This window comes from Arthrobacter sp. Y3223151 (genome assembly GCF_059091125.1).
Map to the genome: position 1 here is coordinate 1 of NZ_JBNHGI010000006.1, position 55,177 is coordinate 55,177.

55 protein-coding genes, 7 tRNA genes and 1 riboswitch (1 of these 63 cut by a window edge) are annotated in these 55,177 nt (G+C 68.3%); of the genes, 23 read left to right on the plus strand and 39 right to left on the minus strand.

Going from position 1 to position 55,177, the window contains the following annotated elements; genetic code table 11:
• Positions 1-346 precede the first annotated feature (346 nt).
• Entirely contained in the window at positions 347-895 is a 549-nt protein-coding gene (locus tag AC5RUP_RS10050) for a dihydrofolate reductase family protein (protein WP_494155067.1), read from the minus strand.
• A gap of 139 nt (positions 896-1,034) precedes the next feature.
• Between AC5RUP_RS10050 and AC5RUP_RS10055 the strand changes: the two genes are divergently transcribed.
• Together AC5RUP_RS10055 and AC5RUP_RS10060 are read left to right on the plus strand one after the other, a co-directional pair.
• Positions 1,035-1,394: a nuclear transport factor 2 family protein gene (locus AC5RUP_RS10055; protein WP_494155066.1), complete on the plus strand. Its 360-nt coding sequence runs from the start codon at positions 1,035-1,037 to the stop codon at positions 1,392-1,394.
• A gap of 65 nt (positions 1,395-1,459) precedes the next feature.
• On the plus strand, positions 1,460-2,080 hold the full coding sequence (locus AC5RUP_RS10060) for an L-threonylcarbamoyladenylate synthase (protein WP_494155065.1): 621 nt from the start codon (positions 1,460-1,462) through the stop codon (positions 2,078-2,080).
• Positions 2,081-2,168: 88 nt separating this feature from the next.
• Here the strand turns inward: AC5RUP_RS10060 and ligD (AC5RUP_RS10065) are convergent, their stop codons facing one another.
• Positions 2,169-3,191: a non-homologous end-joining DNA ligase gene (gene ligD, locus AC5RUP_RS10065; protein ID WP_494154117.1), complete on the minus strand. Its 1,023-nt coding sequence runs from the start codon at positions 3,189-3,191 to the stop codon at positions 2,169-2,171.
• A 51-nt stretch (positions 3,192-3,242) separates the two neighbouring features.
• On the opposite strand from ligD (AC5RUP_RS10065), the gene AC5RUP_RS10070 reads away from it, so the two are divergent.
• Positions 3,243-3,917, plus strand: coding sequence for an alpha/beta hydrolase family protein (locus AC5RUP_RS10070; RefSeq protein WP_494154118.1), 675 nt, complete (start codon positions 3,243-3,245; stop codon positions 3,915-3,917).
• 79 nt (positions 3,918-3,996) lie between these two features.
• On the opposite strand, the gene AC5RUP_RS10075 is transcribed toward AC5RUP_RS10070, so the two are convergent.
• Positions 3,997-4,428 carry a YybH family protein gene (locus AC5RUP_RS10075; protein WP_494154119.1) on the minus strand — a complete coding sequence of 144 codons (432 nt, stop codon included), beginning with the start codon at positions 4,426-4,428 and terminating at the stop codon, positions 3,997-3,999.
• Between the two features lie 240 nt (positions 4,429-4,668).
• On the opposite strand from AC5RUP_RS10075, the gene AC5RUP_RS10080 reads away from it, so the two are divergent.
• Positions 4,669-5,121: an SRPBCC family protein gene (locus AC5RUP_RS10080; protein ID WP_494154120.1), complete on the plus strand. Its 453-nt coding sequence runs from the start codon at positions 4,669-4,671 to the stop codon at positions 5,119-5,121.
• A gap of 24 nt (positions 5,122-5,145) precedes the next feature.
• Here AC5RUP_RS10080 and AC5RUP_RS10085 read toward each other — a convergent pair whose 3' ends face one another.
• Entirely contained in the window at positions 5,146-7,323 is a 2,178-nt protein-coding gene (locus AC5RUP_RS10085) for an elongation factor G-like protein EF-G2 (RefSeq protein ID WP_494154121.1), read from the minus strand.
• A 179-nt stretch (positions 7,324-7,502) separates the two neighbouring features.
• Here AC5RUP_RS10085 and ligD (AC5RUP_RS10090) point away from each other — a divergent pair, with 179 nt between their 5' ends.
• A complete protein-coding gene (ligD, locus tag AC5RUP_RS10090; protein ID WP_494154122.1) occupies positions 7,503-8,747 on the plus strand; it encodes a non-homologous end-joining DNA ligase in 1,245 nt (414 codons plus the stop codon).
• Between the two features lie 265 nt (positions 8,748-9,012).
• Here the strand turns inward: ligD (AC5RUP_RS10090) and AC5RUP_RS10095 are convergent.
• Positions 9,013-9,093: transfer RNA gene (locus tag AC5RUP_RS10095), tRNA-Leu, on the minus strand.
• A 138-nt stretch (positions 9,094-9,231) separates the two neighbouring features.
• Between AC5RUP_RS10095 and AC5RUP_RS10100 the strand changes: the two genes are divergently transcribed.
• Positions 9,232-9,825 (plus strand): ANTAR domain-containing response regulator, encoded by a 594-nt coding sequence (locus tag AC5RUP_RS10100; RefSeq protein WP_493977830.1) that lies wholly within the window; start codon positions 9,232-9,234, stop codon positions 9,823-9,825.
• A gap of 92 nt (positions 9,826-9,917) precedes the next feature.
• Here AC5RUP_RS10100 and pyk read toward each other — a convergent pair whose 3' ends face one another.
• The 11 genes from pyk to hisI all read right to left on the minus strand — a co-directional run bounded on the left by pyk (position 9,918) and on the right by hisI (position 25,500).
• Complete coding sequence (pyk, locus tag AC5RUP_RS10105; RefSeq protein ID WP_494154123.1) at positions 9,918-11,402, minus strand: pyruvate kinase; 1,485 nt, start codon at positions 11,400-11,402, stop codon at positions 9,918-9,920.
• Between the two features lie 46 nt (positions 11,403-11,448).
• Positions 11,449-12,909 carry a glutamate synthase subunit beta gene (locus AC5RUP_RS10110; RefSeq protein WP_494158509.1) on the minus strand — a complete coding sequence of 487 codons (1,461 nt, stop codon included), beginning with the start codon at positions 12,907-12,909 and terminating at the stop codon, positions 11,449-11,451.
• On the minus strand, positions 12,902-17,533 hold the full coding sequence (gene gltB, locus AC5RUP_RS10115; protein WP_494154410.1) for a glutamate synthase large subunit: 4,632 nt from the start codon (positions 17,531-17,533) through the stop codon (positions 12,902-12,904). Before gltB ends, AC5RUP_RS10110 begins: the two co-directional genes overlap by 8 nt.
• Positions 17,534-18,025: 492 nt before the next feature.
• Entirely contained in the window at positions 18,026-19,279 is a 1,254-nt protein-coding gene (lgt, locus tag AC5RUP_RS10120) for a prolipoprotein diacylglyceryl transferase (RefSeq protein WP_494158510.1), read from the minus strand.
• Positions 19,280-19,352: 73 nt separating this feature from the next.
• Positions 19,353-20,156 (minus strand): tryptophan synthase subunit alpha, encoded by an 804-nt coding sequence (trpA, locus tag AC5RUP_RS10125; protein ID WP_494158511.1) that lies wholly within the window; start codon positions 20,154-20,156, stop codon positions 19,353-19,355.
• A complete protein-coding gene (gene trpB, locus AC5RUP_RS10130; RefSeq protein ID WP_494154021.1) occupies positions 20,153-21,481 on the minus strand; it encodes a tryptophan synthase subunit beta in 1,329 nt (442 codons plus the stop codon). The genes trpA and trpB overlap by 4 nt, the downstream gene beginning before the upstream one ends.
• 90 nt (positions 21,482-21,571) lie before the next feature.
• Positions 21,572-22,390, minus strand: a complete 819-nt coding sequence (gene trpC, locus AC5RUP_RS10135; RefSeq protein WP_494154022.1) for an indole-3-glycerol phosphate synthase TrpC — start codon at positions 22,388-22,390, stop codon at positions 21,572-21,574.
• A gap of 2 nt (positions 22,391-22,392) precedes the next feature.
• A complete protein-coding gene (locus AC5RUP_RS10140) occupies positions 22,393-22,674 on the minus strand; it encodes an HGxxPAAW family protein (RefSeq protein ID WP_494067715.1) in 282 nt (93 codons plus the stop codon).
• Between the two features lie 118 nt (positions 22,675-22,792).
• Positions 22,793-23,437, minus strand: a complete 645-nt coding sequence (locus AC5RUP_RS10145) for a Trp biosynthesis-associated membrane protein (RefSeq protein WP_494149268.1) — start codon at positions 23,435-23,437, stop codon at positions 22,793-22,795.
• Positions 23,434-25,005, minus strand: a complete 1,572-nt coding sequence (locus AC5RUP_RS10150; protein WP_494154023.1) for an anthranilate synthase component I — start codon at positions 25,003-25,005, stop codon at positions 23,434-23,436. The genes AC5RUP_RS10145 and AC5RUP_RS10150 overlap by 4 nt, the downstream gene beginning before the upstream one ends.
• 54 nt (positions 25,006-25,059) lie before the next feature.
• A complete protein-coding gene (gene hisI / locus AC5RUP_RS10155; RefSeq protein ID WP_494154024.1) occupies positions 25,060-25,500 on the minus strand; it encodes a phosphoribosyl-AMP cyclohydrolase in 441 nt (146 codons plus the stop codon).
• A gap of 107 nt (positions 25,501-25,607) precedes the next feature.
• Here hisI and AC5RUP_RS10160 point away from each other — a divergent pair, with 107 nt between their 5' ends.
• Positions 25,608-26,252 carry a TIGR03085 family metal-binding protein gene (locus AC5RUP_RS10160; RefSeq protein ID WP_494067711.1) on the plus strand — a complete coding sequence of 215 codons (645 nt, stop codon included), beginning with the start codon at positions 25,608-25,610 and terminating at the stop codon, positions 26,250-26,252.
• Positions 26,253-26,278: 26 nt separating this feature from the next.
• On the opposite strand, the gene hisF is transcribed toward AC5RUP_RS10160, so the two are convergent.
• The 15 genes from hisF to AC5RUP_RS10235 all read right to left on the minus strand — a co-directional run bounded on the left by hisF (position 26,279) and on the right by AC5RUP_RS10235 (position 37,925).
• Positions 26,279-27,049 carry an imidazole glycerol phosphate synthase subunit HisF gene (gene hisF, locus AC5RUP_RS10165; RefSeq protein ID WP_493999587.1) on the minus strand — a complete coding sequence of 257 codons (771 nt, stop codon included), beginning with the start codon at positions 27,047-27,049 and terminating at the stop codon, positions 26,279-26,281.
• 17 nt (positions 27,050-27,066) lie between these two features.
• Positions 27,067-27,912 (minus strand): ATP phosphoribosyltransferase, encoded by an 846-nt coding sequence (hisG, locus tag AC5RUP_RS10170; RefSeq protein WP_494154025.1) that lies wholly within the window; start codon positions 27,910-27,912, stop codon positions 27,067-27,069.
• Between the two features lie 96 nt (positions 27,913-28,008).
• Complete coding sequence (locus tag AC5RUP_RS10175) at positions 28,009-28,272, minus strand: phosphoribosyl-ATP diphosphatase (protein ID WP_493977843.1); 264 nt, start codon at positions 28,270-28,272, stop codon at positions 28,009-28,011.
• A 78-nt stretch (positions 28,273-28,350) separates the two neighbouring features.
• Positions 28,351-28,836 (minus strand): 6,7-dimethyl-8-ribityllumazine synthase, encoded by a 486-nt coding sequence (gene ribH, locus AC5RUP_RS10180; protein ID WP_493999585.1) that lies wholly within the window; start codon positions 28,834-28,836, stop codon positions 28,351-28,353.
• Positions 28,837-28,897: 61 nt separating this feature from the next.
• On the minus strand, positions 28,898-29,548 hold the full coding sequence (gene ribA, locus AC5RUP_RS10185; protein ID WP_494092681.1) for a GTP cyclohydrolase II: 651 nt from the start codon (positions 29,546-29,548) through the stop codon (positions 28,898-28,900).
• The gene (gene ribB / locus AC5RUP_RS10190) at positions 29,538-30,212 is read right to left on the minus strand and encodes a 3,4-dihydroxy-2-butanone-4-phosphate synthase (protein WP_494067707.1); all 675 of its coding nucleotides are present in this window, start codon (positions 30,210-30,212) and stop codon (positions 29,538-29,540) included. Before ribB ends, ribA begins: the two co-directional genes overlap by 11 nt.
• Complete coding sequence (locus tag AC5RUP_RS10195; protein ID WP_494067706.1) at positions 30,209-30,835, minus strand: riboflavin synthase; 627 nt, start codon at positions 30,833-30,835, stop codon at positions 30,209-30,211. Before AC5RUP_RS10195 ends, ribB begins: the two co-directional genes overlap by 4 nt.
• Positions 30,836-31,927 carry a bifunctional diaminohydroxyphosphoribosylaminopyrimidine deaminase/5-amino-6-(5-phosphoribosylamino)uracil reductase RibD gene (gene ribD / locus AC5RUP_RS10200; RefSeq protein WP_494158512.1) on the minus strand — a complete coding sequence of 364 codons (1,092 nt, stop codon included), beginning with the start codon at positions 31,925-31,927 and terminating at the stop codon, positions 30,836-30,838.
• The gene (pnuC, locus tag AC5RUP_RS10205) at positions 31,924-32,634 is read right to left on the minus strand and encodes a nicotinamide riboside transporter PnuC (RefSeq protein ID WP_494155014.1); all 711 of its coding nucleotides are present in this window, start codon (positions 32,632-32,634) and stop codon (positions 31,924-31,926) included. Before pnuC ends, ribD begins: the two co-directional genes overlap by 4 nt.
• Positions 32,635-32,741: 107 nt before the next feature.
• Positions 32,742-32,888, minus strand: a riboswitch (FMN riboswitch).
• Between the two features lie 82 nt (positions 32,889-32,970).
• Positions 32,971-33,639 (minus strand): ribulose-phosphate 3-epimerase, encoded by a 669-nt coding sequence (gene rpe, locus AC5RUP_RS10210; protein ID WP_494067703.1) that lies wholly within the window; start codon positions 33,637-33,639, stop codon positions 32,971-32,973.
• 53 nt (positions 33,640-33,692) lie between these two features.
• Positions 33,693-35,246, minus strand: a complete 1,554-nt coding sequence (locus AC5RUP_RS10215) for an RsmB/NOP family class I SAM-dependent RNA methyltransferase (RefSeq protein WP_494158513.1) — start codon at positions 35,244-35,246, stop codon at positions 33,693-33,695.
• Entirely contained in the window at positions 35,243-36,172 is a 930-nt protein-coding gene (gene fmt / locus AC5RUP_RS10220; RefSeq protein WP_494158547.1) for a methionyl-tRNA formyltransferase, read from the minus strand. Before fmt ends, AC5RUP_RS10215 begins: the two co-directional genes overlap by 4 nt.
• A gap of 17 nt (positions 36,173-36,189) precedes the next feature.
• A complete protein-coding gene (def, locus tag AC5RUP_RS10225; RefSeq protein WP_494158514.1) occupies positions 36,190-36,786 on the minus strand; it encodes a peptide deformylase in 597 nt (198 codons plus the stop codon).
• 58 nt (positions 36,787-36,844) lie between these two features.
• Positions 36,845-37,717, minus strand: coding sequence for a cytochrome (locus AC5RUP_RS10230; RefSeq protein WP_494067700.1), 873 nt, complete (start codon positions 37,715-37,717; stop codon positions 36,845-36,847).
• A gap of 133 nt (positions 37,718-37,850) precedes the next feature.
• A tRNA-Val gene (locus AC5RUP_RS10235) sits at positions 37,851-37,925 on the minus strand.
• 342 nt (positions 37,926-38,267) lie between these two features.
• On the opposite strand from AC5RUP_RS10235, the gene AC5RUP_RS10240 reads away from it, so the two are divergent.
• The 6 genes from AC5RUP_RS10240 (at position 38,268) to AC5RUP_RS10265 (ending at position 39,185) form a co-directional block, all read left to right on the plus strand.
• A tRNA-Gly gene (locus tag AC5RUP_RS10240) sits at positions 38,268-38,341 on the plus strand.
• A 61-nt stretch (positions 38,342-38,402) separates the two neighbouring features.
• Positions 38,403-38,473: transfer RNA gene (locus AC5RUP_RS10245), tRNA-Cys, on the plus strand.
• A gap of 39 nt (positions 38,474-38,512) precedes the next feature.
• Positions 38,513-38,584: transfer RNA gene (locus AC5RUP_RS10250), tRNA-Val, on the plus strand.
• 38 nt (positions 38,585-38,622) lie between these two features.
• A tRNA-Gly gene (locus tag AC5RUP_RS10255) sits at positions 38,623-38,696 on the plus strand.
• 44 nt (positions 38,697-38,740) lie between these two features.
• Positions 38,741-38,815, plus strand: a tRNA-Val gene (locus tag AC5RUP_RS10260).
• A 121-nt stretch (positions 38,816-38,936) separates the two neighbouring features.
• On the plus strand, positions 38,937-39,185 hold the full coding sequence (locus AC5RUP_RS10265) for an antitoxin (RefSeq protein ID WP_494153877.1): 249 nt from the start codon (positions 38,937-38,939) through the stop codon (positions 39,183-39,185).
• A gap of 396 nt (positions 39,186-39,581) precedes the next feature.
• On the opposite strand, the gene AC5RUP_RS10270 is transcribed toward AC5RUP_RS10265, so the two are convergent.
• On the minus strand, positions 39,582-40,190 hold the full coding sequence (locus AC5RUP_RS10270; protein WP_494131395.1) for a hypothetical protein: 609 nt from the start codon (positions 40,188-40,190) through the stop codon (positions 39,582-39,584).
• Positions 40,191-40,475: 285 nt separating this feature from the next.
• On the opposite strand from AC5RUP_RS10270, the gene AC5RUP_RS10275 reads away from it, so the two are divergent.
• The gene (locus AC5RUP_RS10275; RefSeq protein ID WP_494153878.1) at positions 40,476-41,054 is read left to right on the plus strand and encodes a hypothetical protein; all 579 of its coding nucleotides are present in this window, start codon (positions 40,476-40,478) and stop codon (positions 41,052-41,054) included.
• Between the two features lie 259 nt (positions 41,055-41,313).
• Here the strand turns inward: AC5RUP_RS10275 and zapE are convergent, their stop codons facing one another.
• Positions 41,314-42,351, minus strand: coding sequence for a cell division protein ZapE (gene zapE, locus AC5RUP_RS10280; protein WP_494153879.1), 1,038 nt, complete (start codon positions 42,349-42,351; stop codon positions 41,314-41,316).
• Between the two features lie 325 nt (positions 42,352-42,676).
• On the opposite strand from zapE, the gene AC5RUP_RS10285 reads away from it, so the two are divergent.
• From AC5RUP_RS10285 to ybaK, 3 genes are all read left to right on the plus strand, one after another.
• Positions 42,677-43,582 (plus strand): sulfurtransferase, encoded by a 906-nt coding sequence (locus AC5RUP_RS10285; protein WP_494153880.1) that lies wholly within the window; start codon positions 42,677-42,679, stop codon positions 43,580-43,582.
• Between the two features lie 71 nt (positions 43,583-43,653).
• Positions 43,654-44,121 carry a SufE family protein gene (locus AC5RUP_RS10290; RefSeq protein WP_493977856.1) on the plus strand — a complete coding sequence of 156 codons (468 nt, stop codon included), beginning with the start codon at positions 43,654-43,656 and terminating at the stop codon, positions 44,119-44,121.
• A 2-nt stretch (positions 44,122-44,123) separates the two neighbouring features.
• On the plus strand, positions 44,124-44,615 hold the full coding sequence (gene ybaK, locus AC5RUP_RS10295; protein WP_494153881.1) for a Cys-tRNA(Pro) deacylase: 492 nt from the start codon (positions 44,124-44,126) through the stop codon (positions 44,613-44,615).
• Positions 44,616-44,671: 56 nt separating this feature from the next.
• Here the strand turns inward: ybaK and AC5RUP_RS10300 are convergent, their stop codons facing one another.
• Entirely contained in the window at positions 44,672-45,910 is a 1,239-nt protein-coding gene (locus AC5RUP_RS10300; protein ID WP_494131391.1) for an alpha/beta hydrolase family protein, read from the minus strand.
• A gap of 100 nt (positions 45,911-46,010) precedes the next feature.
• Between AC5RUP_RS10300 and AC5RUP_RS10305 the strand changes: the two genes are divergently transcribed.
• The 6 genes from AC5RUP_RS10305 (at position 46,011) to AC5RUP_RS10330 (ending at position 51,185) form a co-directional block, all read left to right on the plus strand.
• Complete coding sequence (locus tag AC5RUP_RS10305) at positions 46,011-46,514, plus strand: hypothetical protein (RefSeq protein WP_494153882.1); 504 nt, start codon at positions 46,011-46,013, stop codon at positions 46,512-46,514.
• A 14-nt stretch (positions 46,515-46,528) separates the two neighbouring features.
• Positions 46,529-46,951, plus strand: coding sequence for a peptide-methionine (R)-S-oxide reductase MsrB (gene msrB, locus AC5RUP_RS10310; protein ID WP_494013865.1), 423 nt, complete (start codon positions 46,529-46,531; stop codon positions 46,949-46,951).
• A 230-nt stretch (positions 46,952-47,181) separates the two neighbouring features.
• Positions 47,182-48,558: a DUF6421 family protein gene (locus tag AC5RUP_RS10315; protein WP_494153883.1), complete on the plus strand. Its 1,377-nt coding sequence runs from the start codon at positions 47,182-47,184 to the stop codon at positions 48,556-48,558.
• 1 nt (position 48,559) lies between these two features.
• Entirely contained in the window at positions 48,560-49,363 is an 804-nt protein-coding gene (locus tag AC5RUP_RS10320) for an SDR family NAD(P)-dependent oxidoreductase (protein ID WP_494158515.1), read from the plus strand.
• Between the two features lie 49 nt (positions 49,364-49,412).
• The gene (locus AC5RUP_RS10325) at positions 49,413-50,480 is read left to right on the plus strand and encodes a threonine aldolase family protein (RefSeq protein ID WP_494154182.1); all 1,068 of its coding nucleotides are present in this window, start codon (positions 49,413-49,415) and stop codon (positions 50,478-50,480) included.
• A 114-nt stretch (positions 50,481-50,594) separates the two neighbouring features.
• A complete protein-coding gene (locus tag AC5RUP_RS10330) occupies positions 50,595-51,185 on the plus strand; it encodes a DUF3000 domain-containing protein (protein ID WP_494093273.1) in 591 nt (196 codons plus the stop codon).
• On the opposite strand, the gene AC5RUP_RS10335 is transcribed toward AC5RUP_RS10330, so the two are convergent.
• The 5 genes from AC5RUP_RS10335 to AC5RUP_RS10355 form a co-directional block, all read right to left on the minus strand.
• Entirely contained in the window at positions 51,122-51,604 is a 483-nt protein-coding gene (locus AC5RUP_RS10335) for a hypothetical protein (RefSeq protein WP_494154181.1), read from the minus strand. The genes AC5RUP_RS10330 and AC5RUP_RS10335 overlap by 64 nt on opposite strands.
• Before the next feature lie 151 nt (positions 51,605-51,755).
• Positions 51,756-52,154 carry a class I SAM-dependent methyltransferase gene (locus AC5RUP_RS10340; RefSeq protein WP_494154180.1) on the minus strand — a complete coding sequence of 133 codons (399 nt, stop codon included), beginning with the start codon at positions 52,152-52,154 and terminating at the stop codon, positions 51,756-51,758.
• A gap of 371 nt (positions 52,155-52,525) precedes the next feature.
• On the minus strand, positions 52,526-52,990 hold the full coding sequence (locus AC5RUP_RS10345; protein WP_494154179.1) for an AAA family ATPase: 465 nt from the start codon (positions 52,988-52,990) through the stop codon (positions 52,526-52,528).
• 276 nt (positions 52,991-53,266) lie between these two features.
• Positions 53,267-53,923 (minus strand): response regulator, encoded by a 657-nt coding sequence (locus AC5RUP_RS10350; RefSeq protein ID WP_494154184.1) that lies wholly within the window; start codon positions 53,921-53,923, stop codon positions 53,267-53,269.
• Positions 53,924-53,942: 19 nt separating this feature from the next.
• Positions 53,943-55,177, minus strand: partial view of a sensor histidine kinase gene (locus tag AC5RUP_RS10355; RefSeq protein ID WP_494158548.1) — the 3' portion only. The gene runs 1 nt beyond the window's last position; the window shows 1,235 of its 1,236 coding nt (coding positions 2-1,236); the start codon is cut by the window's right edge — 2 of its three bases fall inside, at positions 55,176-55,177; the stop codon is at positions 53,943-53,945.

Here is a 55,177-nt window from a genome sequence, read left to right on the forward strand (position 1 = left end):
TGGACGGATCCGCAGACGCCACCGACAAACCCACTGCCCGGCGGCCAACGATGGTGCTGAACTGCTACTGAAAACAGACTATCCGCCGCCACTGACACTTTCGGGGGTTGCAGGTTCAGTCGGACTGCGAGGCTGGAGGACCGCAGCGGCGCATCGCGGGGCCTGACAGCACGGTGTGGCCATGCAAGGAGAACGGTGCAGGCGCACCGCGGGGGTGGAGGAACGCAGGGGGAGAACGCGGGGCCGGTCCGCGCGGCCACGGCGGACGTTACGGCTTGGGCCACGTGGTCCGAAGGCAGAGACGGCCCCATGCAAGGAGGACGCGCAAGGGGCCTTTCCGGTGTGGCTAGACCGCCTCCGGATTGAGGTCGTAGTGCATCTCGACCAAGTCGCCCAAGGTGCGGCTGCCGCGAAGCCGGGCCGGCGCCGTCGTGCTGGGGACCGGAAGCAGCGGTTGTCCGCCGCCCAGCATTACCGGCACCAAGGTCAGGATGAGTTCGTCCAGCAGGCCGGCCGACGCGTACTGTGCCGCAAGTTGCCCTCCGCCGACCAGCCACACGTCTTTCTCGCCAGCGTCGGCGCAGATGTCATGGTGGAAGATACCCACGTCGCCTCGCACAAACGTGATGTCTGCTCCGGGGATGCCTGGCAGTTCGTGATGCGTGAAGACCCACGTGGGTGTTGAGCCGTAGGGCCATTCCTCCGGTGCCTCTTCCAGCACGAACTTGTACGTCTCGGAGCCCATGACGATGGACCCAATGCGCTGCATGAAGGTTTCGAAGCTGTCCTGGACGCCATCGGCGTCGTTGAACTGCGTGAGCCAGTCGAGCTTGTTGCTGCGGTCGGCGATATACCCATCCACCGAGCTGCCGACGTAGTAGATAGTCCGGGCCATGGGCCCCATGCTAGCCAGCGGGTCGAACCAGCGGAAGCGTGGCATGCGCTCCGCGGGAGATGCGGCGTAGTCGGACCGCATGCGCCCCGCGGGAGACGCGGGGGTTGTCGGCCCGCGGCCGCCGCAGTACAACGGTGGGATGGATGCCAAGACGGAGGCGTGGATCGGGGCTTACCGGCAGGCCTGGGAGACCAATGACCCGGATCAGATCGGAGCCTTGTTTACCGACGACGCCGAGTACCGGACGGAGCCGTGGACGGACCCGTGGCGTGGCCGGGACAACATTGTCGAGCAGTGGCTGGCCCGCAAGGACGAGCCCGGCGCGGCGACCTTTGAGTGGCACGAAGTCGCCGTGACCGACGACGTCTCCGTGGTGGAGGGAACGACTGCCTACCGGGACGGACGCACCTACAGCAATTTGTGGGTGATCCGGTTGAATGGCGAAGGCCGGGCAACCCACTTCACCGAGTGGTGGATGGACCAGTCGGTCCCTTCCTGAGGCCGGCGTCCCCACAGGGTGCTCCCCTCATGCATCAACCGCGCCCGTGGCCGTAAGCTCGGGGAATGGCGAGATACTTCGACGTACACCCCCAGGATCCCCAGCAGCGGTCGATCGGCCAGATTGTTGACCTTGTCCGGTCGGACGCGCTGATCGTGTACCCGACCGACTCTTGTTACGCCTTCGGTGCGCAACTGGGCAACAAGGACGCCCTGGAACGGATCCGGACCATTCGCCGGCTCGACAACAAGCACCACTTCACCTTGGTCTGCAAGGACTTTGCCCAGCTGGGCCAGTTCGTGCACGTCGACAACAACGTTTTCCGCAGCATCAAGGCCGTGACGCCGGGAAGCTACACCTTCATTCTGCCGGCCACCGCGGAGGTTCCCCGCCGGCTGATGCATCCGAAAAAGAAGACCGTTGGCGTCCGCATTCCGGCGAACAACGTCGCCCAGGCGATCCTGGCGGAACTGGGCGAGCCGCTGCTCTCCAGCACGCTGCTGTTGCCGGACGATGAGGAACCGCTGACCCAGGGCTGGGAGATCAAGGACCGGCTCGACCATGTGGTGGACGCCGTAGTGGATGGCGGCGACTGCGGGTCCGAGCCGTCCACCGTCGTCGACTTCTCCGGCGGCACCGCGGAGGTGGTTCGTCACGGAGCCGGCGACCCGTCCCGGTTCGAATAGGCCGGCGGCGGCGGCGAGGGCGGCATCTGCCGCCAGGCCGGCCCGCCCGCGGCCGAGCCCCCCGGCCGCGCCGTCCGGTTGGGCCCCGCTAATCCTTCTTGCGTGCCCGGCTGGGCTGCACCCGCGGCGGCTCGCCCGGCATCTTCGGATAGTCGGGCGGGAAGGGCATCTCCCCCAGGCCCGCGGCGAGGTCACGTTCCCACCACTGGAGCAGGACGTCGATCTTGCCCGGTTCATCATGCATGCGGGCCCACGGGTCGCCGGTTGTCTTCAGCCTGTCCGGAACCGTGGCGATCGTGAAGTTCTTCGGATCGGCCGTTTCGAGTTCATCCCATTCGAGGGGGCAGGACACCGCCGCGTTCGGCAGCGCCCGCGGGCTGTAGGCACCCGCCATGGTCCGGTCGCGGTTGGCCTGGTTGAAGTCCACGAAGATCCGCTCCCCGCGCTCCTCCTTCCACCACGACGTCGTCACCTGTTTGGGCATCCGCCGCTCGATCTCCCGCGCCGCCGCGATGACGGCGTGGCGCACGTCCAGGAATTCGTGCGTCGGTTCGATCGGCGCGAACATGTGCAGCCCCCGGTTTCCGGAGGTTTTGATGAACGCTTTGAGTCCGGCCTCTGCCAGCACCGACCTCAGTTCGAACGCCACCGGGATGGCGTCGTCGAACGAGGTCCCCGGCTGCGGATCCAGGTCGATGCGCAGCTGGTCCGGGTTGTCGGAGTTCCCCGCGCGCGACGGCCACGGGTGGAACACCACGGTGTTCATCTGCACCGCCCACACCGCGGCGGCGGGCTCGTCGAGGACCAGTTGCGGATGCGACCGGGCGCTCGGGTACACCACCATCACCGACCGCACGAAATCGGGCGCGCCCTTGGGCGGATTCTTGGAGAAGAACTGCTCGCCGTCGATCCCGTTCGAGAACCGTTGCAACGACACCGGCCGGTCGCCGTTGGCGCGGACGAAGGCCTCGCCAACCTCCGCGATGTAGCGCGCCAGATCCAGTTTGGTGATCCCCAGGTCGGGCCACATCACCCGGCTCGGGCTGGAAATGCGCACCTCGCGCTCGCCGTGCGGTCCCTCGACCGTCAGCGTTGTCTGTTCGCTGGCCATGGGAACACCTAAACACACGCACGTCGCTTCTGGCGAGGGCATGATGGGAGCATGCCTATCACCGAGTCCCCCGTGACCATCGACGTCGGTGACACCACCGTCTCCGGTGTCTACGCCCGCCCCGAGTCCGCGTTCGCCACGCTGGTGGTGGCTCACGGGGCCGGCGCGGGCATGGACCACCCGTTCCTGTCCGGTTTCACCCGCGCCTTGAACGACGACGGCGTAGCCACCTTGCGCTTCAACTTCCCCTACCGGGAGGCCGGCAGGAAGTTTCCGGACCGCCCGCCGGCTGCCATCGTGGCGTGGCGTTCGGCCATGCGGGAAGCGGCAGCACGGTCCGAAGGTGAACCGCTGTGGGCGGCCGGCAAATCCTTCGGCGGCCGCATGGCGTCGATGGCCGTGGCGGAGGGCATGCCGGCCGCCGGCCTGGTGTACCTGGGCTATCCGCTGCACCCGCCGGGGAAACCGGACAAGCTGCGCGACGAGCACCTGTATGGGCTCACCCTGCCCATGCTGTTCCTGCAGGGCACCCGCGATACCTTCGCCACGCCGGAACTGCTCGAGTCCGTCGTCGGACGCATCGGCCCGAATGCCGTGCTCGCCTGGCAGGAAGGCGGCGACCATTCCTTCGACGTCAAGGGCCGGAAACGAGGGGCGGCGGAAATTGGGGCATCGCTCGCCGGTCCCGCTGCCGAATTCCTCCGCTCGAGGGTCTACGGCGCCTGACCGCCGGCCGGCTGCCCGCCACCGTTGGGCGATGGAGTCGACGGACCCCCGTCGCTTGATCCCCCCGGCTGCCTGCGGGCTACTGCTCGACGATCGAGTCGATGGTCCGCGGGGAGGTGATGGGATCGGCGTGACGGTGGATGATCTTCCAGGTGCCGTCCTCCAGCCGGAAAATCGTCGTGACCCGCAGCGAGATCGGGGACGCCGCGTCGGACACGCTGACCTTCACCCGGGTCCGCTCTATTTCGACGATGTAGGCCAGATCGGTCGCGATATAGGTGGAAATCCGTTCGAACCGGATCGGCTCGCCCTCCCTGAAATGCGATACCGCCCGGTCCATGGCCGCCTCGACCTCCGCCCAGCCGCGGGCGGGCGGACCCAGCGGATTGGCAAGTGTGACCTCCTCCTGCCGCGAAAACAGGTCCTTCGCCAAATCGGGGTTCCCCTGGACGAACGCGTCCAGCGCGCGGTGGTAACGCTCGGCAACAAGTTCGAGATCGGGCCCTGGCATGATTCCTCCAGCCGCTGCCTCCCGCCGGGGCCGTGCGGCCGGGGCGCGAATACAGCCATGCTCCCACCCGCATCAGGGGATGTCCATGACCGGTGCCGACCCCCGTGCAGGGCTCCTGCCCGGGGGTTGGACCGCGGGTATACGATGGTCGGGCCGGCGGCCGCACGGCGGGACTACGATGGTCGGGCCGGCGGCCGCACGCCTCCAGCTGCGGGTCCGTGCCGAAAGGGGCCGCGTCCGATGAACGAGCAACCCGGCGGCTTCGTGCTGGAACTGGAAGCGGTCCTGGCCGCGCCGTGCGACATGGTTTTCCGCATGCTGACGGAGGCGGGTGAGTTGGCCACATGGTGGGGTCCCGAAGGTTTCACAACACCGGAGGCCGTGCTCGACGCCAGGCCAGGCGGCACCTACCGGCTGACGATGAAACCACCCGACGGCCCGCCCTTCCACCTCGCCGGTGAGTTTCTCGACATCGTCCCTCCGCGCCGCCTCGCCTACACCTTCCGGTGGGAGGAGCCCGCGCCCGATGACCGCGAAACCGTCGTCACGCTCTCCCTCGAACCCTCGGAGGGCGGCACCCGCCTCGCCCTCCGGCAGGGCGGGTTCGCCACCGAGGAACGTCTCGGCCTGCACCGGGCCGGCTGGGCGGATGCCCTGGGGAAACTCGACCGCGTCCTCCGCTCCGGCGGGTGACCGGGCCCGTCCCGACCGAAGACCTTACCGCTGACCCACCCCGCTCGCCGCTGTCGAAGGCACCGGGTCGTGCCGCAGGTAGGCGCGCCGGAAACGCCCGGTGCCGCCGGTCAGGGCACGAAGGTCGATGGCGTAGCGCAGCAATTCGTGGTCCGGGACTTCGGCGCTGATTTCGGTGAGGTCCCCGCCGGCCGAATCCGATCCGGTCAACCGTCCCCGCCGGGCGGACAGGTCGCTCATCACCGTTCCCACGTAGTCGTCGGGCACCGTGATCGTCACGGCGGAGACCGGCTCGAGCAACTGGATGCGCGCCGCCGCAGCGGCTTCCCGCAAGGCCAGGGCACCCGCGGATTGGAAGGCCGCGTCGGAGGAATCGACGCTGTGGGTCTTGCCGCCGACCAGTGTCACGCGGATGTCGACGACGGGGAATCCGGCGGAGACGCCTTTTTCCATCTGCGCCCGGACACCCTTCTCGACGGACGCGATGTAGGGCCCCGGGATGATGCCGCCGACGATCTTGTCCACGAATGCAAATCCGGCGCCCCGCGGAAGCGGTTCCACCTCGATCTCGCAGATGGCGAATTGGCCGTGCCCGCCGGATTGCTTGACGTAGCGTCCGCGTCCGGCGGCCCCGGCCGCGAACGTCTCCCGCAGGGGCGTGACGACGTCGACCGTTTGCACATTCACGCCCTGCCCGCGCAGCCGGTCGAGCACCACCTCGGCGTGCGATTCGCCCATGCACCACAGGATCAGTTGGTGTGTCTCCGCATGCCGCTCCACCCGCAGGGTCGGGTCGCCCGCGGCCACCTTGGCAAGGCTCTTCGCCAGGGCGGCCTCGTCGTTGCGGGTGGCCGCCTCCACCGCGACGGGCAACAGCGGTTCCGGCATCTCCCAGGGTTGGATGAGCATCGGCTGCTCCCGGGACGACACCGTGTCGCCGGTCTCGGCGGTGCCGATCTTCGTCAACGCGCAGATGTCGCCGGCGATGCACAAGGACACCGACCGCAGGGTCGAAGCGAGCGGGGCGTGCAGATGCGTGACCCGTTCGTCGCTGTCGTGGTCGGCGTGGCCCCGGTCGGCGAGCCCGTGTCCGGACACGTGGATGGCGGAGTCGTCCCGCAGGGTGCCCGAAAAAATCCGGACCAGGGAGACCCGGCCCAGGAACGGGTCGGTGGTCGTGCGGATCACTTCGCCGGCGAGCGGTCCGTCGGGATCGCAGCGCAGCGGGGTGCTGCGCGATCCGTAGAGTCCCGTCGCCGCCGGCAGCGGGCGCTCGAGCGGGGACGGGAACGCCCTCTTGAGCATGTCCAGCAGCTCCGCGATGCCCAGCCCGGTTTCCGAGGAGGTGGCCAGCACCGGGTAGAAGGATCCGCGCGCGACGGCGGTTTCCAGGTCGGAGAACAGCACATCGAGGCCGATCTCCTCGCCGCCGAGGTAGCGGTCCATCAGGGACTCGTCCTCGCTCTCGGCGATGATGCCTTCGATCAGGGCGCTGCGGGCCTCCTCGGCCCCTGCGAGCTCCCCGGCGTCCGCGGGGCGGACGTCGGGCTTCCGTTCTCCGGCACTGTAGTCCGACACGGTGCCGGACAGCAGTGCGTGCAGCCCCGTCAGGTCCGCCCCGCTCCGCACCGGCAGGTACAGCGGCTGCACGGACTCACCGAAGGCGCCGCGGCAGCCGGCCAGCGCCGCTTCGAAGTCGGCCCGCGGGTGGTCAAGCCGGCTGATGGCCACCGCCCTCGGCATCCCGACGCTCTCGCATTCGCCCCACAGCGCGGTGGTCGCGGCATCGATCCCGTCCACGGCGGACACGACGAACAGGGCGGCGTCGGCGGCCCGAAGACCGGCCCGCAGCTCGCCGGTGAAGTCCGAGTAGCCCGGCGTGTCCAGGAGGTTGATTTTGACGTCGTCGTACATCAAGGGAAGGACGGAGAGCACGACGGAACGCTGCTGATGGATCTCGGAGGGATCCGAGTCGCTGACGGTCGTGCCGTCGAGGATCGAACCCATCCGGTTCGTGGCTCCTGCCGCCAGCAACAGGGCCTCCGCGAGCATCGTCTTCCCGGCACCGGAGTGGCCCACCAGCACCACGTTGCGGATCTGCTCCGGCCGGGACACCGTTGCCGCGGCGGAGACCTCCGCCCGGCGCAGATCGGCGCTCCGTCCAGATCCCTTCGCCAACCCGTTGGCCGATTTCCCCGACATGAGCGCCTCCTGGCGTCGTAGGTTTCGTCGTCCCGCGCACTCACCTGCTCTTAACAGATTCGACACCCGGAAGGGGCGCAGCGGCAAGGGTTGGACCGCATCGCTGTGCAAACAAGAGGAGGCCGGGCTGCCGCGCAGCTGGTCTGGTTGAGACATCCGATCGTTGCTAGCGTGGCGGAATGAACCCGTCGAAGGCCCCAGCCGAGATCCTCAACATTGCCGGCAGCGAGGTTCGCATCTCGAGTCCGGACAAGGTGGTGTTCCCACAACCCGGGCTGACGAAGCTCGACCTGGTTCGCTACTACCTTGCCGTCGCGGATGGTGCGCTGCGCGGCGCCGGCGGCCGCCCGATGGTGCTCAAGCGCTTCCCGAAGGGCATCGCTGCTGAGCCATTCTTTCAGAAGCGCGTGCCTGAAAATCACCCTGACTTCATCCACACGACAACGCTGCACTATGCGTCGGGGACATCAGCCGAAGAGGCCGTCCTCAGGGATGCTGCGGGCCTGGCGTGGGTCGTGAATCTTGGATGCCTGGACCTCAACCCGCACCCCGTGCGCGCCGAGGACCTCGAGCACCCCGACGAGCTGCGGGTCGACCTTGATCCGATGCCGGGAGTCGACTGGTCGCAGATCGTCGACGTCGCCTGCGTCGCGCGGGAAGTGCTCAACGACGTGGGACTGGTGGGTTGGCCGAAGACGAGTGGGTCGCGGGGACTCCACATCCTTGTGCGCATCGCGCCTCAATGGTCGTACCGCAACGTGCGGCTCGCCGCCGAGACCCTCGCTCGCGAGGTCGAAAACCGCGCTCCCGGCCTCGCCACCGCACGGTGGTGGAAGGAGGAGCGCGGCGAGAGTGTGTTCGTCGACTTCAACCAGAATGCCAAAGACCGCACCGTGGCTTCCGCGTACTCGATCCGGCCCCTGCCCGACGCCCGGGTCTCGACGCCGCTCACATGGGACGAGGTCACTTCCGCCCGGCCGGAACAGTTCACTGTGCGCTCGGTGCTCGAGCGCTTCGCCGACGTGGGCGACCCTCACGCCGGCATCGATGACGCGGTCGGCACCCTCGACGGGCTCCTCGCCTTGGCGGCCGAGCTCGGCCCCGCCGAGAAACCGCCGGGCGGCGGCGACGGCTCCGGCCGCCGGAAGTCGATGATGCCGCTCATCGAAGTGGCCCGAACCAAGACCAAGCCCGAGGCCTACGCGGCGCTCGATGAGTGGAAGACTCGGCATGCGGACGTCGTCCCGGCCCTGCAACCGGCTGATGTGCTCGTCGACGGAATGCGCGGATCAAGCTCGCTCTGGTACAGGGTGCGAGTGAACCTGCAGCACGTCCCCGTAACGAAGCGGCCGCCGCAGGAGGAGCTCATCAGCGACTACGACCCATGGGCCGGCAAGGACTGGCCTGGGCGCCCGGGGTCCTAACCCACTGACCAAAACCGGAAGCGCACAAAGCCAACGGAACAGCCCGTGTCTGCAAGGTGCAGCTTGTCCCCCAGCCACTGTCACGTCTTGCAGTTCCGACGCGGAACAGCTCCGCCATGAACAATCTGCAGCGCCACTGCGCCAGAACCAGGCGAGGAGCCGGCTGCCCCGGCAACGGCCGAAAAATAAAAGACCCCCCGAAGGGGCCCACAAGTCAACATTTCTCCACTACCAGAGGCCTACATGCCCCCGCACAGTAAAAACGTGCCCGAGGTGGGATTCGAACCCACACGAGTTTCCCCGCCGCATTTTGAGTGCGGTGCGTCTGCCATTCCGCCACTCGGGCCTGCACCGGTCGCGAAGCAGGTCTCCAAACTGTGAAGACCGTCATGCTGCCCGGTGCGCGAATCTACTCTACATGCCGATAGGCTATTTCACGGAACCGACGCCATGCCAATGGCAACGCAACACTCTAGGAGCGCCAGTGTCTGAACAAACCGAGTCTGTCCCCGCTCGCCGCGTCGTCGTCGCGGAGGACGAGACACTGATCCGCCTGGATATCGTCGAAATTTTGAGGGGCGAGGGCTACGACGTCGTTGGCGAAGCCGACAACGGCGAAAAGGCCGTGGAACTCGCCCAGGAACTGAAGCCGGACCTGGTCCTCATGGATGTGAAGATGCCCGTGATGGACGGCATCTCGGCCGCGGAGCAGATCGTCAAGGCACGCATCGCCCCGGTGGTGCTGCTGACCGCGTTCAGCCAGAAAGAGCTGGTGGAGCGCGCCCGCGACGCCGGTGCCATGGCTTACGTGGTGAAGCCCTTCACGCCGGCGGACCTGATTCCGGCCATCGAGATCGCGCTCTCCCGCCACGAAGAGATCGCCGCCCTGGAGTCCGAGGTGTCCGACCTGCAGGAGCAGTTCGAGACCCGGAAGCTGGTGGAGCGGGCCAAGAGCCTGCTCATCACCAAGATGGGCCTGACCGAGCCGGAAGCGTTCCGCTGGATCCAGAAGACGTCGATGGACCGCCGGCTGAGTATGCGCGAAGTGGCCGAGACCATCATCAACCAGGTGAACTAAGGCAACGCGAACGGCGAACCAAGGACAGCAGAACGGCCTCCGGAATGATCCGGAGGCCGTTCTTTTGTCCCTAGCCTGCAGCGGCCCTTCGCCTACGACGACGGCCAGGGGCCGACCCGCTCGGGCCGCGGGTGCGGCTGGCCGTCCAGCAGTTCGCCGGCATCCGCCAGGTCGCCCACCCGGTGCACCTTCAGGGAGTTGGTGGAACCGGCCTTGCCCGGGGGCGAACCGGCGGCGATGACGACCAGGTCATCGATCTCCACCAGCCCGCGCTCGTACAGGATCCGGTCCACCTGGGCGGTCATCTGGTCCGTGTGCTCGACGAACTCCACGACCAGCGGCTGTATGCCCCAGGTCAGCGACAGCACGTTCAGGGTGGACTGGAGCGGGGTGAACGCGAACACCGGCCGTCCCGGGCGCAGCCGGCTGAGCCGGCGGGCCGAGTCGCCGGACTGGGTGAACGCGCAGATGTACTTGGCGTCGAGCTGGTCGGCGATCTGCACGGCCGCCCGGGTGATGGCGCCGCCGCGGGTCTTCGGCTGGCTGCCCAGCGGCTGAATGCGGTCCAGCCCGTGCTGCTCGGTGGACTCGATGATCCGGGCCATGGTCCGGACCGTCTCCAGCGGGTACTTGCCCACGCTGGTTTCGCCCGAAAGCATGACCGCGTCCGCACCGTCGAGCACGGCGTTGGCGCAGTCCGATGCCTCGGCCCGGGTGGGCCTCGGGTTGTCGATCATCGATTCGAGCACCTGGGTGGCCACGATCACCGGTTTCGCCCAGCGGCGGGCGAGTTCGACGGCGCGCTTCTGCACCAGCGGCACGTCCTCCAGCGGCAACTCCACGCCCAGGTCGCCGCGGGCGATCATGATGGCGTCGAACGCGTCGATGATCTCTTCGATGGCGTCCACGGCCTGCGGCTTCTCGATCTTGGCGATCACCGGGGCGCGGCGTCCCTCCTCGTCCATGATCTCGTGGACCCGCCGGACGTCGCCGGCGTTGCGCACGAAGGACAGGGCCACCATGTCGACGCCGGTCTTGAGCGCCCAACGCAGGTCTTCCTCGTCCTTCTCGCTCAGGGCCGGGACGTTGACCGCGACGCCGGGCAGGTTGATGCCCTTGTTATTGGACACCGCACCCGCCACGGTGACTTCCGTGACCACCTTGACGTCGTCGACCTCGATGGCCTTGAGCGCCACCTTGCCGTCGTCGATCAGCAGGGAGTCGCCCACGTTGACGTCGCCCGGCAAGCCCTTGTGCGTGGTCGAGCACTGCTCGGCGGTTCCCTCCACGTCCTCGGTGGTGATCGTGAAGCGGTCCCCCACCGCCAGGTGGTGGGGGCCGTTCACGAAGCGCCCCAGGCGGATCTTGGGGCCCTGCAGGTCGGCGAAGATGCCCACCGGCTTGGACAGTTCGGCCGACGCCTTGCGGACGTTGTCGTAGGTCTGCTGATGCACGCGGTAGTCGCCGTGGCTCATGTTCATCCGGGCCACGTCCACGCCCGCCTGGAGGACGGCCAAGGTGCTCTCGTAACTGGCGATGGCAGGGCCGAAGGTTGCAACGATTTTTGCGCGTCTCATATCCCTACCCTAATCAGAATGCGGCCATCGCGCAGGCCTGCCGCCGCTAGGGCAGCACCGCGATCGCACGGTCTTCCGGGGCCACCGGCGCCGGCAGCCGCGTGGTACCGGTCAACCACCGGTCGACGGCGGCCGCGCAGGCGCGCCCCTCGGCGATCGCCCACACGATCAAGGACTGTCCGCGCCCGGCGTCGCCGGCGACGAAGATGCCCTCGGCGCCGGTCATGTAGCCGCCGTCGCGGGCGACGTTCCCGCGCTCGTCGAAGGCCGCGTTGACCTGCGCGTCGATCCCGGCGTGCTCCGGACCGGTGAAGCCCAGGGACAGGAACACCAGGTCCGCCGGGATCTCCCGCTCCGTGCCTGGCTTGGGCACCCTCCTGCCGTCCACGAACTCGGTCTCGGCGACCTTCAGCGCCGTGAGCACGCCGTTCTCGCCCACGAACTCCACGGTGGAGGCGAGGTAGGTCCGCTCGCCGCCTTCCTCGTGGGCGCTGGCCACTTCGAACAGCGTCGGGAACGTCGGCCACGGCTGGTGCGAAGCACGCTGGGCCGGCGGCTGCTTGCCGATGGCCAGGGTGGTCACGGAGGCCGCCTGCTGCCGGTGCGCGGTGCCGAGGCAGTCCGCGCCGGTGTCGCCGCCGCCCAGGATCACCACGTGCTTGCCCCGGGCGTCGATCTGGTCCGGGACCGCCTCGCCGGCCACCACCCGGTTGGCCTGCACCAAGTAGTCCATGGCGAAGTGCACGCCGGACAGCCCGCGCCCGGGGATCGGCAGGTCCCGCGGCACGGTGGCACCGGTCGCGACCACCACGGCGTCGTAGCGGCGGCGCAGCTGATCCCAGCTGATGTCCTTGCCCGCCTCGATGCCGGTGCGGAAGCGCGTGCCCTCGGCCCGCATCTGCTCCAGCCGGCGGTCCAGGTAGTGCTTCTCCATCTTGAAGTCGGGAATGCCGTACCGCAGCAAACCGCCCACCTTGTCGTCGCGCTCGTACACCGCCACGGTGTGGCCCGCTCGCGTCAGCTGCTGCGCCGTGGCCAGCCCCGCGGGGCCGGATCCGACGATCGCGATCGTGTGACCGGTCAGCCGCTCCGGCGCGTGCGGAGTCACCCAGCCCTGGTCGAAGGCTTCCTCGATGACGGACACTTCCACCTGCTTGATGGTCACCGCCGGCTGGTTGATGCCCAGCACGCAGGCCGCCTCGCACGGCGCCGGGCACAGCCGGCCGGTGAATTCGGGGAAGTTGTTGGTGGCGTGCAGCCGCTCGATCGCCTCCTGGTCCTTGCCGCGCCAGGTCAGGTCGTTCCACTCCGGGATCAGGTTGGCCAGCGGACAGCCCTGGTGGCAGAACGGGATGCCGCAGTCCATGCAGCGGCCGGCCTGGCTGCGGAGCACGCCCTTTTCCTGCGCCTCGTAGACTTCCTTCCAGTCCATGATCCGCACGGGAACAGGGCGGCGGGGCTGGGTCTGGCGTTCTCGAACTTTCATAAATCCGCGTGGATCAGCCACCGGTTACCTCCAGGATTCGGGTCCAGACAACGTCGCCGTCGGGGTCGAGCCCCTCGGCTTCGGCGTTCGCCCGGGCTTGCAGCACCGCCGCGTAGTCGCGCGGCAGCACCTTGGTGATGCGGGCCAGGGTGCCTTCGAGGTCCTCAAGCAGGCGCGCGGCCAGCCGGGAACCGGTCTCCTCCGCATGTTTCTTCAGCAGGGCGGCGATGGCCCCTTCGTCCGCCGGGTCCGGCCGCAGCAGCTGCAATTCGCCGTTGCCGGTGCTCTGCGTGTTCAGCATGCCCGGGTCCAGGTCCAGCACGTAGGCCACGCCGCCGGACATGCCGGCGCCGAAGTTGCGGCCGGTCCGGCCCAGGACCAGGGCCAGTCCCCCGGTCATGTACTCGCAGCCGTGGTCGCCGATTCCTTCGACGACGGCGGTGGCACCCGAGTTCCGGACCAGGAACCGCTCGCCCACCTGGCCGCGCAGGAACATCTCGCCGCCGGTGGCGCCGTAACCGATGACGTTGCCCGCAATCACGTTGCGTTCGGACGCGAACGTGTTGGCCCGGTCCGGCCGGACGATAATCCGTCCGCCGGAAAGCCCCTTGCCGACGTAGTCGTTCGAGTCGCCGAGCAGCCGCAGGGTGATGCCTGCGGGCAGGAAGGCGCCCAGCGACTGCCCGGCCTGGCCGGTCAGCGTCACGTCGATGGTGTCGTCCGCCAGGGTCTCGATGCCGAAACGCCTGGTCACTTCGTGGCCGAGCATCGTGCCCACGGCCCGGTCGGTGTTGATCACGTCCAGGCTGATCCGCACCGGTTCGCGGTTGGTCAGCGCGTCGGAGCTCATGGCGATCAACTGGTTGTCGAAGTGCTTGTCCAGTTCGTGGTTCTGCGTGGTCATGTTGCGCAGCGGGATGTCGGAGTCGGTGCCGTAGCCGCGCAGGATCGGTGACAGGTCCAGGCCGTCGGCCTTCCAGTGGTCGACCGCTTCGCGGGTGTCCAGCAGCTCCGCGTGGCCGATGGCCTCGGCCAGGCTGCGGAAGCCCAGCCCGGCCAGCAGTTCACGCACTTCCTCCGCGATGAACTCGAAGAAGTTCACCACGAACTCGGGCTTGCCGGTGAACCGGCGGCGGAGTTCCGGGTTCTGCGTGGCAACCCCCACGGGGCAGGTGTCCAGGTGGCAGACGCGCATCATGATGCAGCCGGAGACCACCAGCGGCGCCGTCGCGAAGCCGAACTCCTCGCCGCCCAGCAGCGCCGCGATCACCACGTCGCGGCCGCTCTTCAGTTGCCCGTCCACCTGCACGACCACCCGGTCCCGCAGGCCGTTGAGCATCAGCGTCTGCTGCGTCTCGGCCAGCCCCAGTTCCCAGGGCGCTCCGGCATGTTTGAGCGAGTTCAGCGGGCTCGCCCCGGTGCCGCCGTCGTGCCCCGAGACGAGGACGACGTCGGCCTTCGCCTTGGTCACGCCGGCCGCCACGGTGCCGATCCCGACTTCGGACACCAGCTTCACATGCACGCGTGCCGAGGGGTTGGAGCGCTTCAGGTCGTAGATCAGCTGCGCCAGGTCCTCGATCGAGTAGATGTCGTGGTGCGGCGGCGGCGAGATCAGCCCCACGCCCGGTGTCGAATGCCGGGTCCGGGCCACCCACGGGTAGACCTTCTGGCTCATCAGCTGGCCGCCCTCGCCGGGCTTGGCTCCCTGGGCCATCTTGATCTGGAGGTCCTCGGCGTTGGTCAGGTACAGGCTGGTGACGCCGAACCGGCCGGAGGCCACCTGCTTGATCGCCGAACGGCGCTCCGGGTCCAGCAGCCGGTCCACGTCCTCGCCGCCCTCGCCGGTGTTCGATTTCCCGCCCAGCCGGTTCATGGCGATGGCCAGCGTCTCGTGCGCCTCCTGCGAGATGGAGCCGTAGCTCATGGCCCCCGTGGAGAACCGCTTGACGATGCTGGAGACGGGTTCGACCTCCTCCAGCGGCACGGGCGGGCGGGCGCCGGCCTTGAACTTCAACAGGCCGCGGAGCGTCATCAGGTCCTTCGCCTGGTCGTCCACGCCGCGGGTGTAGGCCTTGAACACGTCGTAGCGCCGTTCGCGGGTGGCATGCTGCAGCCGGAACACCGTCTCCGGGTTAAACAGGTGCGGCGGTCCTTCGCGGCGCCACTGATACTCGCCGCCGTTCTCGAGGGACCGGTGGGGGTCTTCGATCCCGTCGGCGGGGTAGGCCTGGGCGTGCCGCGCCGCGGCCTCGGCGGCGATGACGTCCAGGCCCACGCCGCCGAGCTGCGACTGGGTGCCGGCAAAGTACTGGTCGACCAGGGATTGGGCGAGTCCGATCGCTTCGAACGTCTGGGCACCGCAGTAGGAGGGGACGGTGGATATGCCCATCTTGGACATGATCTTCAGCACGCCCTTGCCCAGGCCCTTGATCAGGTTCTGCACGGCCTGGGCCGCGGTGACGCCCTGGAGGTCGCCGTTGCGCACCAGTTCCTCGCAGCTTTCCATCGCCAGGTACGGATTGACGGCGGAGGCGCCGTAACCGATCAGTGCGGCGACGTGGTGGACCTCGCGCACGTCGCCGGCTTCCACCAGCAGCGAGATCTTGGTCCGGTTGGCGCTCTTGAGCAGGTGGTGGTGCACGGCGCTCGTCAGCAGCAGCGACGGGATGGGAGCCCATTGGGCGTTCGAGTCCCGGTCCGAGAGCACGATGAACTTCACGCCGCGGTTGACGGCGCCGGAGACCTTTTCGCAGATTTCCTGCAGCCGGGCGGCCAACTCGGCGGCGCCGCCGTCGGGCCGGTAGAGGCCACTCACCTTCAGCGCGAGGCGACTGCCCTCCTCGTCTTCCATCGCCGCGATCTTGGCCAGTTCGTCGTTGTTGATCACGGGGAAGTTCAGCACCACCTGGGTGGTGCGCACCTGACCGGTCGCCAGCAGGTTGCCGTCGGGGCCGATCGACGAACGCAGCGAGGTCACGAGTTCTTCGCGGATGGCGTCCAGCGGAGGGTTGGTCACCTGGGCGAAGGACTGCACGAAGTAGTCGAACAGCAGCCGAGGGCGCTTGGACAACACCGCGATCGGGGTGTCGGTGCCCATGGCCCCCAGCGGTTCGGCGCCGGTGCGGGCCATCGGGCCCAGCAGGATCCGCAGCTCTTCCTGCGTGTAGCCGAAGGTCCGCTGGCGGAGGTTGACCGACGCGGCGGTGTGCACCACGTGCTCGCGTTCCGGCAGGTCCTCCAGCCGGATCATGTTGTCCTTGAGCCATTCGCCCCACGGGTTGGCGGCCGCGAGGTCGGCCTTGATCTCCTCGTCCTCGACCAGCCGGCCGGCCTCGGTATCCACCAGGAACATCTTCCCCGGCGAGACCCGGCCCTTCCTGACCACCGTGGCGGGATCGATATTGACGACCCCGACCTCCGAGGCCAGCACGACCAACCCGTCCTCGGTGACCCAGTAGCGGGCCGGGCGCAGGCCGTTGCGGTCGAGCACGGCGCCGACGAGCCGGCCGTCGGTGAAGGAAACGGCGGCGGGGCCGTCCCACGGCTCCATCAGCATCGAGTGGTACTGGTAGAAGGCGCGCCGCTCAGGGTCCATCGTGGCGTGGTTCTCCCACGCCTCGGGAATCATCATCATGATCGCTTGCGTAATCGGGCGCCCCGCGAGCATCAGCAATTCGGCCACTTCGTCAAAGGAGGCGGAGTCGGAGGCGCCGGGCGTGCAAATCGGGAACAGCTCTTCCGGCGTGTCGCCCAGCAGGGGGCCCTTCAGCTGCGACTGCCGGGCCCGCATCCAGTTGCGGTTGCCCTTGACCGTATTGATCTCGCCGTTGTGCGCGATGGTGCGGAACGGCTGGGCCAGCGGCCACGAGGGGAACGTGTTGGTGGAGAAGCGGGAGTGGACGATACCCAGTTTTGTCTTGAAGCGGGGGTCGGAGAGGTCCGGGTAGAAGGGTTCCAGCTGCGCGGTGGTCAGCATTCCCTTGTAGACGATGGTCTTGGACGACAGCGACGGGAAATACACGCCGAACTTGTTTTGGGCGCGCTTGCGGACGCGGAAAACGCGGGCATCCACGTCGCTGCTGCCGGCGGCGGCCGGGTCGAGGCCCAGGAACACCTGGGCAAAGTGGGGCATGCAGGACCGCGCCATGGCGCCGACCAGTTCGGCCACCACCGGGACGTCGCGCCAGCCGAGGACTGTGAGGCCCTCGGAGGCGGCGATGGCCTCCACGCCGTCCCGCGCTACCGCCGCCTCAGACTCGTCGCTGGGCAGGAACGCGGTTCCGGCGGCATACAGGCCGGGTGCCGGCAGTTCGAAGCCCACCACCGCGCGGAAGAATTCATCGGGGATCTGGGTGAGCAACCCGGCGCCGTCGCCGGTTCCTTCGTCGGCGCCGACCGCGCCGCGGTGTTCCAAATTGCGCAGCGCCGTCAGCGCCGCGTCGACGATGTGGTGGCCCGGCCCGCCCCGCAGGGTGGCAATCACCGCCAGGCCGCAGGCGTCCTTTTCGTGGGCGGGGTCGTACAGCCCGGTTTTTTCCGGGTAGGCGGCGAAACGACTGAACGGCGAGGGCACCGTGGTGTGCCGGCGTTCGTGTCCGCCGCCGAGGCTGCGCGGGGTACTCGACCCCTTGAACGGAGGAGTCATCTGAACTTCCTTCTCCTGGATGTAGGTGAGAAGGGGACGGCGCTGGCCCCGCCCGGGCCCGCTCGAGCAAGCAGGCCCGTGATGCCATGGATTCTGTGGTTAGCTCACCCCGCACAGCGCATTCGGTGTCCAGGGGTCGGATGGGGCCGCCAGGGTGAACTGTGCGGTTGATCGGCCACGGCCGCCGGGACCGCACTGGGTGGTGCGCCTTGTCCGGCGGAGAATCCACGTCAGTGTGGTCGGTACGCCGCATGCCTGCGCCCGGTCGGTGGTCCGGGAGGTGCGTACTGATGGTTCGGACCGCCTATGAGGGCGGGCCGGCCGCGGATCGAGTCTGTTCTGCGGTAGAGCGACGATAGCACGGCGGGCACCCCGCAACACAGGCTTTTCCGGTTTTTTACCGACCGCTTTCCGGATTGCCGACGGCAGCCCGGAGCGCACGAAGCCGCCGGAACGTCAGATTGCTGCGTTCCGGCGGCTGCGCGGGGAAAACTAGTTCTGGCTGCGGTTGTTGTCGGCCCTGAGCGGGTCGTTCCCGGCCGCGGCATCGGCGGCGTCGGCCGGCTTGGCGGCGTCGGCGGGCTTGGCCGCATCCGCGGGCTTGGCGGCGTCGGGTTTGGCAGCATCGGCGGGGCTGGCTGCGGGCTTGGCCGCATCCGCGGGCTTGGTGCCGTCCTCGGCTGCGGGAGCCTCGTCCGCGGCAGGCTCCCCGGCCTTCGCCTCGGGCGTCCCGGCAGCGGTTTTGGCCTTCTCCCCCGCGATCACGGAGGATCCTGCCCGGCCGGCGCGGGGTCCGCCGTCGTGCTTGGAAGCGTTCTCCTGCCGGGCCGCGGCCTGCCCGGATTCGGCCCCCGCCGCGACTGCCGAGGGCTCGCGGCCCGGCAGGTACAGGGAGTCGGTCTCCGCGGTCCGCGGACGGCGCGCCAGCACGATGAAGATCACGACGGCAGCGACCAGCAGCAGCAGCGACGTCCAGACGTTCAGCCGCTGGGTGATGCCGAAGATCGTGATCATTTCGGCGTCGTCGATGCGCAGCATTTCGATCCAGACCCGGCCGAGGGTGTAGAACGCGACGTACAGCCAGAACAGCATGCCGCGGCGGAACTTGAAGCGCCGGTCCAGGAGCAGCAGCAGGGCCACGCCCGCCAGGTTCCACAGCGACTCGTAGAGGAAGGTGGGGTGGAACAGCGTGCCCGGTTCCGCGTCGGCCGGGAAGTTGGGGTTGTCGGCGTCGATCTCCAGCCCCCAGGGCAGCGTGGTGGGGGCGCCGAAGAGTTCCTGGTTGAACCAGTTGCCCCAGCGGCCGATCGCCTGTGCCAGCAGCACCCCGGGCGCGGCGGCGTCCATGAAGGCCGGCAGCTTGAAGCCGGCCCGGCGGCAGCCGATCCAGGCACCGACCAGGCCCAGTGCCACGGCGCCCCAGATCCCCAGCCCGCCGCGCCAGATCTGCGGGATCAGGCTCAGGTCGCCGTTCGGCCCGAAGTAGGCGTCGGGCGAGGAGAACACGTGGTAGAGCCGGCCGCCGACGATGCCGAACGGGATGGCCCAGATGGCCACGTCCCAGATGAACTCCTCCGGCCCGCCGCGGGCCTTCCAACGGCGGTGGGTGAGCCAGATGGCCGCAACGATGCCCAGCAGGATGCACAGGGCATAGGCATGGATGGTGAGCGGGCCGATGCTGAATCCGGACCAGCCGGGGCTGGGGATGGAGGCCGGTACGGCCGTTGCAATAGTCGTGCTGTACACCAGTTGAGTCCTCTTGGCCGGAGTTGCGGGTCGGGCGCGGCCCGCGGCAAACCGCCGGCCACCGGTTATTCTGTCAGGCCCGGGCTGTGCCTTCGCTCAGCCGCGCCGCGAGCTTGCCCAGTGCCGGCACGCCGGCGTTGCCGAGTTCGGCCACCAGCGCGGTGCCCACGATGGCGCCCTCGGCATACGCGCCGATTTCGCGCACGTGCTCGGGACTGGAGACGCCCAGGCCGACGCAGACCCGTTCGGCTCCGGCCTCGTGCGCCGACCGGACCACGCGCTCGGCGGCGCCGGAAACGCTCTCGCGGGCGCCGGTGACGCCCATGATCGACACCGCGTAGACAAAACCGCGGCTGGCCTTGACCGTCATCGCCATCCGCTCCGGGGAGGACGACGGGGCGACCAGGAACACGCGGTCCAGCCCGTACTTGTCCGAAGCCTCGAACCATTCGGCCGCCTCGTCCGGGATCAGGTCCGGGGTGATCAGCCCGGCGCCGCCGGCCTCGGCCAGCCGCCGGGAGAACTCGTCGACGCCCATCCGCAGGACCGGATTCCAGTACGTCATCACCAGCACGGCGGCGTCGCAGCGGGCGGTGATGCCGGCGACGATGTCGAACACCTGGCTGACCCGGAAGCCGTCCTTCAGCGCCTGCACGGTGGCGGCCTGGATGACGGCGCCGTCCATCACCGGGTCGGAGTACGGGATGCCGATCTCAATGACGTCGACGCCGTTCTCCGCCAGCGCGACGGCGGCGTCGATGGTGGTCTGGACGTCCGGGTAGCCGGCGGGCAGATAGCCGATCAGGGCGGTCCGGCCGTCGGCCCGGGCCCGGTCGATGGCCGCGGCCGATTTGCTGGCGATGGCGGTATTGTTCACAGCTGCTCTCCTTCGGAGCCGATTTCGGCCTCGGGCGATTCGTCCGGCAGCAGGCCGAACCACTCCGCCGCGGTGGCGACGTCCTTGTCGCCCCGGCCGGAAAGATTCACGACGATGATAACGTCCTGCGGATGGTCCTTGCCCTCGGTCAGGCGCTTGCCCACCCGCAGCGCCCCGGCCAGGGCGTGCGACGACTCGATCGCCGGGATGATGCCCTCGGTGCGGCACAGCAGCCGGAAAGCGTCCATCGCCTCGCTGTCGGTGACGGGCTCGTAAGTGGCCCGGCCGATGTCCGACAGGTAGGAATGCTCCGGGCCGACGCCGGGATAGTCCAGTCCGGCCGAGATCGAATGCGACTCGATGGTCTGGCCGTCCTCGTCCTGCATGAGGTAGGAGCGCGCGCCGTGCAGCACGCCGGGCCGGCCCAGCGTGATGGTTGCGGCGTGGCGGCCGGTGTCGACGCCGTCGCCGCCGGCTTCAAAGCCGTACAGCGCGACGTTCCGGTCGTCGAGGAAGCCGTGGAAGATGCCGATGGCGTTGGAGCCGCCCCCGATGCAGGCGCAGACGGCGTCCGGCAGCCGGCCGGTCTGGTCCAGGATCTGCGCGCGGGCTTCCTCGCCGATGACTTCGTGGAAATAGCGGACGAGCGCCGGGAAGGGGTGGGCGCCGGCGGCGGTGCCCAGCAGGTAGTGGGTGTTGTGCACATTGGCCACCCAGTCGCGCAGGGCCTCGTTGATGGCGTCCTTGAGCGTCTGCGACCCGGCGGTGACGGGCACCACGGTGGCTCCGAGCAGCTCCATCCGGGCCACGTTCAGGGCCTGCCGGCGGGTGTCTTCGGCACCCATGTAGACCACGCACTCCATGCCGAGCAGCGCGGCGGCGGTGGCACTGGCCACGCCGTGCTGGCCGGCACCGGTTTCCGCAATGATGCGTGTCTTGCCCATCCGCTGGGCCAGCAGGGCCTGGCCCAGCACGTTGTTGATCTTATGGGAGCCGGTATGGTTTAGGTCCTCGCGCTTGAGGAAGATCCGGGCGCCGCCGGCATGCCGGGAGAAGCGCTTGGCTTCGGTCAGCAGCGACGGCCGGCCCGAATAGTTCTTGTTCAGCTCGGTGACCTGGGCAATGAACTCCGGATCAGCCTTGGCCTTTTCGAAGGTGTCTTCCAGCTCGTCCAGCGCAGCAATCAGGGATTCCGGCATCCAGCGCCCGCCGAAGGCACCGAAATAGGGGCCGGGGGCATGGCGGAGGCTGCCGCCGGCCAGGAAGGCATCGGCCGGTTCCTGGGTGTTTCCGGGCTCCACCGGGGTGTCGGGGCTCTGCGTCATGGCCGTCCTGTCTGTTGCTGGAGGCAGGACGGCCAGCCGCAACCGGCCCTGCCTGCCCCTGGGGATTCTTAAGTTGTGTGGCGCGCGGGTTCAGCCGCGCGCGGCAATGGCCTCGGCGCCCGCCGCGCCGAATTCGGCCACGGCGGCTTCCGGGTCGCCCGTGATGACCAGCGCCTCGCCCACCAGGACGGCGTCGGCGCCCTGCGTGGCGTAGTCGCGCACGTCGTCCACTCCGCGGACTCCGGATTCGGCCACCACCACGGCGCCGGAGGGGATGCGGCCCGCCAATCCGGCGAAAACCGAGCGGTCTACGTCCAAGGTCTTCAGGTTGCGGACGTTCACGCCGATGATGCGTGCGTCCACGGCGACGGCGCGGTCGATTTCGTCGGCGGTATGCGTCTCGACCAAGGCCTCCATGCCCAGTTCACGGGTCAGCGCCAGCAGGGCCTTCAGCCGCTCGTCGTCCAGTGCGGCGACGATCAGCAGCACCAGGTCGGCGCCGTGGGCGCGTGCCTCGAAGATCTGGTATTCGTCGACGTTGAAGTCCTTGCGCAGCAGCGGGACGTCCACGGCGGCGCGCACCGCGTCGAAGTCGGCAAGCGAGCCGTTGAACCGGCGCTGCTCCGTCAACACGCTGATCACGGCGGCACCGCCGCGTTCGTAACCGGCGGCCAGTTGGGCCGGATCGGCGATGGACGCCAGGTCGCCCTTGGAGGGGCTCTTGCGCTTGACCTCGGCGATCACCTTGAGCGCGGTTCGCGGCGAATCGTTGCCGCCCAGGGCCGCGTAAGCATCACGCGGAGCCGGCGCGGCCGCGGCCAGCCGCTGGATCTGCGCCAACGGAACCTGGGCGCGCCGGGACTCGAGGTCTTCGCGGACTCCAACGATGATGTCGTCGAGAACGGTCACGTTCAGTGTCCGCTGCCCTGGATCTTGCTGCCGTCCACGCCGTAGCCGACCTTCTTCATGATCCAGCCGACGATCAGGCCGATCAGCATGATTGCCATGCCGGCCCAGAAGACCGGGGACGAGGCCATGGCGAAGCCGATGCCTCCCACGATGGAGCCCAAGATCATGATGAGCACGCAGGTCCAGGCGGCGGGGCTGTTGCCGTGGCCGATGACCTCGTCGTGGATGCTGCCTGCCGGATCCGTCTTCATCGCGGTTTCGGTGGCGGTGGCCTGATTGCCCATGGTGTATCTCCCTCTAAAAACGGTTCTGCTACTTCATTCTGCCATTGTTTGCGGGCCCGGCAGGCCAGTGTGACACGGCCGCCGGCGGCCCCGCTGCCCGGTGCCGCGCGGTCGCGGTTCAGTCGGTCGGGTCGTTGCCCCGGCTGAGCTGGTCCCAGCTGTCGATTTCATCCACGCTGCCGGCCCGGTCGGACGGCATACCGTCGGCCTGCCGCTCGGTTGCCGGCACGTACTTCTTCGAGGCGGCCCAGGAACGCCCGGCCGCCAGCAGCCAGACGGCCGTCAGCAACAGCAGGACGCCGGCGGCGGCGCCCAGGTAAGGGAAGACCGTGATGCCGACGGCGGCCTCTCCCCCGATCTGCCCGGTCGCCTCCCCGATGGCAGCCGAAGCGGCCCCCGCCGGATTGGCGATCACCGTGATGCTGGCGGCGGAGATGCCGATGCCGGCCGCCGCCAGCAGCACGGCGATCACGATGCGGGCGATGCGGCCGGCGATGGAAGCGGCCAAGGCGGCGGCCAGTGCCACCAGCGCCAGGGCCGTCACCGCGGTAGCGGCGTCGCTGCCGGGCACGCTCACGTCGGGGGTCTGTACCCGGGTCCCCGGGAATCGGGCCGTGAGCCAGGTTTGCGTCGTGGTGCCAAAGGCGGCCAGCGATATCACGACGGCGGCGAGCACCACGGTGCCCTTGCGCCGCCAACGCGCGGCGGCTGGCCGTGGCGCCGGTGCCGCGTCCGGGGCCGGGGAGGTGTTCTCTTCGCTCATTGCTGCCCCCTGACTGGTACGTGTGCCGGATTGACCGGGTGGAGCCGCGCCGCCAGGGTCACTGCCCGCAGCGGCGCCGCCGCCTTGTTTACCGTCTCCAGCGCCTCTGCCTCCGGCTGGGAGTCGGCCACGATCCCGCCGCCGGACTGGACGTAGGCGACGCCGCCGCGCAGCAGCGCCGAGCGGATGGCGATGGCCATATCCATGTCCCCGGCAAAGTCCAGGTAGCCGACGACGCCGCCGTAGATGCCGCGGCGGTGCGGTTCCAGTTCGTCCAACAGCCTCAGGGCGCGGGGCTTGGGCGCGCCGGAGAGCGTGCCCGCCGGGAACGTCGCGGCCAGTACGTCGTAGGCTGTCTTGTCCGGCGACAGCCGGCCGACCACGGTGGAGACCAGATGCATGATGTGGCTGAATTTCTCCACCTCCATGAACTGCGTGACGTCGACGCTGCCGGGCGTGCAGACCTTGGAGATGTCGTTGCGGGCCAGGTCCACGAGCATCAGGTGCTCCGCGCGTTCCTTTTGGTCGGCCAGCAGCTCCTCCGCCAGTTCCTTGTCATGCTCGACGCTGTGCCCGCGGGGCCTGGATCCGGCGATCGGGTGGGTGATGACCTCGTCGCCGGTCAGGGTGACCAGCGCCTCCGGGGAGGATCCCACGATCGAGTAGCCCACGCCGTCGGCGTCTTCGAGGCTGAACAGGTACATGTAGGGGCTGGGGTTCAGGTTCCGCAGCACGCGGTAGACGTCGAGGGCTTCGGCCGAACATTCGGCCTCGAACCGGCGGGAGATCACCACCTGGAACACTTCGCCGTCGACGATGGCTTCCTTGCCGCGGTCGACGGCCGCCAAATACTTCTCCCGGGCCCAGCGGTGGGTCACGCTGTTCATCAGGTCAGCGGTTTCCAGGGCGGCGTCTTCCAGCACCGACACCTGCTGGGCGAGCGGTTCAGCGAGCTGCGCCAGCAGGTGCTTGGCGCGTTTAACGGCGTCCAGCCATGCCTCGTCCACGCGCTCGTCGCGGTTGTCGAAGTTAATGGCGTTGGCGATCAGCGTGACCGTGCCTTCGGCGTTGTCGTGCACGGCCAGGTCGGTGACCAGGTTCATGGCCAGTTCGGGCAGGTTCAGGTCGTCTTCGGGCGGGGACGTCAGCTTCTCCCAGTGCCGCACGGCCTCCCAGCCGACGAATCCCACCAGCCCGGATGTCAGCGGCGGGAGCGAGTCGAACCGTTCGGTCCGCAGCGCCTCCACGGTGGCGCGCAGCGCCTCCACCGGGTTCCCGGTGCGCGGCACGCCCACCGGCGGCTCCCCCAGCCAGTGCGCCTGCCCGTCCCTGGTCGTCAGCGTGGCCCGAGAGTTGGCACCGATGAAGGAATAGCGGGACCAGACTCCGCCGACGGCGGCCGACTCCAACAGGAAGGTTCCCGGCCGGGAATCGGCCAGCCTGCGGTAGATGGAAATGGGAGTCTGGTCATCGGCGAGCACCTTGATGGAGACCGGGATGACCCTGCGGTCGCGGGCAAGCGCGCGGAATTCCTCCAGGCTGGGGCTGATGACGCCAAGGTCCTGCATGCGTTATCTGTCTTTCGCTTCAGTGGCTGATACTGCGGTGGTCATGGGGCCCGTTCAGGTGCCGGACGCTCCCGGGCTGCCGTCCGGTTCGCCGCCGTGGCCGGCGACGGCGTCGAGGCCCCGGCCGTCAAAGCAGGTGCGGGTGCCGGTGTGGCAGGCGGCGCCGACCTGGTCTACCTGGACCAGCAGGGCGTCGCCGTCGCAGTCCAGGGCCACCGACTTGACGAACTGCACGTGGCCGGAGGTGTCGCCCTTGCGCCAGTACTCCCGGCGCGAGCGCGAGTAGAAGGTCACGCGGCCGCTGGTCAAGGTGCGGTGCAGCGCCTCGTCGTCCATCCAGCCCAGCATCAGCACCTCACCGGAATCGAACTGCTGGACGATCGCGGCGACCAGGCCGGCGGAGTCGCGCTTGAGCCGGTCGGCGACGGCTGGGTCGAGGGCCGTTGCGCCGGCGGCGGACGGCACTGTTGCGGGGGAATCAGACTCGGAAGGCATCCCTACAAGTCTAGTGCCAAGTCCCGAACGCTCCCGCCCGCGGCTGCACGGGCGCACGTACACATTTCTCGGCCCGCAGGCGCCTTCTTCGTGCTAGGTTCAAGGTGATGCATTACGTAAATCCGTCCCGTGAAGTCCTGGCCGAGACCTTGCTGGCTGCCGGGCCGGATTCACCCACCCTGTGTGAGGGGTGGACGACCGCAGAACTGGCGGCCCATCTGTACATCCGTGAACACCGCGTGGGTGCCGCCCTCGGCCTGGCCTTTAAGCCGCTGGCGAGGGTTTCGGACGAGGCCACCCGCAAGGTGGCGGACACAGCCCGGGAACCGGCAGGCTACGCCAAGCTGGTGGAGGCCTTCCGCGCCGGCCCGCCGGCCTGGTCCCCGTTCAGGGTGCCGGCGGTGGACACGGTGGCCAACCTGGTGGAGTTCTTCGTCCACACCGAAGACATCCGCCGGGCAACCGACCGCTGGGCGCCGCGGGCGCTGGACGAGGATTATTCGGCGGCGCTGTGGGGCGACCTGATTAAGCGGGCGGCCTTGCTCTACCGGGGAGTGGACCTGGGCATCGTGCTGGTGCGTCCGGACGGCCCGCGGCACGTGGCCAAGCGGGCACCCGTCTCGGTGGCCATCGTCGGAGAACCGGGCGAACTGCTGATGCATGCCTCCGGACGGGCCAGGCATGCCCTGGTCACCTTCGAGGGCCAGGCCGACGCCGTGGCCCTGCTGGACAGCGCCGAAATCGGCCTCTGACACTTCCGCTTCCCCGGCTCCCGGACTCAGCGGACCGGGTAGCCGGCGTCCCGGATCGCCTGTTTGACCTGCGCGATGGCGTCGTCGGGCCCGAAGTGGAAGACCGAGGCGGCCAGCACCGCGTCCGCCCCCGCGGCGACGGCTGGCGGAAAATGCGCGGGCTTGCCGGCGCCGCCGGAAGCAATCAGCGGGACCTTCACCGCGGCCCGTACCGCCCGGATCATTTCCAGGTCGAAACCGTCCTTGGTCCCGTCGGCGTCGATGGAGTTGAGCAGCAACTCCCCCACTCCCCGGTCGGCCGCTTCGCGTGCCCACTGCACCGCGTCGATCCCCGTGCCCTTGCGCCCGCCGTGCGTGGTGACTTCGAATCCGGAGGCCACCGAGGGATCGTCGGTCCGGCGTGCATCCAGCGAGAGCACCAGCACCTGGGAACCGAAATGGCGGGTGATCTCGTCGATCACATCGGGGCGGGCGACCGCGGCGGTGTTGATGGCGGCCTTGTCCGCCCCGAAGCGCAGCAGTTTGTCGACGTCGGCGACCTCGCGCACGCCGCCGCCCACGGTCAGCGGGATGAAGACTTCCTCGGCGGTGCGGGCCACGACGTCGAAGGTCGTTTCGCGGTTGCCGGAGGAGGCGGTGACGTCCAGGAAGGTCAGCTCGTCGGCTCCGGCACGGTCGTACCGGTGCGCCAGTTCCACCGGGTCGCCGGCGTCGCGCAGGCCTTCGAAATTAATGCCCTTGACCACGCGTCCGGCGTCGACGTCCAGGCAGGGGATCACACGGATGGCAACAGTCATGGCTTACTCCGGGGCAGTCAGATGCGGCAGGCGTGGATGGTGCTGACCAGGATGGCCCGGGCGCCGAGATCGTAGAGCTCGTCCATGATGCGGTTGGTCTGCGTGCGGCGGACCATCGAGCGCACGGCCACCCAGCCGGTATCGCGCAGCGGCGAGATGGTCGGTGACTCCAGCCCCGGGGTCAGCGCCGCGGCGGCGTCCACGAGGTCCTTGCGGATGTCGTAGTCCATCATGACGTACTCGCGGGCAACAATCACGCCGCGCAGCCGGCGCATCAGCACGTCCAGTCCGTTGGGCGGGGTCTCCCCCGCGCGGCCGATCAGCACGGCCTCGGACTTCAGGATGGGCTCCCCGAAGATTTCCATCCCGGCGGCCCGGAGCGTGTTGCCGGTCTCCACGACGTCGGCAATCGCGTCGGCTACGCCGAGGCGCACGGAGGACTCCACCGCGCCGTCCAGCCGGACGACGGACGCGTCGATCCCGTGCTCGGCCAGGTAGCTGCGCAGCAGCCCGTCATAGCTGGTGGCCAGGCGCTTGCCGTTCAGTTGCGCGGAGCTGGTGAACTCCCCGAGCGGGCCGGCGAACCGGAACGTGGACGCCGCGAAGCCGAGGTTCATCAGCTCGACGGCTTCGACCTGTGCGTCCAGGAACAGGTCACGGCCGGTGATGCCGACGTCCAGGGTGCCGGAGCCTACGTAGACGGCGATGTCGCGGGGGCGGAGGAAGAAGAACTCAATGTCGTTGTCGGCATCGGTCATGACCAGTTCGCGGCTGTCGCGGCGCTGGAGGTAGCCGGCCTCGCCCAGCATGGCGGAGGCGGCTTCGGACAGGGAACCTTTGTTGGGAACAGCTACACGCAGCATGGGGGTCTTTCTGGGATCGTCTCGGCCGCAGCAGGGCCTCGCAAGTGTGGAATCGGCCTGGGTCTGGGCGGGGCGCCGCGCACTGGCGGCGTCCCGCTACAGATGCTTGTAGACGTCTTCCAGCCGCAGGCCCTTGGCGATCATCAGGACCTGCAGGTGGTAGAGGAGCTGGGAGATTTCCTCGGCGGCGGCTTCGTCGGATTCGTGTTCGGCTGCCATCCAGACTTCGGCGGCCTCTTCGACGACCTTCTTCCCGATTCCGTGGATGCCGGAATCCAGCTCGGCTACCGTACGGGAGCCCTCCGGACGCTGCTGCGCCTTTTCGCTCAGTTCCGCAAACAGGGATTCGAAGGATTTCACGCCCTTTAGCCTACGTCAGGAGCGCGTGAGGGCGGCAAACCGCCGTTCCCATTGTGACGAATGCCTCCGCCACCCCCTCTAGACGCCGAGGCCCCGGAGCGTGGCCGCGGTCGCCAGGGCGGCGGTCACCGCTTCGTGGCCCTTGTCCTCGCTCGAGCCCGCCAGGCCGGCGCGGTCCAGGCCTTGCTGCTCCGTGTCGCAGGTAAGCACCCCGAATCCCACCGGCGTGCCGGTCTGCACGCTGACACTGGTCAGCCCCTCGGTGGCGGCCTGGCAGACGTACTCGAAGTGCGGCGTCCCGCCGCGGATTACGACGCCGAGCGCCACCACGGCGTCATAGTGCGGTGCCAGCCGGGCGGCGGCGACGGGCAGCTCGAAAGCCCCGGGCACCCGGACCAGGGCCGGCTCCCCGATCCCCGCCTCGGTTGCCGCCCGCAGCGCGCCGTCGACCAGCCCGTCCATGATCTCGGTGTGCCAACTGGCGGCGACGATGGCGAGCTTTAGCGCGCCGGTCTCCGCCTGCAGGCCGGTGATGTCGATGGTGGGTGCTCCGTGTCCGCTCATGTTCTTCCTTCGTGAAACTCTCGTCGGTGGTTGACTGTGGTTGCCGTGCCGGGCACAGGCGTCAGCTCTGCTGCACGGGTGTCGTCTGCAGGACGGCCAAGCGGTGGTCCATCCGGTCCCGCTTGGTCTCCAGGTAGCGGCGGTTCTGCTCCCGGAAGGGAACTTCCGCGGCCACCATTTCGACCACCTCGATGCCCAGCGCCGCCAGCATGCTGCTCTTGGCCGGGTTGTTGCTCAGCAGCCGGATGGCGCCGATGCCCATCGCCCGCAGGATGGCGGCGGCGGCGGAATAGTCCCGCGAGTCCACGGGCAGGCCCAGCTGCTCGTTGGCCTCCACCGTGTCGGCGCCGGCTTCCTGCAGGGCATAGGCGCGCATCTTGTTGGCCAGGCCGATGCCGCGGCCCTCCTGCCCGCGCAGGTACAGGACCGTCCCGCCGTGCTCTCCGATCATGGCCAGCGCCTGCTCCAATTGCTCGCCGCAGTCGCAGCGGTAGGAGGCGAACACGTCGCCGGTCAGGCATTCGGAGTGCAGCCGGACCAGCGGTTCGGCCGCCGGACTGACCTGCGAGGTGATGCTCAGGTGCTCCACGCCGGTGGCGGCATCGGTCCACGCCTGGGCGGTGAAGCTGCCGAAGGCCGTGGGCAACTGGACCGCGGGCCCGCCCTCGACCGTGGCGGCCGGAGTCTTTTCGCGGATGTCCTTACCGTCCATGGTTCGCCGCCTTCGGCAGGCCGGCGGTGTCCGGGTTTCCGGCCAGGTGGTTGGCGAGGTCCTCGATCGAAACCAGCGGGCACCCGTGCTCGTCGGCAAAGGCCCGCAGCGCCGGCAGGCGCATCATGTCCCCTTCATCGTGCACTAGTTCCGCGATGACGCCCACCGGCGCACGCCCGCCCAACCGGCACAGGTCCACGGCGGCTTCGGTGTGTCCGCGCCGTGCGAGCACCCCGCCGTCGACCGCCCGCAGCGGGAAGACGTGCCCGGGCCGGGTCAGGTCGGCGGCAGTGCTGTCCGCCGCCGCGAGCACCGCGGCGGTGCGCGCACGGTCGGCGGAACTGATGCCGGTGGTCACGCCGTCGGCCGCGTCGCAGGAAACCGTGTAGGCCGTGCCCTTGGCATCCTGGTTGACTTCGACCATGGGCGGCAGCCCCAGTTCGTCGGCCCGTGCCGCCGGCAGCGGCACGCAGATGACGCCCGAAGTATAGCGGATGGTCCAGCCCATGAGTTCGGGGGTGGCGGCGTCGGCGGCGAAGATGATGTCGCCTTCGTTTTCCCGGTCTTCGTCATCAACGACGACGACGGGGCGGCCGGCGGCGATGGCCGCCACCGCGGCTTCGATGGTGTCGAGCGCGATCCGCGGCTCCACCGCGGCGCTCATGCCCTGGCTCCGGTGGTGAAGGCCAGGAGCCGCTCGGCGTACTTGGCGAGCACGTCCACCTCCAGGTTGACCCTGTCGCCGGGCTGCTTCGCGCCCAGGCCGGTGTCGGCCAGCGTGGTGGGAATCAGGCCGACTTCGAAGAACTGCGTCGCGGCACCGGCATCGCTGACGTTCGTGACAGTCAGCGAGACGCCGTCGACGGCGATGGAGCCCTTCTCCGCGATGTAGCGGGCCAGCTCCACGGGAACGGTGAAGCGCAGCCGCTCCCAGTCGCCCAGGTCCTCGCGTTCGGCCAGCGTGCCAACACCGTCCACGTGCCCCTGGACCACATGTCCGTCCAGCCGCCCGCCGGCCGGGACGCAGCGTTCCAGGTTGACCGGCTGACCCGGCCGGAGCGATCCGGTGGTGGTGCGTGTGAGGGTCTCCCCCATCACGTCCACGCTGACCCGGCTGCCGTCCAGCGCGACTGCGGTCAGGCACACGCCGTTGACGGCGATCGACCCACCGAGCCCGAGCCCGGCAGCCGTTTCGGGTGCGGTGAAGGTCAGCACTGCGCTGTCGGTGGCCGGACTCAGGTCCAGCGATTCAACGCGCCCTTGTTCCGCGATGATTCCGGTAAACATTCATTTGCCTTTCTGAGTGCCGTGGGACGGCAGGGGTTCCAGGTGCAGGCGCAGGTCCGCGCCCAAGTTTCGGGTGCTGCCGCCGGCCGTGTCCCAACGCCAGCGTCCAGCCTCGGACAGCGTCCCGATGCCGAGGTCGGCCACCGCACGGGTGCCGGCGCCGAGCATCAGGGGTGCCAGATAGAGCACGAGTTCGTCCACCAGGTCGGCGCGCAGGAAAGCCGAGGCGACGGTCGCTCCGCCCTCGATCATGGCGTGGCCGATGCCGCGCCGTGCCAGTTCGGCCAGGACGTCGGCCGGGTCGTGGGTGGCCAGTTGCAGGAAGCGGCCATCGGTGCCGCGGACGGCGGCGTCGGCCGGGACCTTCCGGCGCCCCATCACCACGCGCAGCGGCTGGCCGGGAGTATCGCGTCCCGCCCGGTCGCGGGCGGTGAGCCGCGGGTTGTCGGCCGCGATGGTTCCGGTGCCGGCGATGATGGCGTCCGCGCGGGAGCGGATGCCGTGGCTGTCCGCCCGCGCCTCTTCCCCCGTGATCCATTGGCTCGTGCCGTCTGCCGCGGCAATCAGCCCGTCCACCGTCTGCGCGACGTGCAGCGTGGTGAACGGCCGGGCTTCCCGCCGGGCGGCGAACCAGCGATGGTTCAGGTCCAGCGCCTGCTCCGACAGCAGCCCGGTGCGCACGGCGACTCCGGCCTCGGCCAGCCGCCGCGCCCCGCCGGCGGCCGCCTCGGTGGGGTCGGCCGTGGCGTAGACCAGCGAGCCAACGCCCGCGTCCAGGATGGCGCCGGAGCAGGGGGCGGTGCGGCCGCGGTGGTTGCACGGCTCCAGGGTGACCAGCATGGTGCAGTCCGCCAGGTTTGCGGCGCGTTCCCGGGGCACGTTGGCCAGCGCATCGACTTCGGCGTGGGGAGTGCCCGCGCCCCGGTGGTACCCGACGCCGAGCACCTCGCCCCGCGGGTCGATGATGGCGGCGCCGACGAGTGGATTTGCTCCGCGGACGCCCTGCCGGGCGGCGTCCAGCGCAAGCTCCATGCCGTGCTGCTCGGCCGTCGAAAAATTGCGGGCCGCGCCAACCGCCGCCTGACCCGTCACGCCTGCACCTGCTCGTCGGCCGGGCGCCCGATCAGCGGATCGGGATGCAAAGTTTCGACCCCGGGCTTGGCCTGTGCGTTGGCCCGCCACCAGACGAAGAATCCAACCAGCGTGAAGCCGCCGTAGAAGAGGTACATGAAGGCGCTGGCGTAGTAGCCGGCGCTGAACAGCAGGGGTACGCCCACAATGTCGACCGCCACCCAGATCAGCCAGAACTCAACCCAGCCGCGTGCCATGCCGTAGGTGGCCAGCAATGAACCGACGAAGGTCCAGGCATCCGCCCAGACCGGTTCGTAGGAGCCGAGGGCCGCGAAGATCGGGGTCAGGGCGACGGTGCCCAGGAGCAGTGCGGCGACCAGGCCCAGGCGCGCCTTGCCGCCGGCCCACTGCGGGGTGATGGCGTGGCCGTCACCGCTGCGTGCGGAGCGCCAACGCCGCCAGCCGTACACGGCCACGGCGATGAACATGACCTGGCGGCCCGCCTGGCCCAGGAGGTTGGCGGTATTGGCGGAGCCGAAGAGCGAGCCGAGGAAGACGGTCAGCAGCAACACGTTGCCGATGATGCCGATGGGCCAGGCCCACACCTTCCGGCGCATCCCGCCGAGCGCGCTGAGCAGGCCGAAGACGTTGCCCAGAACTTCGCGCAGCAGCAGAGCGCTGCCGGCTACGGGAATCTGGGCTTCAAAGAGCCACCGCAGAAAATCCATGCCGTTCCTTTCGAGCCGCGGCGGCTCCGGGGAACGACAGAGCGGAAGCTTGGGGGGTCTCGGGCTGCGGTCATCGACCGTACCCGGTGGCCCCATGGCTGCCACCTGTACGTGCTTCTCCCATCCAGACTTTAACTGTCGGTACCGGAATTCCACCGGTTCAACCGCTGCCTGAAGTTCCGGGCGGAACTCTCGGCAGCGGGTCGCGGACTATAACCGCCGGTTCGGACTTACACCGACCCCGGAGCACGTTTGTGTTTGCGTAACTATGCTCTCACAACTGCCTCGTGGCACGTTCCATTCCCGTCACAACGTGTAACACCAGTCACAGGAGCCTCAGAAATGGGGTTGCCGGCCGGCCGCGGCCCGCAGGGAGGCGATGGCCTGCTCCGGATCGGCCTTGCCGTACACGGCGGACCCGGCGACGAAGACGGTGGCGCCGGCCTCGGCGGCCCGCACGATGGTCTCTTCGGTGACGCCCCCGTCCACCTGGATCGCCACCGGGAGCCCCGAACCCGCCACGGCGCGGGCGGCCTTGCGGATCTTGGGCAGGGTCACGTCCAGGAACGACTGCCCGCCGAAACCCGGCTCGACCGTCATGATCAGCAGGAGGTCCATCTCCGGGAGCAAATCCAAATAGGGCTCGACGGCGGTGGCCGGCTTCAGCGCCATGCCCGCCTTGGCCCCGCGGGACCTCAGCTCCCTGGCCAGCCGGACCGGGGCCGACGCCGCTTCCACATGGAAGGTCACGGATTCGATCCCCGCCTCGGCATACGCCGGCGCCCAGCGGTCCGGATCGGCGATCATCAGGTGCGCGTCCAGGGGCAGGCTGCTGACTTCCCGGATCCGCTGCACCACCGGCAGCCCGATGGTCAGGTTCGGCACGAAATGATTGTCCATCACGTCCACGTGCACGGCATCGGCGGTACTGATGCGCCGCAGTTCGGCTTCGAGGTTGACGAAATCGGCCGAGAGGATGCTGGGATTGATGCAGCACTGTGCCATCGGATGCTTGCCTGCCTGTCTGTGTGTCGAGGGATGTCGGAACCGGTGTTGGCCTAGTTGGTGCGGCGGAGCAGCGCCATGAACATGGCATCGGTGCCGTGCCGGTGCGGCCACAGCTGCGCCGTCGTTCCGCCGGCCCGGCCCACGGCGTCGCCGCCGGGTTGTCCTGCTTCCAAGTGCCCCGGGAGGCTGACGCCGTCGAGGACGGAGGAGGTATCCAGCAGTTCCAGCCCGGGGTTCCGGCGCAGCAGGTCGGCGACCACCGCCGTCGTCTCCGCCGGGTGCGGGGAGCACGTCACGTAGGCGATCAGGCCGCCCGGCTTTGCGGCGGCGACGGCCGCGCCGAGCAGTTCGCGCTGCAGCGGCCCCAACTGTGCCACGTCGGAGGGCTTCCGGCGCCACCGCGACTCCGGGCGGCGGCGCAGGGCCCCCAACCCGGTGCAGGGCGCGTCCACCATGATCCGGTCGAACTCTCCGGCATAGAGGTCGCCCACGTCGCGGCCGTCGCCGGTGCGGAGTTCCCACACCCCGGCCGGTACCGGCGCCAGGGCCTTTCGGACCAGCTCGGCACGGTGTTCGGCCACCTCATTGGCCAGCAGCGTGGCGCCCCGTTCGGCGGCCAGCGCGCCCAGCAGTGCGGCCTTGCCGCCGGGGCCGGCGCACAGATCCAGCCAGCGCTCGCCCGGCGTCACCGGCGCGGCGGCGGCCAAGGCCAGCGCCACGAGTTGGGAGCCGGCGTCCTGGACGCGGGTGGTTCCGGCCCGCACGCTGGCCAGCCGGCCGAGGTCGCCGCCGGCATACAGGGCGGAGCCCGCGACCAGTTCCCCGGGCTCCGCGCCGGCGTCGATCGCCTCGTCCAGCGAACCCAACCCCGGCAGGGCCACCAGGTTCACGACCGGCGCGGCGTTGTCGGCCGCCAGCAGGTCTTCCAGTTCGTCCACGCGGCGTCCGTGCCCCGCCAGGGACTGCCGCAGGGCCCGCACCACCCACTCGGGATGGCTGTGTTCCAGAGCCGCCGCCTTGACCGGGTCGGTCTCCCCGGCGGTCAGCTCGGCGGTCCAGCCGCGCAGGTCCCGGGCGGTGACCTTGCGCAGGACGGCGTTGATCAGCGAGCCGGGGCCCGCGCCGATCACGGCGCGGGCCAGGCCGACGGTCTGGTCCAGGGCGGCGTGGGCCGGCACCCGCATGGCCAGCAGCTGGTGGGCGCCGAGACGCAGCGCATCGAGGATCGCGGGATCCAGTTGGTCCAGCGGCCGGTCCACGCAGCGGGCCAGGATGGCATCGTAGGTGCCCAAACCGCGGAGGGCGCCGTAGGTTAGCTCCGTGGCGAAGCCGGCGTCGCGCTTGTCCAGCCGGTGTTTGCGGATGCTCGCCGGCAGCACCAGGTTCGCATACGCATCGTCCCGTTCCACCGTGCGGAGCACCTCGAAGGCCGCCAGCCGGGCCGGGTCGGCCGCCCGCGTCCGCTGCGACGGAGCCGATCGGGAGTACTGCCTGGTGCCGCCGCGGTTGCGCTCCCGCCCGGCAGCATCACGGCGGCCGGCCCCCTGGCCGCCGCCGCCGCCTTGGCGTCCGCTGTTCCGGCTGCCTTCATTCCGGCCGCTCATTCGAAGTGCACGTCCTCACGCTGTCCAAGCCCGCGGGCCCAATCTGCTGCATCCATCATTTTCTTGCCCGCCGGCTGGACCCTGTCCAGCTCCACGGCATGGGAGCCCGTGCCCACAAGAGCCGAGGCCGACGAGCCGCCGGACAGCCTCACGGCCCCGGGCGGCAGCCCGCGGTGCTCGGGCCGCAGGCGTACCGGGCCCAGCTTGAAGCGCTGGCCGTCGAGCATGGTCCAGGCACCGGGCTCGGGAGTGACGCCGTTGATGCGGCGGCGGATGGCCAGCGCCGGCTGCCGCCAATCAATGTGACCGTCCGCCAGGGACAGCTTGGGCGCGAGGCTGACATCACCGGACTGCGCCACCGCCACCGCTGTGCCCGCGCCGACGGCCGCCAGGGTTTGCGACAGCAGCACGGCGCCGCTGTGGGAGAGCCGCTCCAGCACCTCGCCGCTGGTGTCCGCGGGGCGCAACGCCTCGGTCAGGGTGCCGTAGACCGGGCCCGTGTCCAGCCCCTTCTCCAGTTGGAAGGTGGAGGCGCCGACGACGTCGTCGCCGTTGATGATGGCGTGCTGCACCGGCGCGGCGCCGCGCCACGCGGGCAGGAGTGAGAAGTGCAGGTTGATCCAGCCGTGTTCGGGGATGCCGAGCGCGGCTTCCGGGACGAGCCCGCCGTAGGCCACGATGGCCACCACATCCGGGGCGGCTGCCCGGATGGCATCGGCCGCGGCCTCGTCGATCCGGTTGGCCCGGATCACCGGCACGCCGAGTTCCGCGGCGCGGGCCGCCACCGGCGAGGCGGTCAGGACCCGTTTACGCCCTACCGGCGCGTCCTCCCGAGTGAGCACGGCCACAATCTCGAAGTCATCCTCGACGAGCCGGTCGAGGGAGGGCACGGCCACGCCGGGAGTGCCGGCGAAGAGGACCCGCAAGCGCCTGCCGCCGTCCGTCATGCCAGCGGCTGCCCGAAGGAACCGGTGCCCGCCGCGGCCGGCCCGCGGCTGAAGCCGGAGCCGACGTGCGCCGCGCGCTGAGCCTGAGTCTCGCCGGCCACACCGTTGTATCCGGCGTTGCGGATGGAGCGCAGCGCGTTCTTCCGGTTCTCCCCGGTGAGATGGTCGATGTAGAGGATTCCGTCCAGGTGGTCGGCCTCATGCTGGAAACACCGGGCCAGCATCCCTTCGCCGTCGTACTCCACCGGGTTGCCGTGCATGTCCTGGCCGGTCACCCGCGTCCAGCGGCGCCGGCGCACCGGGTAGCCGAGCGCGGGGATGGACAGGCATCCTTCGGCGACGTCGTCCTGGAAGTCGTCGCTGAGCTCGAGCACCGGGTTGACCACGTGGCCGCGCCGGCCGTCCACGCGGAAGGTGAAGACGCGCAGGCTCACGCCAACCTGCGGGGCGGCCAGCCCGGCGCCGTCGACGTCCTCCATGGTTTCGTCCATGTCCGCCACCAGCTTGGCCAGCTCCGGCCCGAATGCGGTAACCGTTTCCGCCTTGGTCCGCAGCACGGGGTCGCCGATAATTCGGATACTCAGGATCGCCATGTAGTTCTTGTCCTCACTGTTGCCGCTTCAGTACGCTGCCGATGGGTTCCGGTCCAGTTTAGTGGGCCTGCTGGACCGCCTGCAGGGCGGCGGCAGGGGGCGGCGCGATCGGCAGCAGCGCCCGGCCCGCCTCGGCTACCTGCAGATGCGTCTCCCACGCCCGGCGCAGCGAGCAGAAGCGGTACCAGTGCCATCGAAGCACCTCGGGGTTGGCGCGCATCGGCCGGACTTCCGTCTCACCGATCGCCACGCCCAGCAGCAGCGGATCGTCACCGTGCGCCCACGGCTCCCAGCTCCCCGTCGCGGCGTCGACCAGCGACTCCTGCGCCTTCATGCCGGCCACCAACTGCATGACCACCTTGTCATTGAGCGCCTTGACCTGGCCGTTGCGGTCCGTGCCCTTGGTCTTGAAGTCAATCAGGCAGGTGCGTCCCGCGATCCGGGCCACGAGATCCAGCGTGCCGGCGTATCCCACTTCCTGGTTCCAGACGGTGATCTCCGGGGCGATGGGCTCCACCCCGTAGAGCTGCCACCATTCGTCGAACCTGGCGGCGAATGCCTCTTCGCCGTTGGCCTTGAGCGCCTCCCGGGCACCCGCAACGTCGTGCTCCCTGTCCAGCGCCCTGAGTGCCACCTGTTCGCAGTACCCGTGGACGCGGTCCCCGCGCAGCGCGGCGGCATCCCGGTAGCGGTCGGCGGCCAGGGTCGCTTCCTTCGCCAGCGACCTAAGCCGTCCCGGGTCTCCGGCGGCCTCGGCCAGCCTGGCATCGGAGGCCAGGGAGGTGGCTGCCATGTGGGCGAACCAACCGTCCAGCGTGGTCGGCTCCTGCGCGATCACGGTGGTGATGGAGGGAACCGACGGCGGCTCCGAGGTGGAGCGCGCGTACATGCGGCCGTTGGCGGTGGCATGCGCAAGAAGTGGTGCAGTCATAAGGAAATCTTCTCAGGTTCCACTGACCGTTCCGGTCCGCAATGCACAGCGCCGGCGCGACGGCGGCCGGCTCCGCGCCGTTAACGAAAACATCCCCGGCCAGGCGATGCTGCCTGGCCGGGGATGTTTTCCGTGGTGGGCGATACTGGGTTCGAACCAGTGACCTCTTCGGTGTGAACGAAGCGCGCTACCACTGCGCCAATCGCCCGGGTTTACTGCCGATGCGCCCGGCGCGTCCTGCAACGTCTAGAAATGCTAGCCCACGGAGGCGCTGAAACAAAAATCGCCCGGCGACGGCGTCTGGGCGATTGTTGCAGGTGCGGTTTTTGGGGCGCGCGAGGAACGGGGCCGCGGGTGGGCCGCGGAACGGTTCGGCCGGTCCGCCGCCGAGCCCATCGCCTCCGTGCCCGGTCGGCCTCGTCGTTTCACCCGCCACAGCGTCGATTGGACGAAGCGGGAATCGTCCTATAGAGTTTTTACTCGTTGGAAATCACAGCGACGCCGCGAGCCGTTCGATGAAGGATCGCGGAAAAAGTGATGGAAAACTTTTGCGGACGTAGCTCAGCTGGCTAGAGCACCACCTTGCCAAGGTGGATGTCGCGGGTTCGAATCCCGTCGTCCGCTCGCAAGTCACTGTAACGTGCCAGCGTCGCTGGCCGGTCCTAGCGCAACTGCGAATAGGCACGGTGGGGTGGCCGAGAGGCGAGGCAGCGGCCTGCAAAGCCGTATACGCGGGTTCGAATCCCGTCCCCACCTCGTTTGCGGCGACACAGCAAACATCTCGTGAGAGATCACGGGCGATTGGCGCAGCGGTAGCGCGCTTCCCTGACACGGAAGAGGTCACTGGTTCGATCCCAGTATCGCCCACTGGAACGCAGTCCGGAGTGATCCGGAAACCGTTTCGCGCGGACGTAGCTCAGCTGGCTAGAGCACCACCTTGCCAAGGTGGATGTCGCGGGTTCGAATCCCGTCGTCCGCTCTCTTTTTCAGCGTTTTCTCCAGCGGCCCGCCTCGGGCACACCGGGGCGATTGGCGCAGCGGTAGCGCGCTTCCCTGACACGGAAGAGGTCACTGGTTCGATCCCAGTATCGCCCACCATTTCACGGCTCCCCCGGCGGGAGCCTTTCTCGTTTAAGCCGTTTAAGCCGTTGAGCGCGCGGCACGGTGCCTACGATGGACGTGCAGGGGCGAAAGGCCCCCCGTCGGAAAGGAGGTGACCGTGTCTGTATTTGACGAGCTCAAGGGCAAGGCCGGAGGACTCAAGGACAAGGCAGCCGGTCTCGTGGGAGAACACTCTGGCAAGATCAAGGGTGCCGTCGGCAGCGCCGGTGACTACATCGACGCCAAGACCGGCGGTAAGTATTCCAAGCAGGTAGGCGGCCTGCAGGCCAAGGCATCCAATTTCGTCGACACGTTCGGCGAGAGGGATGGCCAGGCACCGTCCGACGGGGACACCTCGTCCGCCTAGTCCCGGGCACGCCAAGGAGGGTGCCGGACCGCCGGGAGGCGGGCCGGCGCCCTTTGTCGTGAGGCCGCTTATTCGCCGCGCGCGCCTTGCGATCTGGCGGATCCGTCAGGGTCCACTGTAGGCGCTGGCACTCCTTCGAGTCTGGGGATTGCCCGACCCAGTAAAACACCCTGCCGCAAGGCTCGACATCGGAACGGCTCTAACCCGGTAAGGGGCATCGCAGTGCGTACCTTGTTCCTGTTCAACGCCATGCTCAGGCTTCGGGTTGATCAACTCCGCTTCGAAAACCTGCGCCAGGATATCGCCGACGACGTAGCGCAATAGCCATGAGTTCGGACAGAGAAGGACGGGCGTCAGCTCGTCCCATTCCTGCGCCGCCTGCTCGGCAATCGATAGCTAACCGGGTGGGAGCCTGGAGGCCAAGGCGCGAGTGTAGCTCTCGGGATCGTTATGGGTCTGCGCCGAGACGACGAGATGCCTTGGGCTGATGCGCTTGGCGTAGTCCCCCTGATAAGGCATGACCAGGACGGTGTCCAAGCCTGTTTTCCAAGCGGCAATCAGAGCCGGCAGACAGCGGCGTTCGGGGTGTAGTTCAAGAGGGAGCATGTGGTTGGGCTGCAGCTGGATTTGCCAGTGGTTGAAGGCGTCGATGTCCACGCCATCCCAGCCGTATTCGGTTGTCCAGCCCGGAGGGAAGGCCACGTGCATCTCCTGATCGGCGCGGATTTCCGGCGTTGGATGCTGGTCCCCCGTGTCGTACCAGGCCCAAGCTCGTTCCCAAGCCTGCTGCCAACGGGCGCCCCACTCAGTCCTGTCTGCAGTGGCAGGCGGTCGCGAGGCACCGGGCTTCGGTGCCGGGTTCAACTCCGGAATGTTGACATCCGGGGCAATGTTCCAAGCGCTACGGATGAAGAGCAGGAGCGATAAGTGGTTCGGCGCGTCTTTCACAGAGATGACCATGTCCTGCGGCCAGGGGTTATCTGGCAGGGGCTGATTGGATCTCATAAATTCCCTTTCGAGATTTTGATTCCTCGTCCGCTCCAGCTCGGGTCAGGTTAGTGTCCCACGATAGGACCGGCACAGAACCGCACAGAGCCTCCTGCACCTACTTCTCACCAAGCTCCAGACACGGAGAAGGACGGGCGTCAGCCCGTCCCGTTCCTGCGCCGGCTGTTGAGAAGCCGGCCCTAGTCTTGGTTGGCAACCGCCGGCGGCTCCACATCCTCTGTCCGCAAGAAATCCACTGCCTCGGCCCAGGCCCTAGTCATCTGGCCGCATCAACATGAAGTTATGCTTCGCAACGTCCCACCCTTCCTCTCCATGCTCTTCCGCCGCTACCGTGACGCAGACCGTTGTACATCACAACAAGGGGCGGTCATGCATGCGATAGCCAAACTGACGACTGGGGTTGTCGTACTGCTGGCGTTGTCCGGCTGTGGAAGTTCAACATCCGGAGGAACCGCCGTCCAAGAACCAGCCGGCACGGCAGGGGTGAACGATCCCGACGCGCAGATGCATCCCGAACTGCTCGAAGTCTCGCCTTCGCCTGCCAAACCGGGGCAGACCATCAAGGTCCGATTCCCCGAGGGAACTTCCCGGGGAATCCCCTGGGTTCTGGAAGAACAGGACGGCAACAGCTGGCATGTCCGCTACTACCTCATGGCCTCAACCGATGATGACGGCGGCTCTAGTTCCCCAACATGGTGGCCTGCGAACGACCCCAAGGGCCAAACCTGGCCGGATATTGGCGTCGAGGGACCTGGCCCAGACACCCTCATCATTCCGGACAGCATTCGCCCTGGAACGTACCGGCTGTGCACGGCCAACAGCATGCCGAACATCTGCACCATGCTTGGCATCACGGAGTAGGGGCGCTCAGTCTTGGCCATTCGGCGGGGTCGCGTAGTGCCACCGGAGCGACCCTCCTGATGCTTCCGAGCATTCCCGGCCCGATCACCTGACCAATCACCTTGGCCTCACTGCTCACCTGAACGGGGTGGGGGAACGTATCGGGCAGATGATGGTGTTGAACACCGCGTCGGTCGCGTCGGTTGCCCGGTCGTATCGTCATCAGGCGCAGGGCATTACTCCTTCACAGTGGCGGCATGTGCGCGCCCGGCTGCGGGAGCTACACCGCGGGTTCGCCGGCCTGGCCCTCACGGGCCAGCGCGGTCAGGCGGGACACCGCGCGGAAGTACTTTTTCATGTAGCCGCCGGACATCATTTCCGGGGTGAAGAGCTCATCGAACGGCACGCCGCTGGCGATGATCGGCACGTCCTTGTCATAGAGCCGGTCGGCCAGCACCACGAACCGCAGGGCCACGGCCTGCTCGGTGATCGTGTGCACGTTGTGCCAGGCCACCGCGTCCACGCCGTCGAGAAACTGCTTGTACCGGCTGGGGTGCACCCCGGCCAGGTGGTTGACGAGATCCGAGAATTCGTCGGCCGCCACCACCTTGCCATCGAAATTATGCAGCCGCCGCTTGAGTTCGTGGTCGCTGAGCGGCTGGGGAGCTGCCGGCAGCCCGCGGTGCCGGTAGTCCTCGCCGTCCACCCGGATGACCTCAAACTGGTCGGACAGCACCTGGATTTCGCGTTGGAAATCGACGGCGGCAAAGCGTCCCTCCCCCAGCGAGCCCGGCAGGGTGTTTGAGGTTGCCGCAAGCTTGACCCCGGCGTCGGCGAGCTCGCGCATCAGCCGCGACATCAGCACGGTGTCGCCGGGATCATCCAGTTCAAACTCGTCGATGCACACCAGGCGGTAGCTGCTGAGCGCTTCCACGGTTTTGCGGAACGACAACGCGCCGACCAGGTTGGTGTACTCCACAAAGGTGCCGAACGCCTTCGGGCCGTCGACGGCGTGCCACAGCGACGCCAGCAGGTGGGTCTTGCCGACGCCGAACCCGCCGTCCAGATAGATGCCGGAGTGACCCTCCGGCTTGCCGCCGCCGAACAGCTTCCTGAAGCCCTTGGGCTTGGGCCGGTCGACCACGGCGGCAAAACGCTGCAGCGCCCTCACGGCCTCGCTCTGGGACGGCTGGGCCGGGTCCGGGCGGTAGCTGGCGAAGGACACTTCGCCGAAGCGCGGCGACGGGTGCAGGCCCGCCAGCAGTTCGTCCACGGACACCTTCGGCGTCCGGCGTGAAAGCTGTTCAATCTGGGGCACGTAGGCTAACCGCTGCCTTCCTGACATGGGCTCGGAGAATGCACAGCGGCCGGAATGCCGCCAGCAAAACGATACGCTACCCCGCCCGCCGGCGGCAGTCGGTGTAAGCCAAGCCACAGCCGGGCCGGCGGGTCCCGGTGCTCCGGCCGGGCCGCCGGTGCTCCGGCAGGGGGACCCGGCGCTCCCCCGGGCCGCGATGTGACGCCGGGTGAGGCCCCGGAAGCTTTTGCCTGCTCCGGTGGTTAGGCTAAACAGAAGTCCCCCGGCCGTTATGCACGGCCGTCTGCACGCTATGGAACGCTGCACGTCAAGGAAAGGTTTGCCAATGCCCATTGCCGCCGAGCACAACGAGAAGTTTGCCGCCTACGCCAACCCCGAGCGCCTGGTCTCCACGCAGTGGCTGGCTGAGAACCTGGGCGCGGACGGGCTGGTGGTCGTGGAGTCCGACGAAGACATCCTGCTGTACGAGACCGGCCACATTCCGGGCGCGGTGAAGATCGACTGGCACACCGACCTGAATGATCCCGACACCCGCGACTATGTGGACGGCGAGGGCTTCGCCGCGCTGCTCGGCGCCAAGGGCATCAGCCGCGACACCACCGTGGTGCTCTACGGGGACAAGAGCAACTGGTGGGCGGCCTACGCGCTCTGGGTATTCACCCTGTTTGGCCATGAAGACGTGCGGTTGTTGGACGGCGGCCGTGACAAGTGGATCGCGGAGGGCAGGGAACTGACCACCGAGGTGCCGCGGCCCCAGGCGGTTGACTACCCCGTCGTCGAGCGCGACGACGCACCCATCCGGGCCTTCCTCACCGACGTGCTGGACCACTTCGGCAAGCCGCTGGTGGACGTCCGCTCTCCGGAGGAATACACCGGCGTGCGCACCACCATGCCCGCCTACCCCGAGGAAGGCGCCCTGCGCGGGGGCCACATTCCGACGGCGGCGTCCGTGCCGTGGGCGCGGGCGGCGGCCGACGACGGGACGTTCCGGTCGCGCGAAGAGCTCGAGGCCATTTACCTGGACGAGGCCGGGCTGAAGCCGGGCGACGACGTGGTGGCGTACTGCCGCATCGGCGAACGGTCCAGCCACACCTGGTTCGTGCTCAAGTACCTGCTGGGCTTCGACACGGTCCGCAACTACGACGGCTCGTGGACCGAATGGGGCAATGCCGTGCGCGTGCCGATCGTCAGGGGCGCCGAGCCCGGCCAGGTCCCCGCCTCGGCCCGCTGAGGAATAGCCGGCCGGCACACGACGTTAACGATGCCGAGCACGAAACCGCAAGAGAGAGCGCAAGTACCCTGATGACGGCGACTGAGCAGACGATTCCCGAACCGCTGGCAGAAATTATCGACGACTTCCAGGCGGTCACCGAGGCCGAGCGGCTGCAGCTGCTGCTGGAGTTCTCCCGGGAGCTGCCCGAGCTGCCCGAACGCTTCGCCGGGCACCCGGAACTGCTGGAGCAGGTGGTCGAATGCCAGTCGCCGCTCTTCCTGACGCTGGAGCTGGGCGATGACCCGGACCAGGACGTGCAGATCTACTTTTCGGCTCCGCCGGAAGCCCCCACCACGCGCGGCTTCGCGTCCGTGCTGCACGAGGGGCTCAACGGGCTGCCGGCGCAGCAGATCCTGGCCGTTCCCGACGATATCGCCGAGCACCTGGGCCTGACCCGCGCCATCACCCCGCTGCGGATCCGGGGCATGTCCGCCATGCTGTACCGCATCAAGCGCCTGATCACCGAGGCACGGCAACTGCGCGCCGCCTCGGCCTGACCGTGGCCAGGCACAAGCCGTCCGCCGGGACCCCCGCCACCACGCTGCTGCAGCGGGCGGGGGTTCCGCACGTGGTGCACACCTATGCCCACGACCCCGCGGCGCCCAGCTTCGGCCTCGAGGCCGCGGAGGCGTTGGGGATGGATCCCGCCCGCGTGTTCAAGACCCTGATGGCCGTCGTGGACGAATCGCTGGCGGTCGCCGTCGTGCCCGTCAGTTCCAGCCTGGATCTGAAGAAACTCGCCGCGGCGCTGGGCGGAAAGCGCGCGGCCATGGCAGACCCGCAGGTAGCCCAACGGCGCACCGGGTATGTGCTGGGCGGGATATCGCCGCTGGGCCAGAAACACGCCAGTCCCACGGTGCTGGATTCCACCGCCCGGGACTTCGGCGCCATCTTGGTCTCGGGCGGCCGCCGCGGGCTGGATATCGAGATCGCCCCGGCGGACCTGGCCGCGCTGACGGGCGCGACCTTCGCCCCGCTGAAGGCCGGTTAGGGCTCTAGCCGACCGGACGGGGCGCGTCCTTCGCCCCGCAAAAGACCCTTTGAGGCTTAGCCGACAGGACGGAGCACCCGGCTCAACCAGGACGTGACGACGCGTTCCCAGCGTTCCGGGTCCACGTTCCATTCGCGGGTGTGGCCGGCCCCGCTGAAGGGCTCGAACGTGACCAGCGGGTTCTTCTCGGCCAGCGCCGCCGACGGGCCGTGCGGCACGAAGTCGTCGTCCTCGCTGTGCACGATCAGCGTCGGCACATGCAGCTCGTCGGCCCGGGCCACCCAGTTCATCATCTTCAAATCCAGCGGGGCGGCGAGGCCGGTCAGCAGCCGGCCGGCCTTGTTCGAGATCAGCCACTGCGAGAACTGCCCCACGGCATCCGGAATCCGGTTCAGCTTCGCCTGGTGGGCCAGCACGTCGGTCCAGTCGATCACCGGGGCGTCCAGCACCAACGCGCGGATCCGGCTCCGGTAGCGGGACTGGTCGGCGGCCTGCAGGCTGATCGCCCCGCCCATCGACCAGCCGAACAGCACCACATCCTCCGCCCCGTTCGCCAGGGCGAACCCGATCGCCGCCTCGACGTCGCGCCATTCGGTCATGCCTAGCCCGTAGCGGCGGTCGGGGGCGGAGGGGGCTTCGCCGTCGTTCCGGTAGGAGATCAGCAGCGACGCCATGCCCAGCCCGCGGACCGACCGGACGGCCCGGATCCCCTCCGCCCGGGATGCCCCGCGGCCGTGCACCATTATGGCCCAGGTTTTCGCCTCCGCCTCGGCGCGGACCAGCCAGGCCGGCGCAATGCCGCCTTCCACCGCGATCTGCACTTCCTCATTCGCCAGCCCGACGGCGGCCGGGTCCGGGTAGGCCGCACCGCCCCACCAGCCGCGCGTGGCGGCGGCGAGGTCGCCGGCATACACCTGCTCGACCCTGCGCTGGACCGTGCCTTCCCGCGGCGAGTAGGACGTCACCTCACCCACCCGCGCCACGGAGCGTCCGCCGTCGAAATAGACGCTGTAGACGCCCGGCGCCGTGGTGTCCAGGGTGGCCGGCAGGATGATTTCCTGCTCCACGCCGGTTCCGACGACGGCCAGGATTTCCAGGTCCTGGACGTGCTCGCGGACCGGGGTGAGCACCTGCCGAGCGAAATAGGAGGCCAGTCCCGAGGTCGCTCCGGCCAGGATCGATCCGGCTCCCGCTCCCGCCAAGGCACCGAGCAGCAGCCAGCGTGCGCGGGGCAGCTGGCCGTCGCCGGCGGAGGTGTTCCGGCCGGACCGGTCTGAGCGTTCGAACACAGCCATGGGTCCATTCTTGCCGGTGCCGGTGCCGACCGCTAACCGGCGCGGCCGTCGGCGCGCCGCGTTGTTGTCCCCCGCTTGTGCTGCTGATTAGGCTGGGCGCATGACCGAAACCATCGTCGTGCTGACCGAGGAACCGCTCAACGACGCCGACCTGCAGAATTTCGGCTGGCTGGCCGGCGAGCAGACCGCCGCCGGGCAGACCACCTTCCGGGTCCTGATTCCCGAGGACACCAAGCGGAATCTGCTGCTCGATTTCGTCGAGCGGCTGAGCATGCTGGAGGTCGGCACCGCGTTCCGCGAGCTGGCGCACGGCCAGCCCACTCCGGAGGAGGCCCGGCACGAGGCCGACGAAGCCCGGCACATCTCCGCCAGGCTGCTGGCGGAAGCGGGCTTCAACGCCACAGTGGACATCGTGGAGGACGACGGCGTGTCCGCCCTGGTCAAGTACGTCGCGGAACATCCTGCAGACCGGGCAGTTGTCATCACCCGGCCGCATTCCATTTCCGATACCTTCCATACCGACTGGGCCAACCGGGCGCAGGACAAGCTGGGCATTCCGGTCCTGCACCTGTACTCGGGCTCGGGATACATTGGCGACTCGTGAACGTTGGAGAGACTATGAGCAACACAGAGGCCGGACAGTTCCCGGTGACCAAGACCGACGATGAATGGCGGCAGGAGCTGAGCCCGGAGGAATACCACGTGCTCCGCGAGGCCGGCACGGAGCGCCCCTACACCGGCGAATACTGGGACACCCATACCGAGGGGGTCTACAGCTGCCGCGCCTGCGGAGCCGAATTGTTTACCAGCAAGGAGAAGTTCGACTCCCACTGCGGCTGGCCGTCCTTCTGGGCGCCGCTGGCCGAGGGCACCGTGCGCTACCTGCGGGATTCGACGATGGGGATGGAGAGGATCGAAGTCCGCTGCGCCAGCTGCGACTCGCACCTCGGGCACGTGTTCGAGGGCGAGGGCTACGGGACGCCCACGGACCAGCGCTACTGCATCAACTCGGTGTCCCTGACGCTGAAGGACACGCAGTAGCTTTTCGTACCGCGCCTCCCCCCGCGCCTGAGGCGCTTATAAGTTTCATCTGATTCAGCCCGGCCAGCACGAGCCGGGCTTAATCATTCCCGCCCGCCGCGGCGCCGAGCATTACAGTTCCTTACGCGAGGCCGCTTTTAACATAAGTAGGGCTGTTGCGTTGCTACGCTCGCTACATATTCCAACGTCAGGCGCCGGGAGAGCCGGCCCGATGGAAAGGCGAGGCGACGATGACCATCACCCCCACCCGCAATCCCAGTACCGCCGTGCACGGCAACCCGGCACAGCACCCGGCATGGCTGCGCCTGAAGGAGGCGGCCACCGAGCTGCGCGGACTCCAGGTCCACGACGGCTCGGTACCGGACGACGGCAACAAGCCCGCTGCCGCGCGGCACACCGAAGTGATCATCGACGCCATCGGCCAGCTGGCCCCGCTGTTCGAACACGACGACGACTACTTGGAGAAACTGGTTGTGGATTTCGGCCGCTGGCGCGACGGCGGATTCGGCGTCCCGGACTTCCTGGACTCGCTGCTGGCGTTCCAGCCGCAGCAGCACCGGATCAACGGCCTGCGGCACCTGGTGGTCTTCCCGATGTACACGCAGAACGGCAGCAGCGACCGGTTGGTCGAAGCCGTGCTGATCGAAGTCATCTGGCCGGACTTCATCGGTGAACTGGAATCGGGCTCCTACTCCAACAAGCTGTTCGTGCCCATCCGCTTCCTGGACTTCACGGCCGGCTACGACACCAACTCGGCCGTGCTCTTCCCGGAGACCGTGGCCGTGCGGGAAACCCCCGCCTTCACCTGGGGCGCTATCTTCGCCGACCGCGAGGCGGCCCGGTTCCGCAAAGTGGTCCGCGCCGCGGCCGAAATCACCTCGCTGGAACTGCCGGAAGAAGCTGCGGCCCTGCTCGATGACCAGCAGTTGACGCAGGAAACCTTTGTCATGTGGGACCTGATCCACGACCGCACGCACATGCGCGGCGACCTGCCCTTCGACCCGTTCATGATCAAGCAGCGGATGCCTTACTTCCTGTACTCCCTGGAGGAACTGCGCTGTGACCTGACCGCCTTCCGCGAGTCGGTGCGCCTGGTGCAGGACGCCACCGCGTCCGATGAGGTCCGCAGGCACGCCCGGCTGGTGCAGTACGCGGTGATCTTCGACCGGATCTTCCGCTTTGCCATCACCGGCAACCGGGTGCGCAACTACGACGGCCTGGGCGGCCAGCTGCTGTTTGCCTGGCTGCACCAGCACCGGGTGCTGCACTGGACGGACGGCAAGCTCTCCATCGACTGGGACAACGTCGCGGACGCCGTCGTCGCCCTGGGCGGGGAGATCGAGGAGCTGTACTGGCGCTCCATCGACCGGCCCAAGGTGGCCCACTGGCTGGCCGCCTACGAGATGCTGACCAAGACGCTGACCCCGCACCCGGCCTCGGTCTGGGCCAAGGGCCCCGAGGCCCTGCCGCTGACGGGGCTGCCGCGCGAGGTCACCGACCAGGTTATGGACGACGAGTTCCCGCTGTCAATGTTCTACGAGGCCCTCTCGCGGAAGATGAAGCCGGTGATCGAATCCACCTCGGGGATCACCGGAGAGTCGGCCTGACATGGCGGCCGCCGAACATCAGGGCACCGGCGACGGGCCACCGGATGCCGGCCGGTTGCTGGCCGCCGCGCCCGGCCCCGGCCGGCTGGCCGGCCTCACGGTGGTCGTCGCCGGGGCATCCGGCGCCTCCGGCCAGGCCGTCACCGCTGCCCTGACCGGTGCGGGCGCCACGGTGCTGGCGGTCGGCAGCAGCAAGGACCGGCTCGACGCCGCCTACGCGAAGAACGACGCCGTGGCCTCCTACCAGTGCGACCTCGCCGACCGCCGGGCCGTGGAAGAGCTGGCCGGCAACGTTGCCGCCGGGCACGGCGGGGCCGACGGCCTGATCCACCTGGTGGGCGGATGGCGCGGCGGCCGGGGCCTGGCCGGGCAGTCGGACGAGGACTGGGATTTCCTGCACCGGCAGCTGATCGGCACGCTGCGGAACACCACCCGCGCGTTCTATTCCCAGCTGGAGGCCTCCCCGTCCGGCCGGGCGGCGATCGTCTCGAGCACGGCGACGGATTCCCCCACCGCGTCGGGCGCCAACTACGCCGCCGCCAAAGCCGCCGCGGAGAGCTGGATGTTCTCGGTGGCCGACGCCTTCCGCCGGGCCCAGTCCGGGCGCAAGGAGGATCCCGTCCCCCAGCGCTCCGCCGCCGTCGTCCTGGCCGTCAAGGCCCTGCTGGACGACGCCATGCGCCGGGCAGAGCCGGAGAAGGCATTTGCCGGCTTTACCGACGTGGCAGACCTGGGCCGCGCCGCCGCCTCCCTGTTCACGCTCGACGCCGCCTCCCTCAACGGGGAACGCATCCGGCTGGCCTGACCCGGGCCCGGCTGTGACGGCACCCACTGATTAAGGAATACTGAAACACGTGACTGACTCCCCCCTGCTTTCCGGCTCCCTGCACGACACCGACCTGCGCGGCTTCGCCTCGGACAATTACTCCGGCGTCCATCCGGAGGTCCTGACCGCGCTGGCCCACGCCAACACCGGGCACCAGGTCGCCTACGGCGAGGATGCCTACACGGCGCGGCTGCAGCAGGTGATCGCCGGACACTTCGGCGATGCCGCCCAGGCTTTCCCGGTGTTCAACGGGACCGGCGCCAACGTGCTGTCGCTGCAGTCGGTGTTGCCGCGGTGGGGCGCCGTCATCTGCACCTCCTCCGCGCACATTAACGTGGACGAAAACGGTGCCCCCGAGCGCGTGGGCGGGATCAAACTCCTGGCGGTGCCGGCCGACGACGGCAAGCTCACCCCGGAGCTGATCGACCGCGAGGCGTGGGGCTGGGGCGACGAACACCGCGCGCAGCCGCTGGCCGTGTCCATCACGCAAAGCACCGAGCTGGGCACGCTGTACAGCATTGAGGAAATCCGCGCCATCGCCGACCACGTGCACGAGCGCGGCATGAAGCTGCACATGGACGGGGCCCGGCTGTCCAACGCGGCCGCCTCGCTGGCCACCGACCTGCGCAGCTTTACCACCGACGCCGGGGTGGACATTCTCTCGCTCGGCGGCACCAAGAACGGCCTGCTCTACGGCGAATGCGTGGTGGTGCTGAACCCGGATGCGGCCCACGGGCTGCAGTACCTGCGCAAGATGAACATGCAGCTGGCCTCGAAGATGCGGTTCATCTCCGCCCAGCTCATCGCCCTGTACGACGGCGACCTGTGGCTGCGCTCCGCTTCGCACGCCAATGCGATGGCCGCCCGGCTGCGCGCCGCCGTCGAGGGCGTCGAGGGGCTGTCCCTGACCCAGCCGACCCAGTCCAACGCCGTCTTCGCCGCGCTGCCGCCCGGGGTGGCGGACCGGCTGCGGCAAAAATTCCGCTTCTACGACTGGGATTCGTCGCGCGGGGAGGTCCGCTGGATGTGCTCCTTCGACACCACCGAAGACGACATCGACGCCTTCGGGGCGGCCATCCGCAGCGAACTCTCCTAGTCCTGCGCCGGGATGCCCGCCGCTTCACGGCGCGCCTGCCTGACGTCTTACGGCACCAGGGCATAATCTGGCTGTGTGAGTGCGATTGATCTCTCAGCAGTGCCGCCTGAGTTCATGCGTGCGCTGTCGGCCTTGCGCCAGGCGCAGTGCCGGAATGAACTGCGGCTGGAGGAAATTCCCGCGCCCTCCCGGCTGGCACCCTTCGCGGTGGCCCTCGGCGCCGAAGTCATCGCCGAACCGGGCCCCCGGCCGCTCCACGGCCCGGTGGTCACGGCCCTGCAGACCGCCGACGGCCCGGAGCTGGCCACCGGCCGCTTCATCCTGCTGCACGATCCCGAAGGTTCGGCGGTCTGGGACGGAACCTTCCGGATCGTCACCTACATCCGCGCCGAGCTCGACGCCGACATGGGCAACGACACCATGCTCGGCTCCGTGGCGTGGGACTGGCTGGTGGAAGCCCTGGAGAACCACGGCGCCCCGTACCGCAACGCCGGGGGCACCGCTACCCGCATCCTGTCCGAAAGCTACGGCACGCTGAGCGGGCGGCAGGACTCGATCGACATTGAGCTTCGCGCCTCCTGGACGCCTGCCTCCGCCGACATCCGCTCCCACCTGGAGGCGTGGAGCGACATGGTTTGCACCTACGCCGGGCTGCCGCCGCTGCCGGAAGGGGTTGCCGCCCTGCCCCACCGCCGCCGCAACTGACCTGCCGACGCCTGCCTGCAGGGCTCCCCGTGCCGGCGCGTCTCGCGGCTGCCGGTTAACCTGCCGAACATGAGGTCTTCGTAGCTCCCGTTGTGGGTGGTGATGGTCTCCTTCATCAGGACGTCGCGAATGATTTTGTGCTGAAACGCGGCGGCGAGGTTCCGGGCCGTGCCCCCGTCCGGCATGGCCTGGCTGTCCAGTGCGGCAGCCCAGACCCGGCACGCAGCCGCGATGTCCGCGTCGGTTCCCTCGGGGGCGTGCACCGGCAGCGCCCGGTTACCCAGAAGTGCCGGGTTGTAGGTATCAGTGTCGGTGGCGCTGCCGAAGTAGGTCAGTGTTGCGTTAACGTTGCTGTCCTTGATCTGCTCCGGCGGCCGCTGCTCATCGGTGCCGAACTCTGACCAGCCGGTGCCGGTCACGAGCCGCACGTTGCGGAACGGCATCCCGGCCGTGGCGAGTTCCCGGGTCAGCGCGGCAATGTGCGCGGCGTAGGAGTACAGCTGCCCGTCGGCGCCGGCCTCGTCGGGGTACAGGATGAGGAGGTAGCTGACGGTGGCCTCCTCATCCCTTTTACCGGACGGAAGCGGTTATGGTGGCATGGGCTCGCTTCCCGGGGTCTCGGCGCGTCTCGACGTCGAGTACATCGAAACCTGCTTCGCTGAGCAAGTGCCCCATCTGCTCGATGGAGCAGTAGTACGCCGTTATAACAGCGTGTGGGAAAGGTCTGCCCGAAAAACTCTCGAAGAATCCGACGAGTAGCCCGCCTTGGGCAAGGGCACGAGCAATCTCCTTGAGCACGAAGGACAACTCGTCTGGTGGCATGTGGATGAGGGAGTACCAGGCCAGCACACCATCCAGTGATCCATCTGGTACGTCTAGATTACGTAAGGAGGCAACACGGAAAGACACATCGGGAAAGCGTACGCGGGCGCTTTCAATAAATTCGGGAACAAGGTCGATCCCTTGCACATTGGCACCGAATGGTAGAGGAAGTCGGTCCAATGGCCGGGTCCACACCCGGCATCAATCACGCAGCCGTCAATACTTGTCGCCCAACGTCCAATGCGTTCCCGATCCAGCTCGTGCATGTCCTCAACGGAACCGAGAATGCGCGTGTACTCGGCGGCACGTGCCCTATATGCGGCTCGGATAGATTCACTCCCCATGCTGACGAGCCTAGCGATCAGGGAACAGCACTGAACGATACTGGGCCGGCGAGTCTATGCCGCTCTTTGACCAGGCACTTCGACAGCTGGCGGCTAGCGTCAACGACGCCGTGCCGGGCCCCTTACTCTTCGAGTCCCGCCAAGTGACTCCCTGGTGCCTGCTGGCCCGTTCGTTTAGCGGGCGTCAGGCCTTATCACCCGTGCAATGAGACGTTCAACCTCATCCGCCAGTTCCGTAACCGGTCGACGACCATCCAGTTCGTGGGTCGCCCCGTTCCGAAGCAACGGTTCGACGTCGAGAACGTATTGGCGGATCACGGACTGGTCTGCCTCTGAGCTGCCGTAGGGATTGTTCTTACGAACCGAGACTCGCTCGATGAGGACTTCTACGGGTGCGCTCAGGAGAACAACAGCGGCGAAACGGTCATAGAAGCGACCTTGATTCTCGACAGTCCCCGAGACAACCAGAGACGAGTGAGATGCCAGAAGTGCCGTCATGCGCGGCTCATCCCATGTTCCGTCAGGAAGCACCCAGGCGTCGTAGTCGGTGTCGATCGTTCGGTAGCCCCGCCGGGACAACTCGTGCAGCAGCGTTGTCTTTCCCACCCCTGACATGCCGGTGATCAGAACTCGAGACATGACAGCCAGCGTAAACGGTGCGCCAGAGTGCCCGGTAACCGAAAACCGGCAAAAGATCCACCAGCGGGGGCGCTTTTGCGGGCAGGTCCTTCGCGGCAGTGGAGCGATTGGCGCGGGACAAGGGTGAGGCAACGTAGGAACCCCTGTTGGGGCACGTCGGATAAGGAGTGTCCGTAAGCCGGTCGCGTTAGGGGTACCAACTTGCACAAACCGTTGTCGAGTAGATGCACACGCCAAATCAGCGCCCGCAACAGTTATCGAGCAACTGTCGCCTGTTCAGGTGCCCAGTAGACGGCGTTCGTGGGCGAAGGCGACCAACTGGAGGCGGGTGCGCAGTTCGAGCTTGTCCAGCACGCTGCGCAGGTGGGTTTTGATGGTGGCTTCAGAGACGAACAGACTCTCCGCCATTTCACCGTTGCTCAGGCCTTTTGCCGCGAGCAGGAAGACGTCCCGCTCCCGCACCGACAACACATTAAGTACGGACAAGTCCGGGCCGATAGCGGGAACGGTGCGGGCTGCATGCTCGAAGAGAGAGTGAATGGATCCCGGGGCGATGACGGAGTAGCCGGAATGAACGGTCCGGATCGCCGCCAGTAGAAATTCCGGCTCCGCGCTCTTGAGGAGATACCCGCTCGCCCCGGCCTGCACAGCCTGAACCACTGCCTGATCCCTGTTGAACGTGGTCAACGCAATGATCTTCGGCTTATCGATGCCGGCCGCCGCGGCGTGCTGCACGATCCGCCGGGTGGCTTCGACGCCATCCATTACCGGCATACGCAGGTCCATCAGCATCACGTCCGGACGCCGTTCGCATGCAAGGGCCACCGATGCCTCCCCGTCACCGGCCTCTCCCAAGAATTCCAGATCCTCCTGGCTCTCTATCAGCATGCGGATACCCGCCCGGAACAAGGGCTGGTCGTCCACTAGGGCCACGGTGATACGCGTCCCCTCCTCAACCACGGTGGTCCGCTTCCTGTGCGTCCCCTGCCTGCCCGGGAAGGCCCGCTGCGGCGAGAGCCGGCTGGACTTCCGCACTCGAAACGTCACCGAAGGTGTCCCTGGCTTCGGCGCCGACTGTATCGTCCCCCGTCCTCACTTCCATGGTTCCGTAGGGGATAAAGGCCGTCACCCGGAAGTGTTCGCCGTCCGGCCCGGCCGTCAGCCAGCCACCGGCCAGATGGGCGCGTTCGCGCATACCGGGAAGTCCCCTCCCCACCCGGGACGTGGCCGGATCCGCGGCGTCTTCTTGGCCGGTTGCGGCGCCGGACGAGGCCACGTGCAGAGTCAGGCCCGGCCCGCTCCAGTCAAAGTGGAGCTGCACATCGGTGCCGCGCCCGCCATGTTTGAGGGCGTTGGTCAGGCACTCCTGAACGATTCGGAAGACGGCCATTTCCTGCCCGGCAGACAGTTCCACCGGTGTCCCGGACTCGGTCGGGTGAATCTTCAAACTGCCGCGCTGCATGCCCTCGATGAGTTCCGGGATGTCACTCAGCAGCGGCTGGGGCGCCACCATACCGTTATCGTGGACTCCCTCGATCACCCGTTGCGCATCCGCCAGGGCGCTGCGGGCGGATCGGGCGATCGTGTCCAGGGCGCTGAGGACGGATTGGGGCTGGTCCTTGCTCAGGTAGCGGGTTCCATCAGCCTGCGCGGCGACGACTGCCAGCGAATGAGCGAGGACGTCGTGCAAATCCCTGGCGATGCGTGTCCGTTCCTGCTCCACGATCAGGTCGATCTCGGTCTCCTGCAGACTGTTTTGCGCCAGTTCGCGGGCACGGAACAAACCTCCCCGTTCCTGATACAGCGCCGCCAGTCCGCCGCCGGCGGCGCACGCCCCGGCTATCAACAGAAGGAGCGCGAACAACTGCCAGCCATAGTCCTGCAGCATCCACCGGTCGCCGGCCTGCGCCGGGGGGAACCAGCCGACACCGTCGCCGTATCGCCACGAAAGCATCAGGAACGCCATGACGGCAGCGGCGGCCACGTTCACGCCCACAGCGATGTACCGCTGCCGGGCCGGGGCAATCCACACGATAAAGCCCAGAGCGACAAACGAGCCAAGGTAAATAGCCCAGTGATTAGCCTCCATCGGCGGCAAAATATGACTTATCTGTCCGGTAAGAAGTGCAACCGTGAACCCAAGAGAGACCAAGGGCTTCCAAGCGGCAGTGGCAACCGCCAGTGTCA

Bases quoted from the DNA above. Each gene is read 5' to 3' on its own strand.
- AC5RUP_RS10050 (WP_494155067.1), bottom strand. From the start codon at position 895: ATGGCCCGGACTATCTACTACGTCGGCAGCTCGGTGGATGGGTATATC.
- AC5RUP_RS10055 (WP_494155066.1), top strand. From the start codon at position 1,035: ATGGATGCCAAGACGGAGGCGTGGATCGGGGCTTACCGGCAGGCCTGG.
- AC5RUP_RS10060 (WP_494155065.1), top strand. From the start codon at position 1,460: ATGGCGAGATACTTCGACGTACACCCCCAGGATCCCCAGCAGCGGTCG.
- ligD (WP_494154117.1), bottom strand. From the start codon at position 3,191: ATGGCCAGCGAACAGACAACGCTGACGGTCGAGGGACCGCACGGCGAG.
- AC5RUP_RS10070 (WP_494154118.1), top strand. From the start codon at position 3,243: ATGCCTATCACCGAGTCCCCCGTGACCATCGACGTCGGTGACACCACC.
- AC5RUP_RS10075 (WP_494154119.1), bottom strand. From the start codon at position 4,428: ATGCCAGGGCCCGATCTCGAACTTGTTGCCGAGCGTTACCACCGCGCG.
- AC5RUP_RS10080 (WP_494154120.1), top strand. From the start codon at position 4,669: ATGAACGAGCAACCCGGCGGCTTCGTGCTGGAACTGGAAGCGGTCCTG.
- AC5RUP_RS10085 (WP_494154121.1), bottom strand. From the start codon at position 7,323: ATGTCGGGGAAATCGGCCAACGGGTTGGCGAAGGGATCTGGACGGAGC.
- ligD (WP_494154122.1), top strand. From the start codon at position 7,503: ATGAACCCGTCGAAGGCCCCAGCCGAGATCCTCAACATTGCCGGCAGC.
- pyk (WP_494154123.1), bottom strand. From the start codon at position 11,402: ATGAGACGCGCAAAAATCGTTGCAACCTTCGGCCCTGCCATCGCCAGT.
- gltB (WP_494154410.1), bottom strand. From the start codon at position 17,533: ATGACTCCTCCGTTCAAGGGGTCGAGTACCCCGCGCAGCCTCGGCGGC.
- trpB (WP_494154021.1), bottom strand. From the start codon at position 21,481: ATGACGCAGAGCCCCGACACCCCGGTGGAGCCCGGAAACACCCAGGAA.
- AC5RUP_RS10140 (WP_494067715.1), bottom strand. From the start codon at position 22,674: ATGGGCAATCAGGCCACCGCCACCGAAACCGCGATGAAGACGGATCCG.
- AC5RUP_RS10145 (WP_494149268.1), bottom strand. From the start codon at position 23,437: ATGAGCGAAGAGAACACCTCCCCGGCCCCGGACGCGGCACCGGCGCCA.
- AC5RUP_RS10150 (WP_494154023.1), bottom strand. From the start codon at position 25,005: ATGCAGGACCTTGGCGTCATCAGCCCCAGCCTGGAGGAATTCCGCGCG.
- hisI (WP_494154024.1), bottom strand. From the start codon at position 25,500: ATGCCTTCCGAGTCTGATTCCCCCGCAACAGTGCCGTCCGCCGCCGGC.
- AC5RUP_RS10160 (WP_494067711.1), top strand. From the start codon at position 25,608: ATGCATTACGTAAATCCGTCCCGTGAAGTCCTGGCCGAGACCTTGCTG.
- hisF (WP_493999587.1), bottom strand. From the start codon at position 27,049: ATGACTGTTGCCATCCGTGTGATCCCCTGCCTGGACGTCGACGCCGGA.
- hisG (WP_494154025.1), bottom strand. From the start codon at position 27,912: ATGCTGCGTGTAGCTGTTCCCAACAAAGGTTCCCTGTCCGAAGCCGCC.
- ribH (WP_493999585.1), bottom strand. From the start codon at position 28,836: ATGAGCGGACACGGAGCACCCACCATCGACATCACCGGCCTGCAGGCG.
- ribA (WP_494092681.1), bottom strand. From the start codon at position 29,548: ATGGACGGTAAGGACATCCGCGAAAAGACTCCGGCCGCCACGGTCGAG.
- ribB (WP_494067707.1), bottom strand. From the start codon at position 30,212: ATGAGCGCCGCGGTGGAGCCGCGGATCGCGCTCGACACCATCGAAGCC.
- AC5RUP_RS10195 (WP_494067706.1), bottom strand. From the start codon at position 30,835: ATGTTTACCGGAATCATCGCGGAACAAGGGCGCGTTGAATCGCTGGAC.
- pnuC (WP_494155014.1), bottom strand. From the start codon at position 32,634: ATGGATTTTCTGCGGTGGCTCTTTGAAGCCCAGATTCCCGTAGCCGGC.
- rpe (WP_494067703.1), bottom strand. From the start codon at position 33,639: ATGGCACAGTGCTGCATCAATCCCAGCATCCTCTCGGCCGATTTCGTC.
- AC5RUP_RS10215 (WP_494158513.1), bottom strand. From the start codon at position 35,246: ATGAGCGGCCGGAATGAAGGCAGCCGGAACAGCGGACGCCAAGGCGGC.
- def (WP_494158514.1), bottom strand. From the start codon at position 36,786: ATGGCGATCCTGAGTATCCGAATTATCGGCGACCCCGTGCTGCGGACC.
- AC5RUP_RS10230 (WP_494067700.1), bottom strand. From the start codon at position 37,717: ATGACTGCACCACTTCTTGCGCATGCCACCGCCAACGGCCGCATGTAC.
- AC5RUP_RS10270 (WP_494131395.1), bottom strand. From the start codon at position 40,190: ATGAGATCCAATCAGCCCCTGCCAGATAACCCCTGGCCGCAGGACATG.
- AC5RUP_RS10275 (WP_494153878.1), top strand. From the start codon at position 40,476: ATGCTTCGCAACGTCCCACCCTTCCTCTCCATGCTCTTCCGCCGCTAC.
- AC5RUP_RS10285 (WP_494153880.1), top strand. From the start codon at position 42,677: ATGCCCATTGCCGCCGAGCACAACGAGAAGTTTGCCGCCTACGCCAAC.
- AC5RUP_RS10290 (WP_493977856.1), top strand. From the start codon at position 43,654: ATGACGGCGACTGAGCAGACGATTCCCGAACCGCTGGCAGAAATTATC.
- AC5RUP_RS10300 (WP_494131391.1), bottom strand. From the start codon at position 45,910: ATGGCTGTGTTCGAACGCTCAGACCGGTCCGGCCGGAACACCTCCGCC.
- AC5RUP_RS10305 (WP_494153882.1), top strand. From the start codon at position 46,011: ATGACCGAAACCATCGTCGTGCTGACCGAGGAACCGCTCAACGACGCC.
- msrB (WP_494013865.1), top strand. From the start codon at position 46,529: ATGAGCAACACAGAGGCCGGACAGTTCCCGGTGACCAAGACCGACGAT.
- AC5RUP_RS10315 (WP_494153883.1), top strand. From the start codon at position 47,182: ATGACCATCACCCCCACCCGCAATCCCAGTACCGCCGTGCACGGCAAC.
- AC5RUP_RS10320 (WP_494158515.1), top strand. From the start codon at position 48,560: ATGGCGGCCGCCGAACATCAGGGCACCGGCGACGGGCCACCGGATGCC.
- AC5RUP_RS10330 (WP_494093273.1), top strand. From the start codon at position 50,595: ATGCGTGCGCTGTCGGCCTTGCGCCAGGCGCAGTGCCGGAATGAACTG.
- AC5RUP_RS10345 (WP_494154179.1), bottom strand. From the start codon at position 52,990: ATGTCTCGAGTTCTGATCACCGGCATGTCAGGGGTGGGAAAGACAACG.